Consider the following 57671-nt stretch of genomic DNA (forward strand, 5'->3'; position numbering starts at 1 on the left):
TCTGATTATTGCGGTGCCCCAAGGGTGGACCGATGTGGATACCCTGCATGATCTGGACGCGGCGGCGGCGGCGTTTCGCAGCGTACATGGCCACCGGTTGCGTATTGCCACAAAATACCACCGGTTGGTGCGGGAATTCCTGCGCGCAGCAGGCGTGGCAGATTACGCGTTGGTTGACAGTCAGGGTGCAACCGAAGGCACCGTGGCAAACGAGACCGCGGAGGCGATTGCCGACATCACCTCGACGGGTGACACGCTTCGTGCAAACCACCTCAAGGTGCTGGGTGACGGAGTAATCCTGCGCAGTCAGGCTACACTGTGGAAATCGCGCACTGCATCACTGGACATGGACGAACGGGCAAGCCTTGATGCCCTGCTGGCGCGGGTGGGGTGAGGTTATAGCAGGCCGATCTCGGCCAGCGCACGATTGAGCTCGTCGGGTAGAGGCTCCTCCTGCGCGCGGCCTTTTGGAAGGTCCGCAGGGGCATCTGCGGGGGCGAGGTACCGCCAGCCCTGAAATGGTCGGCGCAGGGTGCTGACGGTGGGAATGACCTCATGGTCTAGAACGATGCCGCAGCGGCGGATGCCGTCAATCCCGATCTTCTCGTCCAGTCGAATAATTCGCTGCCGTGCAGAAATCTCGCCCTTGATAACCCAATAGATCGATCCGCCATTGATTATTTCGGCCTCACGCTTGGGCCACATGCGGGTTTGGTGATAATACTGGCCACCGGGTGATAATTCGGCACGGTGCTGTTGCCAGGCAATCAGTTGGGCAATATTTTCAGTGCCCACCGAGAGCTTCATCATGTGTACGAATTTTTTGCTCACAGGCTTACCCACCAAATTATCCACAGACTCAGTTTCGAGCCACATCATAGGGTAGGCCAAAGTGTCACAGATGCAAACTGTGGTGGTTTGTCGCCGGTAATTTCCGAATTTTGGGAGTGGCCTTTGATCTATGTTAAGGTAAGACGGTGCTTCTCAATATACCCCAACCGAGGAATCGCCATGACCCGCTTTGCTGCCCCTATCGCCGAACAAATTTGGGACATGAAATACCGCTTTAAAGCGGCGGATGGCACGCCCCATGATGTGACGGTCGAAGATACGTGGCGCCGCATTGCCCGTGATCTCGCACAGGTCGAGGACGACAAGGAAGGCTGGGAAGAGACGTTTTTTGAAGCTCTGGAAGATTTCAAATACCTGCCAGCAGGCCGCATCACCGCAGGTGCCGGTACAGCGCGCCGCGTGACGCTGTTCAACTGCTTTGTTATGGGAACCGTGCCCGACAGTATGGGCGGGATCTTTGATATGCTCAAGGAGGCCGCACTCACGATGCAGCAGGGCGGCGGGATCGGGTATGATTTCTCGACTATTCGCCCTAAAGGCGCGGACGTTCTGGGCGTCTCGGCAGATGCCTCTGGCCCCTTGTCGTTCATGGATGTCTGGGATGCGATGTGCCGCACGATAATGTCTGCGGGCAGCCGCCGTGGCGCGATGATGGCGACCATGCGTTGTGATCACCCTGATGTGGAGGCGTTCATTACGGCAAAATCCGATGCTGCCCGTCTGCGGATGTTCAACATGTCGGTGTTGATTACCGATCCGTTTATGGATGCAGTCAAGGCGAACGAAAGCTGGGATCTGAAGTTTGACGGACGTGTGTACAAGACGGTGCAGGCGCTGGATTTGTGGAACGCGATCATGAAGGCGACCTATGATTTCGCCGAGCCCGGCGTCATTTTCATTGACCGTATCAACGCGGCAAACAACCTCAGCTATTGTGAGACGATTGCCGCGACAAACCCCTGTGGCGAACAGCCGCTGCCTCCATATGGTGCCTGTTTGCTGGGCTCGATCAACATGGCGCGGCTCGTGACCGCACCGTTTGAGGAGGCCGCGGCACTGGATGTTGGCGCACTCAACGAGTTGGTCGCGACCTCTGTGCGGATGATGGACAATGTTGTGGACGTATCGCAATTTCCACTCGAAGCTCAAAAGCTTGAGGCGAAGAACAAGCGCCGGATCGGCCTCGGGGTGACCGGCCTTGCCGATGCACTTTTGATGATGGGCCTGCGCTATGGCTCGGACGAGGCGGCGCGTCAGACAGAGGATTGGTTGCATGCGATCGCACGCGCCGCGTATCTGGCCTCGGTGGATTTGGCGAAGGAGAAAGGTGCATTTCCGTTGTTTGATGCCGAAGAATATCTGGCCTCCGGCACAATGCGAATGATGGACGAAGACGTTCGCGAAGCGATCCGCGAGCACGGAATCCGCAATGCTCTTTTGACCTCTATCGCGCCGACAGGCACGATCAGCCTTTATGCAGGGAATGTAAGCTCTGGTATCGAGCCGGTGTTTGCATATGCCTATACCCGCAAGGTATTGCAAAAGGATGGTAGCCGGACCGAGGAAGAAGTGGTGGATTATGCCGTACAGATGTGGCGCGATCTCAAAGGCGATGCACCGCTGCCCGATTATTTTGTGAACGCGCAAACGCTGGCGCCGCTTGAGCATGTGAAGATGCAGGCAGCGGCACAGAAATGGGTCGACAGCAGCATTTCGAAAACCATCAACTGTCCCGAGGACATCTCCTTTGATACCTTTAAAGAGGTCTACATGGAGGCATGGGATACAGGCTGTAAGGGGTGCACGACCTATCGCCCTAACGATGTGACAGGATCGGTCTTGTCCGTCTCCGAGGACAAGAAAGCGGCACCCGAAGTTGTAAGCTATGACGGTGAAGAGCCGCAGGAGCCACATGGTGACGTGATTTATATGACAGAACCGCTGGACCGTCCCGAGGAGCTGGAAGGTGCCACCTACAAGATCAAATGGCCCGACAGCGAACACGCTCTCTACATCACCATCAACGATCTGGTGGTTGGCGGGCATCGCCGTCCTTTCGAGGTTTTCATTAACTCTAAAAATATGGAGCATTTTGCCTGGACCGTGGCGCTCACACGCATGATCTCGGCTGTGTTCCGCCGTGGTGGCGATGTGTCCTTCGTGGTCGAAGAGCTGAAGGCCGTTTTTGATCCGCGTGGAGGTGCATGGATGGGTGGTAAGTATATACCCTCGATCCTCGCAGCCATTGGTGGCGTGATCGAGCAGCATCTGATTGCGACCGGTTTCATAGCGGGAGAAGGGCTTGGTCTAAAAACCGACCCCCAAGCCAAAGTGGTGGGACTGGAGCAGCCGCGCGGCAAGGCCTGTGGAAGCTGCGGGCAGTATGATTTGCGCATGGTTGAGGGATGTATGACCTGCGGAAGCTGCGGACACAGCAAATGCGGTTGATGAAGCGCTAAGTTGATGTGAAAGGGCAAGCAATTCGGAGCCATTTCGATTGAATTGTCTGCCACTATTCAGGTCTAATTTATCTGCTGTTCTATAAGTTACTGAAAAATTAAAATTTAAAGCGCCGATCCGACAGGTTCGGCGTTTTCTTTTTGATAGATTCGAGCGCGGTGCTGACCTTGACCGCAGCGCAAAGGACTGTGTTTGTTTGGAGCATAAAACGCATCGCGATATCCGCCTCATACTGGCTTGATGATCTGCCTCCCCACCGTTATTGGCGCCAGAGAAATGCGACTTTTATACCATCCGCTCTTTTTCGCGCGCTGCCTTTCCCCACCGTTCCTTGCCGGATTCGGAAACCGACCAGTAAGCCTGTATATTTCAACGCGTAAGTGACGAAAGTTTAGTTTAGTTTTGAAAGTCAGTCTTGGGTCAAGTCTTCCTCGCCCTCTTTCTTCTTTCACGCCGCTTCGGCAGTACCGGCTTGGAAGTGAAAGCTGTAGTTGCAGATATCCAGGATGTGGAAGCCGTGGGTTAAATGATCGCCCATTCGCTGAAGCCGCTCCGATATCCCGTTTCAAATAATGACCGACAAGCTGTGAGACGGGAAGTTATATGGAAAAAATACCGGGCCCAGTGATACAGGCCCGGCATTTTCAGAAAACTCTAATTAGCATTGTCTCAGTTTGATTAGGTTTCTGCCGTCTCGTCATAGGCAAGCTCGTGGTCGCCGAGATCCATGATCACTTCGTCCTGCTTTGCCCATTCAGCACGGTCTTCATCTGTCGCCATTGGCGAAAATAGCCCGGTAACTGCATAGAACATCCCAATCACGGGCGCAGTCCAGCATGCAAAGGCAAGAGGGATATAAAGCAGGTTGGTCAAGTTTCCATCCATAACGCCCAAACCAAGAGCGGAGATCACGAAAGCGCCACCCGCATTCCAGGGAATTAAGGGGCTCATCATTGTGCCGCCTTCCTCAACTGCGCGACTAAGATTGAGCGTAGAGTAGCCCATACCACGGTAAAGCGGTGCATACATCCGGCCGGGCAGCGCGATTGAGATATACGGATCGCCTGCTACCATGTTCGTCGCAAACGCTGTGCCAATCGCCGACGTTTGCACCGCAGCGAAGCTTTTCACACGGCTGATGATCGCCATGATGATGGCCTCAAGGCAGCCTGTCCGCTCTAGTGCGCCGCCAAATCCCAGCGCAATCAGCATGAGTGATATCGTCCACATCATGGACTGAATGCCGCCAGTATTAAGCAAGCTGTCGATGTCGGCGATGCCGGTGTCGATCGAGTATCCGGACTGTGCAAAAGCAAACACGTCATGTAGGCCAGCGCCTTGCCAGAAAATTGCGACGATAGCACCCGCCACTACACCAAGAAAGAGCGATGGCAGCGGTGGTTTTTTCATCAACGCAAGACCCACGACTACAAAGGCCGGAAGAAGGGGAACAAGGCCAAGGTTAAACCGCTCATTCAGTCCCGCCGTGATCTGATTGATACTGGTGACATCGCCAACGCTGTCGTCAATCAGAAAAAATCCAACTGCAATATATATTACGAGTGCAATAACCATAGCTGGAATCGTCGTCGGCAACATATTCTTGATATGGTCGAAGACATTGGTGCCAGTGACTGCGGGCGCCAGATTCGTAGTATCAGAAAGCGGCGATACCTTGTCGCCGAAGAACGCACCGGAAACAACGGCGCCTGCAGTCCAATATGCGGGAATACCGAAGCCAGCGCCAATTCCCATCAGGGCGAGGCCAATTGTGCCGACTGTACCCCAGCTCGTCCCGAGAGACAGCGACACAACAGCACAAAGGATCATTGCAGCAGCCAGAAATATGGAAGGTGTCAGCAGTGTAAGGCCGTAATAAATCAGCGTTGGCACGGTGCCTGATGCGATCCAGACGCCGATAATCATGCCGACCACGATCAAAACGGCGAGAGAAGGCATTGATACATGGATGACGTGAAAAATACCTTCGCGAATATCCAGCCAGCCCTGTCCGCGCAGCACGCCCAGTAAGGAAGTTATAGCGAGGCCCAGTATCAGCGGAATATGAGGAGTGAAATCGCCGTAGTAAAACAATTGAAGCGCCAGCAATCCCAGCGTCAAAATAACTGGCAAAAGCGCCAGAGGCAAAGATGGAAGCTCTTTTTTGTGCATCGTTTCTGTGTCCCTTTTTCTATGCTAGTCATGCAACGAAAAGCGTATGTTTGTTTCATCACAATGTGCTCTGCTTTAGACCATAGCGCTTTGGGTTTTATTGTCAAAATCGTCCCCGTTGGACCCGTGATTGTGTCGATCGTTTGAAACCGTAAAGGTTTGTAAAACTCGTCTTAACCGTATTGAGATGTTGGAAATGCATTAATTCCGCTGCGTCTTTAATTGTGGCCTCCTACTGGCCCAGAGCGGAGATTGCTCATTCGACCATACGCCGCACGGCAGCTGCACCCGATGTGTTTTTATCTGCGGGAATGGTAGGTTAGTATGCTCGGATCTGTGTGGCCCTTCAGGCTTGCAGCCCGATTTAGGAGCCGCACAACCAGCCTGTTGAAGGCGCGCGCCGAAATCCGCTGACCGGCCAGTTTTAGGAAAAGCCGTATTTCCGACACTGACTTGAAGGGCCGGGATTTGAAGTGGTGTAGTGCTTGCTTGGAATCGTTTTGTTGCGCAACATGATCCGCAGAGACGCACCGTACCGGTGTGTTGTGGGGATACCTGCACAAACGCGGGGGCCCACCGGGAGGATATCAAACATGTCAGATACCTATGATTTTATTATTGTCGGCGGCGGCTCCGCAGGGGCGGTGATTGCAACCAGGCTGAGCGCCGATCCTGCGTGCCGCGTTGCGCTGGTCGAGGCGGGTGGCACGCCACCCGATCACGAAATGATGCCCGCCGCAGTGGCGAGCTTGCAACTCGATCCGCAAGTCGACTGGATGTACACCGCCGATCCGGGCAATGCCGGTCTGGGGCTAGTGGACAACTTGATGCCGGTGCCCCGCGGCAAGATGCTGGGCGGCTCTTCGGGCTTGAATTACATGGCATATGTACGCGGGCACCCCGGTGATTTTAACGCTTGGGCCGAGGGTGGCGCAGAGGGCTGGAGCTATGCCGACGTGCTGCCCTATTTTATCAAGAGCGAGGATCTGGCACCGAGCAACGAAATTTCCGTCGACAGCGAAGCGCATGGCACCGGCGGCCCGTTGGGCGTTTCAGTGCGCTCGCCGGTAATTCCGGCTTCGCGTGATTTTGTGAAGGCTGCGGGTAGCACAGGCATCCCCACGGGTGATTACAATGGGCGCGACCGCGGCGGACCTGCCGGTGTCGCATCGCTCTTTCAAACGACGACCCGCAAAGGGATGAGGTCGAGCACATACCGCGCGTTTTTGGCAGGTGAGGCCGAGAGTCGTGAGAACCTTATGATCATCACCCATGCCCATGTCACCCGAATCTTGTTGTCAGATGGCGACGAAAACTTGACCGCGACTGGAGTTGAATACCGTGATGCACAGGGGGCAGTCCACCAGATCAGCGCCGCGCGCGAAGTGGTCCTGAGTGCTGGGGCTGTTGGTTCGCCACAAATCCTGATGCTGTCGGGCATTGGGCCGCGCCGCGAGATAGAGGCGGTAGATATCGAATGCCGCCACGAATTGCCGGCCGTGGGCAAGAACCTGAAGGACCATCTGCATTGCCCCTTGTTCTTCCCCGCTGCTGGCATCGGCATTCCAATTGCCGAGGTTGGTGTATCCGCAGGACCGGATGCCTTGCGCGCACCCGCAGGGCCGCTGCCCGCTGATCCGGCCGATGATGCGAAGATGTCACCCGAACTTGCCGGTCTCAAGGCAGAGGCAGAGCGGCGAATAGGCCAGTGGATGGAGACAGGCGAAAGTCTTGTGTCCTCGTCACTGTACGATGCGGTTGCGTTCTTTTCGACCGGATTGGGCGATGCGCACAGCCATGATGCGCAGATTGGATATGTGCCCTGCGGCTATGATGCGGGCCTGTTGCAGGACCGGCTGCGAATTGACCTCTCTACGTTCTTTGAGAACTCGGAAAAGACATTGGCCGCAGATCAGGAGAACATGATTCTGCTGGCGAACCCTGTTTTGCCGCATAGTAAGGGCGAAATCGTACTGGCAAGCTCAGACTCTGGCGAAGCACCAATCATCCGGATGAACTATTACACCGATCCTCATGACCTCAAGGTGATGGTCGCTGTAATGCGCAAAGGTCTCGAGATTGCCGCGAACTGGCCCGGCGATATCAAACCCGGACCGCTGAACGTGCCGCCAGCACTTGCCAAAAAGCACGGGTACAAAACGGGCGAGAGACCCAGTGACGCGCTACTGGAGAACATGGCGCTTCATTACTCGACCACCGTCTATCACCTTTGCTCGACTTGCCGCATGGGGGATGTTGTGGATTCAACACTCAGGGTTCACGGAGTTGCAAACCTTCGGATCGCGGACGCAAGCATTATGCCCGATATTATCAGCGGCAACACCAACGCGACCGCAATTATGATTGGTGAAAAAGCATCCGATATGATCGCAGCATATCACGCAGTGCAAACCGCATCTGCCGCATAGGCGCTGAGGCGGGGCATTCTGCCCCGAAGCGGATTAGATGATTTGCGCGGGTCGGTGCCATCAGGGACTGACCCGCGTGAGATGATCGCATGTACCAGAGCAACTTTTTCTGAGGGGCGATAGGTGCTTATCAAGACGCTTGATTTAAAAATAGAAGTTGGCAAGACTGATATCGGAGGATGCGCCGCAAAAAAAATGCGCACCTTTTGTCCTTGGGAGGGGAACACATGAAAAATTCAACACGTGCGGCGGGATTCGCTGCGGCAATCGGCTTTGGCGTGCTGGCTGCATTTGCGCAGCCAGTTCAGGCCAAGGATCTGCTAGCGGCCGGTTTGATGGACCCCACCACTGATGCGATGACAGAGGCGGGGGCGTTCAAGTCTGAAGGCCCCTGGACAATCGGCATGTCGTTTCCGGGGCTTGGGAACACTTGGATCGTCCAGATGATACAGGAAACGAAATTCGAAGCCGCGCAAAGCGAAGGCATCGAAGAGTTCGTGTTTATCGAAGCAGGCTGGCAGCCCGCTAAGCAGGTTGCCGATCTGGAAGATCTGATTGCGCGCAAGGTTGATGCAATCATTGTTGCCCCCATCGCGCCTGCCGTTGTGCAAAAGCAGGTCGAGGCAGCAGTGGCAGCGGGCATTCCGGTAATCACCTATGGCTCTTCCGAGGGATTGTTGCCCTCCGCGGTCGAATTGAATCTCGGGGGTAAGACATTCGGCCAGCAGGGTGGCGAATGGCTGCGCGAAAAGCTGGGCGGTGAAGGCACGATTTGGGTGTTCCGCGGCATTGCTGGCGCAAACGAGGATACGCTGCGTTATGATGGCATGGTAGAAGCGCTCGCCGGTAGCAACATCACAATCGGCTCCGAGGTATTCGGCGACTGGAACTATACCAAGGGTAAGCAACTATGTGAAAATCTGGTCTTGTCGGGCCAGCCCGTCGACGGGATTTGGTTCTCGGGCGCGGACATGACGCGCGCGTGTATCGATGTATTCAATGACATCGGCAAGCCGCTCGTGCCGATGACAGGAGAGGGTAACAACGGATTTTTGCGTATCTGGTCGGAGAATGAACTCGACAGTGTCGCGCCCATCTATACTCCCGGTATCGGACCCGCACTGGTGCGTGCGACAATTGCGCTGCTCGAGGGTGAGCAACTCAATAAAAGCTATTATTCGGATCCCGCACCTATCACCAACGAAACGCTCAAGGACTTTTACCGTGCGGATCTGAGCGATGCGTTCTGGGTCACCTCGACCCTGCCGGACGCGGAAGTTAACGAACAGTTCAAACGCTGATTGCGCGGTAGATGACGCAAGCGGCGTCCCTGAAGACAGTGCAGGCGGGCAGGGGCGCGCCTGTACTGGTATCGTTCAACGCGGTCAGCAAGCGGTTCGGCTCGACCGTGGCGCTCGCTGGTGTGACGCTTGAGGCAGTGGGCGGTAGCGTCCATGCTGTCACTGGTGAGAACGGTGCGGGCAAATCGACATTGATGAACCTGCTGGCGGGCGTGCTGCGCCCTGACGAGGGCACAATTGCCCTGTCGGGCAGACCTGTCGTGCTCGACAGTCCCGGTGCCGCCCGCGCCCAAGGGGTCTCGACAATTTTTCAGGAGCTGACGCTGCTGCCAAACCTTACTGTTGCCGAGAACCTGTTTCTGGGCCGCGAGCCGCGGCGTTTTGGCCTGACCGACACTGGCGAGATGCGAAAACGCGCCAGGGCTGCTCTCGCCAGATTGGACAGTAGTATTTCAGTGGATAGTTTCTGCGGGATGCTTTCAGTCGGAGAGCAGCAGATGGTGGAGATTGCCAAAGGAATCGTGGCGCAGGCTGACATCTTTATCCTCGACGAACCGACTGCCGCGCTCAATGCTCCAGAAGTACAAAAGCTGGCGGAATTGATTGCCGTGCTGCGGGCCGAGGGAAAACTGATCTTCTATATCAGCCACCGGTTGGAAGAGATTTTTAATTTTTGTGACACTGTATCCGTGATGAAAGACGGGCAGCTGGTGGCGACCCACCCGACGGCGGCGATTGACCGTGACACACTGATTTCGTTGATGGTTGGGCGCGAACTTGGACAGTTGTTTCCGCCTCGTAACACGAGCATCGAGCAGCGAGGTACAGTGCTCGAAATGCGCGGTATTGCAACGACTGCCTTTGATGCGCGGGTATCTTTTGCTCTGGCGCGGGGCGAAATTCTGGGTCTTGCGGGATTGGAGGGGCAAGGCCAGCGGGCACTTATTCGCGCTGTGTCCGGGCTTGAGCCGCCTATAGACGGAAGTGTGACAAAGATTGCCGCAAACGGTGCGCGGTCGTTGTTGCAAAGCAGCGTTGTCGCAACCGCCCGTGCAGGCATCGGCTTTATCCCCGAGGACCGCAAGACAGAAGGGCTTTACCTGCCTTTGTCTATCGCAACGAACATCACTCTGGGAATGTTGCGCGAGCAATCGGTATGGTCCCGAGCGCGGGTCGCCGCTGGCGAGATTGAGACGCAGATGAAAAACATGCGAGTGGCTGCCGCCAGCACACAGCAGATCGTAGGCGCGCTTTCAGGTGGCAATCAGCAAAAGGTGATGATCGGACGCTGGCTTGCCTCGAAGGTGGATGTTTTGCTGATCGAAGAGCCCACACGCGGTGTGGACGTTGGCGCCAAGGCCGAGATTTATGCATTGCTGCGCGCCTTTACCGATGCCGGCGGTGCCATTCTCATTACATCAAGTGAGCTGACGGAGGTGATCGGCCTGTGTGACCGCATCGCCGTTGTGCGCGAGGGTGCGTTGGTCGCTGAATTCGCAGGCATCGACGCGACAGAGCAGATCATTATGCACGCGGCCCTGACCGGATCGCAAACACACCCGCAGGAGTTGCCGCAATGACATTCAGCCAAATTATGAGATTCCCGGGGCGATCCGGTTTGGGAATTGTGGCGATCGGTTTACCAGTCGTGATGTTTATCACCATCGCATTTGCCACGCCTAATTTTTTGACCGTCCAGAACATGTCGAATGTGAATGCTCAGATCGCGGCGCTATTGATTGTTTCGCTGGGGCAGATGATCGTGGCGATCAGCGGCGGTATTGATTTGTCTGTGGGATCGGTGGTGAGCCTGACAAGTGCCATCATCGTTTCTGTTGATCCGGCCCTTGCGGTGCCGCTGGCACTGGCGGCGGGATTGCTGATCGGGCTGGTCAACGGCGTTGGGGTTGCTGTGTTTTCGGTGCACCCACTGGTTATGACACTGGCCAGCATGACTTTCTTGCAAGGGCTTGCCCTGTTGATCCTGCCGGTGCCGGGCGGAAATGTGCCGGACTTCCTCGAGGCGATGGTCGGGTTCAAGCTGTGGGGGATGCCTGCAGCGTTCTTTTGGTGTTTATGTTTTACGGTGCTGGCGGCGGTTCTACTGAGCAAGACCCGCTTTGGCCTGCGCCTGTTTGCGATCGGTGCGAACCCCGAGAGCGCGGCGCGCAACGGCGTTAATGTCAGGGCCAGCCGCATAGCCTGTTACGTTCTATGCTCACTTGCGGGTGTGATGGCAGGGTTGTTCCTCGCCGCGCGTGTAGCTTCAGCTGATGCAACACTCGGGGCGGCTTTTGGCCTTGAATCCGTCACTGCCATCGCGCTGGGCGGTGTCCAGCTTGCGGGTGGTATCGGCAGCGTGCCGGGTGTGATTGCGGGTACTATCGCGCTGGGCCTTATGACGAACGGGATGAACCTGATCGGTGTGTCGCCGTTTATCCGTGCAGCAGCAACAGGCGCGCTGTTGCTGGTGGCGATCAGCCTTCAGCCGCGAAGGACAATCGGCGTATGAGTGCCGCGCAACAAACAGGTGCGAACCGGACGGGCGCACATCGAAATTCGGTGTGGCGCAACGTTGCGGGATTGGTGTTCAGTCTGCCGTTTGCCTATCTCGGGACGGTGTTGCTGTTGGTTTTTGCGTATTTCACCCGGCCCACTCTTTTGTCTCCGCTGCTGCTTTTGCTGATCTTGCGACAGGCGGCGCCACTGGGCCTTGCTGTGATCGGGCAGGCGCTTTGTATGCGGGTGCTTTCGCTTGACCTGTCCATCGGGGGAGTGATCGTCGCAGTGAGCTATATCCTCACTAGCGGGGTGCTGCCATTTTCCGATCCGGTGCTTATCATCGCCTGTATAGCGTTCGGCGTATGTATCGGTCTGATCAACGCGTTTTTCATTACCCGCCTAAGAGCATCCTCGGTCATCGTAACGCTCGCGATGGCGATGATACTGACGGGCATTGTCATTTCGATGGGACAATTCCGTGCCCCTGGTGATGCGCCGGAAATACTGCAGTATCTGGGACAAAAGCGGATCGGTATTGTACCGGTCGCCTTATTGGTCTGGATCGCGTTGATGGTGCCTGCTGCGCTGTTTCTACGGCTCTCTGTTTTTGGCCGCTATGTTGATGCCATCGGGGCCAATCCCGGTGCAGCGTGGGCTTCGGGCATCCCTTATGTGCGTGTCGTCACCATCGTGCATGTGCTGTCGAGCCTGTTTGCCGTATTCAGCGGGATGCTCCTCGTTGGATTTGTCGGAGTTGGCAGCATGGATATCGGCGGCGACCTCCCGCTGATTTCACTCGCTGCGGTCATTTTGGGAGGGGTTACTTTCGGAGCTGGCAAAGGGGGTGTGTTGGGCCCCGCAGTTGCGGCCTTTATGCTTACCTTCAGCTTCAATTTGCTGACCAGTCTGGGCTTGGGCGAGCCAGGCAAACTTATGCTGCAAGGCGCGATTATCGCAGGCGCTGCGATGATTTATGCTGCGCGGCGCGACGCATAGAAACCGGAAATAAAGGACAAGGTCATGACAGCATATCTGAAAGGCGCGGAGCCATTTGAATTCACCGGTAGCCGTGCATCGGTCCTGGTGCTGCACGGCTTCACCGGCACGACCCAAAGCATGCGGTATCTTGGCGAAGAATTGCACCGCAGGTTCGGCTTTAGCGTGCTGGGGCCATGTTTGCCGGGACACGGCACATCACCCGACGAGATGGAGAAGACAGATTATAGGGATTGGGTGGGCGCGGCGGAGGATGCGCTGCGTGATCTGGCGAGCCGCGGTGATCCTGTTTTTGTGACGGGATTATCGATGGGCGGTATGCTTACACTCGGGCTGGCAGCGCAATTTGGCGATCTGCTTTCGGGGATTGCACCGATCAATGCGATTGCAGGTGTAAACGACGGAGGGCTCGCCGAGGTGGTGATGACGCGCAATATGCCGGAACGCGTTCCTGGTATTGGCTCCGATATCAAGGCGGCGGGGGTTGAGGAACTGGCTTACGCCGAGGTGCCTACCGCCTGTTTACGCAGTGTGTATTTGGCGCAGGCCGCGATTGGTGATATTTTGCACAAGGTGGTGTGCCCAACGCTGGTGATCCAGTCGCGGGAGGACCATGTGGTGCATCCGGATAATGCCTACCGGATCATGCGCAAGATTAATGCGGTAGACCGCCGGTTGCTGTGGCTCGAAGAATCGTATCATGTGGCCACACTGGATAACGACAAGGCTTTCATCGCTCAGCAGATCGGGGCGTTCGTTGACGGGATACTTGCTAGGGCAGAATAGCTCTTTACCCTATGTTTAGGCCTGCGCGATAAAATCTTTCCCAGACGGTTTGGTTTGCGGGATGCTCTATGGCGCTGCGTTGTGTTCAGTGGCACGTTTGTTATTTTCTGATGCTTGTCGCGGCATTCCCGGTTGTGTCCGCCGCTGACAACACTTCGCTGCGGATGGACTACAATGCATTCGATCACTCGACTTTTTTCAGTCCCGACCGCATTGAACCGGAACCGCCAACGCATAGAGGAGATGTTGCGGGTGCTATTGCCCACACCACAACAGGCGAGGTCGTTGCTGGCGAAATCACCTTAGCTAATATTTCCACTCGAAGTCCCGCGATTGTAGATGAGCAAAAAGTTGCAGGAGCATCCTCGCAAGATTCCGAACAGACCGGTGATTTGACGACACGGTTTGGCGTTGTAAAGGAGAGACAGTGGCTCCGTCAGCGGCTGGTTTCTCCACACGGGATAATGAGCTATCCGTTTTTTTGGTGGTTGGTCGCGTCCTGCACGCTGATTATTTTGCTGTCAGTGTTTTTAGTGTGCCAGGCTGCTACATACAGAAAACGTCTAGAAAATTCGCAACAGGACAGCAAACTCAATAGCTTGCTGGTAAGTGCTCTTGACCAGATTGCAGCTTCCATCGTCATTTACGACAGTGATTTGCTGGCAATCCATTGGAACGCCGGGTTCGAGCGGGCATTCCCGAGCCTGATCCCTGACTTCGAAAATGGAAAGTCGATGCCCGAAATGATCGCGCAATCCTATCGTGACGGGACAATCCAGTCAGACATGACCGACACGGAGATAGACTGTTTTGTCGATGGACTCATCGAAAAAATGCGAGACGGCACTTCGCCAACGCGGACTGTCAGGTTGGGTGCGGGACAGGCGTTCGAAGCGCGCGATTTCAAAGTGGGAGCAAATAATTATGCCTCGATAAGAGTGGACGTGACGCGTTTGCAGGATCAACAGGATACGATAGCCGATCAGGCGAAGCGGCTGGAAATCGTGAACGGTCAATTGCAATCCTTCGCGTTTATTGCCGCGCATGATCTGCGTGCACCCCTCTATCAGCAACAAGCGCTGATGGGGTTTATCGTGGAGGATATGGCAGAAGCAAGGATCACGGTACCTCCCGAGGTTCAGGCAAATTGGACTGTGATCGAGGCGCTTTCGGGTAGGATGATGGTGCTGATAAAAGACCTGTTGGCGTTTGCGCAGGCAGAGGTGAAAGATCAACCAAAAGATCTGGTTTCTCCGTCGAAACGTCTGGAGGATATTGTGGCGTTGGTTAATCAGAAAGCTGGTTTTGAAGTAGTGATAGCGCCTGATATGCCTGAAGTGCTGGTCAACGCGACCGCGTTTGACACCGTCATGCGCAACCTCATCTCGAACGGAATAAAACATCACGACAAGCAGAAGGGGAGGGTAACAGTTCGCGGGCAGGTGGATGGAGCGTTTGTTCGGATCAGCGTAGAAGATGATGGTGTAGGTATTCCATCGCAACATATCGGCACAATTTTTGAGCCGTTCAAACGTTTAAGCGCATCTGGAGATGGTATCGGGCTGGGTCTGGCTCACATCAAGAAAACAGTCGAGGCGTGGGGCGGCAGTGTATCGGTCACGCCTCTGATGCCCCGTGGAAGTGTCTTTGCGATTACAATTCCCAACCACCGCCTGACCTTGATCTCATCTTAAATGCCATTTGCAAGGGTAACTGGCTGACTTATCAATCGCTAATATCTGCTGCGAAACCGAAACCATTTGGCCGGTGATTTGCGTTCCGACGATTTCGAATGTTCGGTCGCATCGTTGAAAAAATTACTACCGCCACATGTCGCAATAAAAGTGACATATGCTACTGACGTTAGACCGCATTAGCGGACGTGGCTCGTTTAAAATATTAGATTATTGTCATCGCTTGCCCCTTTGAAATGCGGTGAATGCGTCGGCTGTGGAGCGAATTGAAGATAATCATATATTGTACCAGCAAGCGAGGTGATGACAGTGTGTTCAACTAGGCTCCGCCACTCTATCCAACCGGCGATGACGGCATCAGAAAGATCGCAATGTTATTCTCGGGGCCGGGGTGTAAGAAGCGCCTGACACCCCGGCTCATGTTTCAACAGATTAAACAGATTGCATGAGCGACACTGCACCGGTCCAACTTGGATCATCGACAGCTTGTGCCAGAACAGCAGCTACATCATCGCGGGTAGCAGTTGCACCGACATCAACCTCATCGCCAAAGCGTACATCGCCTGTGCCGTCTTCATCGGTTAGACGAACGGGGCGAAGTATGGCATAGGGGATCCCTGATGCTTTGAGATGCTCGTCAGCTTCGTGTTTCGCCTGAAGATAGTGGGCGAGTTCGCTGTCCGGATCAGGCGTTTCCGCACCCACCGTACTGAGCATGACAAATCTTTGCACACCTGAAGAAGACGCGATGTCGATTAAGCGTTTCGCTCCGTCACGGTCAACTTTATCCGTCATATCAGGCCCGGTGCTACCGCCGGAACCTGCAGCAAAGATGACAGCATCACATCCTTCGCATACATCGCTTTTTAGGTCGGTAAGGTCGCCTGCGCGCAGTTCAGTACCCTGTGGTAATTGGGACGTGTCGGAACTCTCCCGTGCTAAGGCAACAGGCGAATGGCCGTTTTTGATCAGGTCGGCAACAAGGCGTGTACCGGTCTTGCCGGTGGCACCAGCGACTAGAATTTTCATGGTAAGTTCCTTTCGAATAATAGCGACCCGCAGTACATAAAAACGGCACTGCGGGTCGGGGGAGGCTGTGCCGCGCTCAGGTTAGCGGTTCAAAAACGGATAATCTGTGTATCCCTTTTCATCGCCGCCGTAGAATGTGTCCTGATCTTGCTTGTTCATATCTGCACCGGTCCGCATCCGGTCTGGCAAATCGGGGTTTGCGATAAACGGACGGCCAAAGGTCACTGCATGGGCACGCTCTTCAAGGATGGCCTCAGAGGCGGAAGACGCATCGTAACCACCGTTAGCGATGAAGAACCCAGTGTAGTGCTGCTTGAGGCGAGCAAGCAACTCACGGCCTTCGTCCTCTCCCTCGCTTCCGGGAAAGGCCTCGACGACATGAAGGTAGGCGAGCGCGCGCGCATCCAGCATCTTGTAAACTTCCGTAAACAAAGCTTCGCTGTTGCTGTCTGAAATGTCCCCAGCCTGACCCAGAGGAGAAAGGCGCACGCCGATACGGCCTTTTGGCCAGACCGCCTCAACTGCATCAAGAATTTCTTCTAACAGGCGCATCCGGTTCCCGATGGAACCGCCATAGCTGTCAGTGCGCGTGTTTACCCCGTCTTGCAAAAACTGGTCCAGAAGGTAGCCATTCGCAGCATGCAATTCGATGCCATCGAACCCTGCCTCTTTGGCGCATTTAGCCGCGTGGGCGTAATCCTTGATTATCTGTGCAATTCCTTCGGATGTTAGGGCTTCGGGCTTCGAGCACTGCTCGAAACCGTTCTCGGTGAAGGTTTGTGCGTCAGCTTGAAGATCGGATGCTGAAACGGGTGACTTTCCTTCGGGCAGCAACGATACATGACTGATGCGCCCCACATGCCAGAGTTGACAAAAAATCCGGCCGCCTCCTGAATGCACAGCGTCTGTAATTTTGGACCAGCCCGTGACGTGATCGTCAGTGTAAATGCCGGGTGTATCAAGGTATCCTTTACCGAGATCACTCACTTGCGTGGCTTCGGAAAAAATGAGGCCTGCCGAGGCGCGCTGGTTATAGTAGAGCTCCGCCATGCTGCTGGGGGTACCATCACTCTGGGAACGGTTGCGCGTAAGTGGCGCCATGAGGACGCGGTTAGGCAACTCAAGATCGCCCAGCTTAACGGGCGTAAACAAATTTGAGATCGGTGTCATAGTTATCTCGCTCTTATAAAGTTACGTGCGTTGCGGATGCTCAAGATGGCAAATAAATCGCCTTGGCATTGGTAAATTCCTTCATGCCAAAACCGCCATGCTCACGCCCAAAACCCGAATCCTTTACGCCGCCGAATGGCATATTGGGGTCCGCTGCGCCGAACGAATTGATGCGGATCATGCCCGTGTCAAAGTGGTCTCGCGCCAGCTTGATCGCTTTGTCTTCATCTTTAGTGAATATTCCGCCGCCAAGGCCGTACCGGCTGTCGTTGGCAATTTTCATGGCATCCTCATCATCTTTTGCGCGAATGATTGAGGCAACAGGGCCGAAAAGCTCCTCATCGTAAGCGGGCATACCTGGCTTTACGTCTGCCAATACGGTCGCGGGATAGTATTGTCCGGTTTCATTCTTGGGATTACCGCCACACAAAAGGGTCGCGCCAGCGGATACGCTTTTGGTCACTTGCTCGGCAATAGTTTCAAACTGGCTTACGCTCGACAGAGGTCCAAGCTGCGTATCGTCCTGAGCGGGATCGCCCATTTTGATAGCTTTCATCTGTTCGACGAAGGCTTTGGTGAAGACATCATATACAGCATCAGTCACGACAAAACGCTTTGCCGAGACGCAGGTCTCGCCGTTGTTGTAGATCCGTCCCTGCACGCAGGTTTTTACAGCCAAGTCGATATCGGCATCCTCAAGTACAAGATACGCATCGTTTGACCCCAATTCGAGTACGGACTTCTTGAGATTTTTTGTAGCAACCTGACCAATATGGCGGCCCGCGTTATCGCTACCTGTCATGGTCACGCCGCGAACATGCTTGTGCGCGATAAGCTCGTCCGAAGTGTCGTGATCAATTATAATCACTTCAAAGAGGCCCTCGGGCAATCCCGCCTTGTCGCAAATCTCCTTCAGCATCAGACCGCTACCGGTACAGATCTCGGCGTGCTTAAGGACCACCGCATTCCCCGCAATCAGGTTTGCAGCAAGAACACGCACAGGCTGATAAAGTGGGAAGTTCCACGGCTGTATGCTATATATGACACCAATCGGGCAATGCGCCACGATCCCGCGCTTCTTTCCTCCAGAGTGTTTGCGCTCTTCATCAGCAAGAGCGTCAGGTCCATGCTCGGCACTGTATTCGAACAGCCTTGCGCATAGCTCCACCTCGGTTTTGCCGTCACGCAGCAATTTGCCCATCTCTTTGGTCATAAGCGCCGCCAACTCGTCGGAATGGTCCCGGATAGCTGCAGCAATCTTGTGCAAAAACGGGGCGCGTTCGCTGTGGGTTTTCGTTTTCCAATCAAGAAATGCTGCGTGCGCAGACTCTACTTTTTCGAAAGCGGCATCCTTTGTCATGATGTCGTAGTATGCGATTTTTTCGTCTGTCGCGGGATTGATTGTGGTGATCTGTGTCATGGTAGGCCTTTCGGGTTCGTAAGACATTTAACACGGCGTGAACACGCACGCTTCATGAGCGTGGTGCTGCTATTTGTGCCGGCATTCGTTAATTAAACCTCCCGTACCCAGCAGTCGTTCCGCTCACGATGAAAGATATTCCTTCGAGAGACGCCTTGAAATCGAGGTGCAGCAGGCCACGTGCGGCCGTGCTAAGGATCTGTCTCAGAGCGAGCGGGCCGCGCAGGATGTGCCCTAAAATCTTGCCGTCCGCTGCGATGATCTTCGCGGCAAGTTTGCAGTAGCTCAACAATACAGAAAGGGAACAGGGTGGTATTTTCTGCGCGGTGTAGACCTGAGCTTGGTACATTTACCCTGTAACTCTTCGGTTCTAAGTTATGAGTTTTCACTTGGGCATGTGGTCGAACCAGCTTTTTCAACGCTCCCCCCGATAACGCTATGATGCACTAAGGCGGCTCCATACCGCCCATTGCACGAGAGCCTACCATGAACGCAGCGAGATCAGCCTTTTCGCTCCTGATGGGGCGATTGGGCCGCAAAGCCGGTTTCATCATAGGCGGCGTTTCTGCCATCTTTGGTGCGGCATTGGAAAAAATGGCGCTTTTTCCTTAAGCTTCGTATTGCTGTGTGTGGCGCCTATGGCCCTTGGGCCAGCGCTTTCGTGCTACCATTACTTTCGTTTTGCGGTTGCAGCAATTGTGAGCACTCAATGGCAGCCGCTTGCGATACTCCTGATGTTAACATCGGTGGTTTGGTGGCCGCGTTCGCGGGGCCGCACCTATTCATCATCGCAAAAGACGCCTTTGCGCCAATCCCGCTGGCGGGTGCCTATGCTGCAATCGGTCAAGTCACTGTTGTTGGGCTTGCTGGGCAATTATTTGTGCGCATGCCTGAGGTCGTTGCTACGCCAAGGCAGGCCTTTCACAACCGCATCGCTGCGTTGTCGGTGTTGAGGCAGGGGCGCGTGCGTCGCACAATGGGACTTGGCGTTGTATCAATAGGCATGATGGTTTTCTCAAGGTGCCAACCCCGCTCGCTATGATCGGAGGGGGGCTGAGCGTGGACGCGGCGGGAAATGTGATCCGCTGGAACGTGGTGGCGATGTTCGCGCCAAGTTTTCTCACCGGATTTCTGATCAAGCGTTTCTGCGCCGAGCGTGTGGCCATGGCAGGTCTTTCATTGCTGGCACTGGCGGCGGCGGTTGCGCTAAGTGGTCTGTCGGTGGATCATTCCTACATCTCGCTGGCGGTGCTTGGCGTGAGGTGGAACTTTGGCCTTATTGGCGCGACCAGCATGTTGGCCACTACGGTACCAGTACATGTAACGGCGATGGTTCAGGGGGCAAACAATACCATCATCGCCCTAGTTTCGGCGATTTGCGCTTTTGCGGCAGGGGTAATTGTGGCGAGCTTAGAGTGGCCCGTGCTTGCAGGCATCGCCATGATAAGCTTGCCCGGAGCCATGGCGGCATTTGTCTTTTCGCTGAGTGCAGCATCGTTACGGGCGCGGTGGGTATCAAGGGTAAAGTGTATGCGTTAGGGCGGACACCCAAAGGAGGGCTCAGTCTTTGCCCGAGCGCAGGGCATGTCGTTCCATCGGTGTGAAATGTAAAACCTTGCGGGCGCTTTAGTACGTTCAGGACTGAAACACTTGCAAAGGTGGCGATCCCTTGAGGACTCGAACCCCAAACCTGCAGATTAGAAATCAGCTGCTCTATCCAGTTGAGCTAAGGGACCGCTGCGGCTGTATATGCGCGATGCAGACAGGGCCATCAAGGGGGGTGTGTGTAATTACAGGCTACGAAACCACTCGGGCAGTGTGGTACGGCAGACATAATTGATGAAGGGCGGCTTAACGATGCCGCGCTTTGGGTCGCGCACGGGGTTTTCGCGGATTTGGGCATAGCCGAGTCCTTTTGCCTCGTCCCACGGCAATTCGTTGGCCGCGGCCGTTTTGCGGAAAAAGCGCGCTGCGTGGAAGCCGGGGTTGGACCAGCCGTTCACGCTCCATTCCTCGCCCACGCTGTCTGCCACAGATTGCCGCACAGCGTTTGTATCCGCCAGAGCGGCCAGATTTGCGTGCTTGAGATGAACAAAAAAGACATCCTCCGGCATCTCGAAGGGGAAATCAGCGGTTTTTCGGTAGCCACAGAACACCCCGTGCCAGCGTAATGGGATAGCTTTGCGCACCGCCCATGCCTTGCTGTAATTGCCTGTCACGCATGCAGTACTGCGATGTGCCAGCGCCATATCCGTCGGGTCGAGCGGTTTGTCGCCCTCTACCTCAGCCAGATTGAGGCCTAGAGCGAACAGTGCCGGAGCATTAGTTGTTTTGAACATCTCCTCGAAGGAACTGTAGGTGTTGGGATTCAGGCAAACCAATTCGTCTGCGTCGGTTTGGATCACCCAATCGTATAGATTTCCCAGCCCCGACTGGATCCCGTTGATCACCCGAAGGCGCACGCGGTCAAAATTCTTGAGCTGCTCGCGCGGGATAGTGATTATACTGGCGTCGGGGCAGATTTTTGCAATCTCGGGATCAAATCCGTGCGAAATGACATAGAGGTTTCGCGCACCCAGATATTTGGAATAATGGCGGTACCATTGGTCCAAGGCCCAGTAGTCGCGGTAGACCATCGTGATGGCGCAGATTTTCATATTTGTATCCTCGTCCGTCATTGGCGTAGCGTCCGCAGGCGCCGTGTTCAAGGAATTGCGCGCCAGCACGGTGAAAATCTCACTGAATGTGGTACCTGCGCTGATACAAAGGCTTGCATCGGCGCGATAGCCCACGCATCAGTGTTACGTGCCGGATTTATTTGAAAACAGCGAACACTCTCTTGCCGCTCTTGGCTGGTCTCCGTTCTTTGAAGAGCAGCGAGACGCAGAAGAGGCGCATCTCGTACCTTTGCGTATTGCCACGGTCCATCGGGCACGGATGAGTGCGCAAGCACAGGCAGGGCGGGTCAAGCCGGTATTGCCGCATGGCATGAAGACGACCGATTTTGCAGTCGGTGACTGGGTGCTGGCCGATCCAGAGACGGGCGTCATCGTGCGTCGTCTCGAGCGGCACGCGCTGTTGCAGCGCAAGACTGACGGTAGCCACATTCCCCAACTGATCGCGGCAAATGTAGACACATTGTTTATCGTGACCTCTTGCAACGACGATTTCAACCCCGCGCGGCTGGAGCGTTATCTGGCTCTTGCCAACGAGGCGCAGACAAACCCGGTCATCGTGCTGACCAAAGCAGACAAGATCGAAAATGTTGCACAATACGTCACTCAGGCCGCTGCATTGCAACGGGGGTTGGAGGTTGTGACCGTGAATGCCAAACTGCCTGATGCAGCGACTGCGCTCGCGCGGTGGTGCGGTGCGGGTCAAACTGTTGCGTTGGTCGGATCGTCGGGTGTGGGTAAGTCGACCTTGCTCAATACGCTGGCGGATAAGTCTGGTGACGAGGCCCAGCTGACGGGCGGTATCCGCGAGGGGGACGCCAAGGGGCGGCACACGACGACATCGCGCTCCCTTCACGAGATTGCTGGCGGCGGCTGGGTGATTGATACACCAGGAATCAGGACCCTGCACGTGAGCGATCTGGCTACAGGTCTTGATGTTTTGTTTGCAGAAATCACCGAGCTTACGCCGCTGTGCAAATTTCGCGACTGCACCCATGCCCACGAGCCAGGCTGCGCTGTATTAGCGGCTGTGAAAGCCGGAATATTGGATAGCGCACGGGTTGATCGCTGGCGCAAGCTCTCGGATGAAAATGCCGCCAACACCCCGCAATCAACGGGCGCACGGGGTAATAAGTCTACAAAAACACCGCAGCGGCGGCGATAGGGTGGGCGCGCCCTTGTCAGATACCGCCGGAAGCGTTTATGTTAGCGCTAACCTGACTGCGAGGAGGAATTCGTCGTGACCGTGAGCAAAACCTTGAGCGAAATCACCGACCGCATTGTGGCGCGCAGCGCGCCAAGCCGCTCCACCTATCTGGCGCGGATGGAGATGGCCCGGCGCAAGGGGCCGTCCCGCGGTCACCTTTCTTGCAGCGGTCAGGCCCATGCCTTCGCAGCCGCTGGGCCGGATCAGGGCGCGCTGGCTATCGGGCAGGGCGGGAATTTGGGGATAGTGACAGCCTATAACGATATGCTGTCCGCGCACCAACCTTATGAACGGTACCCGGCGCTGATCCGCGATGCTGTCCGCGCGAATGGTGGCACAGCACAGGTGGCGGGCGGCGTGCCTGCAATGTGTGATGGCGTGACACAAGGCGAGGCGGGGATGGAGTTGAGCCTCTTTTCCCGCGATCTGATCGCTATGGCGGCGGGAATTGCGCTAAGCCATAATACATTCGATGCGGCGGTGTTTTTAGGCGTCTGTGACAAGATCGTGCCGGGTCTTGTGATTGGCGCGCAAATCTTTGGTCATATGCCCGCTGTGTTCATCCCTGCCGGACCGATGACCAGCGGCTTGCAGAATGATGAAAAAGCCAAAGTCCGTCAGCAATTCGCGGCAGGCGAGGTCGGACGTGATGCGCTGATGGCGGCGGAAATGGCTGCCTATCATGGGCCGGGTACCTGTACATTCTATGGTACGGCGAACACCAACCAGATGCTGATGGAGTTTATGGGTCTTCATTTGCCTTCGGCCAGCTTCATTAACCCCGGCGCGGAAATTCGCGATGCTCTCACCATTGAGGCGGCGCGGCGTGCCCTGTCATTGAGTGATTTGGGCGATAATTATACTCCGGTGTGCGAGATATTGACCGAGAAGGCATTTGTGAACGGAATTGTCGGGCTGATGGCGACGGGTGGCTCGACCAATTTGCTGATACACCTGATTGCGATGGCACGTGCGGGTGGCATCATTCTGGACTGGCAGGACTTCTCGGATATCTCTGACATTGTGCCACTGCTTGCGCGGGTCTACCCCAATGGCCTTGCAGATGTGAACCATTTTCACGCCGCCGGTGGCCTTGGATACATGATCGGGCAATTGTTGCAGGCTGGCCTATTGCATCCCGATACTCTGACGGTCGCGGGCGCGGGACTTCATCACTATACAAAAGAGCCGTATATGGAAGGGGCTGCGCTGGCGTGGCGGGAAGGCACTGCCGAAAGCTTGAACACAGGCATCCTTCGCCCTGCATCAGAACCGTTCCAGACCTCCGGCGGGCTCAAGCGCCTGTCAGGAAATCTTGGGACGGGCGTGATTAAGGTTTCCGCCGTGGATCCCTCGCATCATGTTGTCGAGGCGCCTGTGCGGGTGTTCCATGATCAGAACGAGGTGAAGTCCGCGTTCAAGGCGGGGGAATTCAACGGTGATGTGATCGTCGTCGTCCGGTTTCAGGGTCCAAAGGCAAACGGCATGCCTGAGTTGCACAGTCTCACGCCGATGCTGGGGATTTTGCAAGGCCGTGGGTATAAGGTAGCATTGGTTACCGACGGGCGAATGTCGGGGGCGTCGGGCAAGGTGCCCGCTGCGATCCATGTCAGTCCCGAGGCGCTGGATGGCGGACCGATTGCCTATCTGCGCGACGGGGATGTGCTGCGCCTTGATGCGGTGGCAGGTACGCTCGCGATCGTGACACAAGGCGTGCTCGATCGGGAGGCGGTGACCGCTGACATGAGCCACAATCACTTTGGAACAGGGCGCGAATTATTTGCGCCTTTCCGCAATGCTGTTGGAACTGCCGATACCGGCGCCTCCGTTTTCGGGAATTGAACATGAAGAATAACACTGCCTATATTCGTGAGCTGGCCGCCCTCGCGCCCATTATTCCTGTGCTGGTGGTTGAGGATGTGGCCCATGCCGTACCATTGGCCGAGGCACTGGTGCGCGGCGGATTGCCGGTGCTGGAGGTAACGCTGCGCACGCCTGCGGCGCTCGGTGTAATTGCTGCAATGGCCACGGTGGCGGGTGCACGGGTTGGGGCGGGGACGCTCGTCACTATCGCAGACGTTGAAGCGGCCAAAGCGGCAGGAGCGACGTTCGGGGTAACACCCGGTTCTCCAGTGGCACTTGTGGATGCGTGCCTTGCGGCGGGCCTGCCGCTGCTGCCCGGTGCCGCGACAGCAACCGAGGCAATGACCCTGCAAGCCCGCGGGTTCGAGGTGTTGAAATTCTTCCCTGCTGAAGGCGCAGGGGGTATTAAAACGCTCAAAGGCTTGGGTGGGCCGCTGCCCGGTTTGTCGTTTTGCCCCACTGGCGGGGTCACGCCCGAGAATGCGCGCGACTATCTTGCGCTGTCAAATGTGGTCTGTGCCGGTGGAAGCTGGATTGCGCCCTCGAACCTTGTGAAAGCGGGCAAATGGGACGAGATCGAAGAGCGCGCCCGCCACGCCGCCGCCTTGCCGCGTTAGGGTTTCACCAACTCGCACAGAACATCATAGGCGGTGTTGATGTCGTCCTTTGAGCAATCAAACTGACCTATCTGGAAACGGATGACCACCGCGCCTTTGACCCGTGTCTGGGTAATATATATCCGGCCGTCATTATTGAGGCGCTCGACAAAGGCCAGTTGTCCTGAATCGTCGCGGCCCATCACTTTGAATGTGAATAGCGACAGGATGGGTTGTGTCACCACCTCGAAGTCGGGATGGGCATCCAGTCTTGCCGCCAGCGAGTGCGCCCAATCTACGTGATTACGGATGCGCGCGCGTAGGCCCTCAAGACCATAACTGCGAATTAGGAACCATAATTTCAAGGCGCGAAAACGGCGCCCCAACGGGATCGTCCATTCGGAATAATTGGTGACCGGCGCGCCTGCGGTTTTCAGGTACTCCGGCTCGATTTTGAGCGTGTTAATCTGGTGCTGCGGATCACGCAAAAACTGGACCGAGCAATCGAACTGCGCACCGAGCCACTTATGCGGGTTGAAGACGATACTATCGTATCCCTCGACACCGGCCCAGAATTCATCGCGGTACTCTGGACAGATCATCGCTGCGCCAGCCCATGCGGCATCCAAATGGGTATAGAGACCTTCGGCTTTTGCAATTGCCAGCACGGGATGGTGAAAATCATAAGCGCCGATACCCGTACCGCCGGTGATTGCGATGATCCCTGCGGGGATGTATCCGGCCGCGCGGTCCTGTGTGATGCGTGCGGCCAGTTCTTCGGTATCCATCTCGTAGGCGTGGCCGCTGGTGCCATTGCCGATCTTCACCAGATTATCCTGTCCGATCCCCGCGACCCAGATGGCACGGTCGACGGATGAATGGACTTCTTGCGAGCAATATATTCTTAGACGCCCCAGACCAGACAGGCCTTCCTTGTTTCCGCGCCAGTTGAGCGCGATTTCCCGCATCGTCAGGACCGCTGACAGGGTTGCGGATGATGCACTGTCTTGAATAACGCCTTTAAACCCGTCTGGCAGGCCCAGCGCCTGACGCAGCCAGTCGATCATCACGCCCTCCATTTCCGTGGCTGCGGGAGAGGTTTGCCACAGCATGGATTGCGCGGCGATGGTGCTCACAAGCATTTCGGCCAGCATCGAAGGAGGGGCCGCATTTGCGGGGAAATAGGCAAAGAAGCGCGGGTGCTGCCAATGTGTGATGCCGGGCATAACGATCCGCTCGAAATCGGCTATGATCTGTTCCATCGCCTCGCCCGCCTCGGGCGGCGTCACCGGAAGGGCGGCAGCAATATCGCCCTGTTCGGTTTGTGCGCGAACCGGAAGATCACGGATACCCTTATGGTAATCAGCGGCCCAGCGGGCGATATGTGCACCCCAATGTTCGAATTCATCCCAGTTCAATGTGTGGCCCCTTTTCAGCGTGTGTGCTGGCTTTGCTATGTCTACCCGAAGGTAGGCGCATCACAAGATGCTGGTGCAGTTTCGCTCCGGTTTGATCTTGCGCCTGACGCGCAGCTTCCCGAGCGACTGCCCCTCGATTAAATTGGCATTCCCGAGTTGAAAAAGCTCTACGCGTCTGTATCCCCGACATGACGTTGGCGAACTGGGCCACGATATTTGGCGGTGTATTTTTCGTCCACCTCCGAGCCGTCGTACATAAACGGAAGGATACCTTTTCCCAACGACTTGCCGCGCATCGCTTTGATATCATCTTCGGATCTTGTAACCCGCTGGGACATCCGGCGGCCCCATTGTGCCAGCATTCCGTAAAGTTGCTCTATCTGCGGCTGGTGCGCCTGTCCTTTTGCCAGATCGTGGAATTCGTCTGGATCCTCGATCAAATCAAACAACATCGGGCGCATGCCACCTTCCGCGTGGATCAACTTGAACCTTCCGTCGAACACCATAAACAGGCGCGCATCGCGTGGCTCGACCCCCAATTTGGCAGCATGCGGCGTGCATGAATAATCGTATTCGGAGATGGCAAATGTGCGCCAGTCCGGTGTCTCGCCGCGCAGCCATGGCAGCAGTGACCGACCCTCGATTATGTGATCGGGGACTTTGCCGCCCGCAGCTTCGACGAAGGTTGCGGCAAGATCAATACTCTCGACCAGTGCATCGCAGGTAGTGCCGCGGGTAGGATGGGCCGTTGAGCGCGGGTCGTACACAATCAGCGGTACTTTCACCGATTGCTCGTGGAAGAGGTCCTTCTCTCCGAGCCAGTGATCGCCGAGATAATCGCCATGATCCGATGTCAGCACAATCATCGTATCTTTGAGGGTATCTGTGGCCTCCAGATGGTCGAGTAGGCGGCCAAGCTGGTCATCGCATTGCTTTATCAGGCCCATATACGCCGGGATCACCTTTTCGCGGACCTCGTCGCGCTGGAAGGCCTTTGCTACCTTATTGTCCTGATAGGCGCCATAAACTGGATGCGGGTTTTCGCGCTCTACCTCGTGGCGGCGCGCCGGGGGGACATGCTCGCGGCCGAACATATTATGGTAGGGGGCGGGGACGATATAAGGCCAGTGTGGCTTGATAAAGCTGACGTGTGCACACCACGTGCCTGTTGCCTGCTCCATAAATTCGATCGTCCTCGAAGTCAGCCACGGCGTTTCACTATCTTGCTCGGCGATGTTTGCAGGCTCTCCCGCGTTGCGGAACATCCAACCGGATGCAATCTGATCGTCTGTGATGCCGGCATTTGCATAGTCGGCCCAAGGGTTCTCGCCATCATATCCTTTAGACTTCAGATATTCATTATAGGGAGAGCGTTTTTCGTCATAATAGCCATCCGGACCGTACCCCCAAAGACCATCATCGCGTATCCAAGTATCAAAGCCGCATTCGGCCTGCCGCGCACCGATCGTGCTGTCGGGTGACAGGCCTAAACGTTCCATCCCCGCTGCATCCGCTTTCATATGGGTCTTGCCCAGCAGCCAGCAGTCCATGCCCAGCTTGCGCAGATGGTCGCCCAACGTCTGCTCGCCCACACGCAGCGGAAAATTGTTCCATTGCGCCCCGTGAGACGAGGCATAGCGCCCCGTATAATAGCACATGCGGCTGGATCCGCAGATCGGGGATTGGACATAAGCATTGGTAAACTGCACGCCCATTGCTGCGACACGGTCAAAATGCGGTGTTTTCAGATGTGGATGGCCTGCACACCCGAGATAGTCGAACCGGAGTTGGTCGTACATGATAAAGAGAATATTCACTTGGCAGTCCTTGCTGGTGCGGACATCTTTCATGACTCAAGTAACCACATTCCGCACAGAGGTTTCCAGTGGCAAAGCGTGGCATCAATGACGCAATGCCGCGGGGGTTGGCATTCGAGGCAATGCATCCTTGGAGGGAATCACCGGTTCGGGTTAAACGGTAGGTCGCTGTGGGGGCGAACATTACAGGATTGTCTTATGATCAGACACGCCACTGGCTTGCTCGCTGCACTCGTTCTTTTACTTTCCCTGGTACCTTCGACGGCTGACGCCGGCGAACGCCAGAAGCTGGGTTATGGCCGGCTCATCACCAATGATTACTTTGGCGATGGTCAGGACCGTTGGCGCACGGGGTCTTGGACCTCGTCGCGTGTCTGGGGGCCCGAGTGGACCGGACAGGTGCCAGCAGGTTTTGGCGACTTGATAGAGCTGCGTATCGCCGCGGAGATTATAGCACCCGATAACCTCGCCAATCCAGACCCCTCCGACCGCCCCTACGCCGGCTCTGTCTCTATCGGGGCCCATACGCATTTCAAATGGGGCGGCTTTGACACTTCATTGGGCGGTGACCTTGTCCTCTCAGGGAGTGGTACGGGGCTGGGAAGTTTCCAGCGCGGGCTACACAAGGTTCTTGGTGTGCAGCGACCTTCGGATAGTACGCTTGATGCGCAGATAAGCGGTATCCATCCCACGGTTGTGGGCGAGATTGCGCGCGAGGTTGTGTTGGGCTCTGCTGTGCGGATGCGCCCGTTTCTTGAGGGACGTGCAGGCGCGGAGACCCTTGTGCGCGCCGGTGTTGATCTGACATTCGGGCGTTCCGGACAAGGCGATATGATGGTGCGCGAAAGTGTGACAGGCCAGCGCTACCGTGTTGTGACCGCAGCGCAAAACAATGGCTTCGCCTTCTTGTTGGGTGCAGATATCGCCCATGTTGCTGACAGTATCTATCTTCCGACGGGCAATGGTGCGGAGCTGGCCGAGAGCCGCGATCGCCTCCGTGCAGGCGTGCAGTGGCAGGGCGAGCGTGCTTCGGCCTTCTATGGATTGACCTATATGGGCGAGGAATTCGAAGCCCAATCCGAGGGCCAGCTTGTCGGGTCCATTCGCATAAACCTGAGTTTCTAGTAGGTTTATTCGCAACAGTTCTTACTGCGATGCCTGTTTATACTTCCCAGACCAAGCCAACCTTGTTAATCTTAGGACAATAAAAAAAATATAACGAGGCAGGCGGGCAGTAAATGGTAACGGGCTTTCGAGGCACGTTCGTCATATCATGGTCGCAAACAGAAATTGATGGTCTTGATGCTGCACCAGTGCAGGCGTTGAGTGTTGGAGCAGCATGGGCATGGCGCGGTGACGCTGTGCGTGTGGATGGGCCATCAGATGTTTTGCGACTGGACGATGCGGACGGAACAGAAAATTTGCGAAAACGTGCAGCGCGCATGGTGCATCGCCTTGTCGGGACTGCACTTGAGCGAAAGGCCGGTCCGCGCAGCTGGGAAAAAGATACCGAAACGTCACCTCTGATGGACAACAGTTTTGTCGTCACTGATGGTGGCAAAAGCTACAGTGTTACACTGATCGAGGTGGGCGGCGGTAGCCAGCCGTTGCTGATGTTTCTCAACGAGATGCCGCCGCGCAATTGCGATCTTTGGATCGTGCATCACACTCTTGGTGCTGTCACCGCCCAGCACAGTGGCGGTCAGCAGACAGGCGTGATTTGCTTTACTCCGGGCACCCGCATTGCCACAGGTGACGGCGCGCGTCTTATCGAAGATTTGCGTGAAGGAGATATGGTCCAGACGAAGGACAGTGGCTTACAGCCGCTGCGCTGGATTGGGCGGCGGCGTATGACGGGCGCGCGCCTGTTCGCGATGCCCAAACTGCGGCCCATCCGAATTGCGGGGGGCGCATTGGGTCTCGCGCGGCCGGAGGATGATCTGCTGGTCTCGCCCGAGCACCGTTTGCTGATTAAGGGGGCAGTGGCACAGAGCTTGTTCAATACGCCCGAGGTGCTGGTAACCGCAAAAGATCTGATCAATGGCACTACCATCACGGTGGATATGCAGGTGCGTGACGTCACATACATTCATGTTCTTCTGGACGAGCACCAGATACTACTGGCCAACGGACTGGAATCAGAGAGCTTTCATCCCGCATCGGCAGCGTTTGCATCGCTGGACCAGACCGACCGCAAGCGCCTGCTGGCCGAGTATCCCCAACTTGAATATGATCCGCATACCTATGGTAGCTTCGCGCGCCGAACGCTTTCGCCTTCAGAAGCCGCGATTATGCGGCACGCTGCCTGACATATCCACTCGTGCTCGTAAGGGGCGGCATCAACAGCCGCCCCGTGTTGCTAACCCGCTTTTCGTGCCTCAATTAACGCCTTGAGAATGCCCTTTGCGCTGTCGCTGGCCCAGTCGGCATCACCGCGCAGGCGCGCGACCTCGCGGCCTTCGGGATCAACAAGCACAGTGATGGGCAGGCCGAAAATGCCCATCTGACTCGCGAGTGCGGATTTGGGGTCCTGATGGCGCGGCAGATTTGAAATACCGGTTTCTTCGAAAAATTTAGTTATTCCTGCAGGTGAATTGCGCCCTGTGGCGATGGTCAGGACCTCGAAATCATCTCCGCCCAATTCTGTTTGCAGCTCGGACAGATGCGGCATTTCCTTACGGCAGGGCGCACACCATGTTGCCCAAAAATTCACCAGTACATATTTGCCGCGATAGTCCTCAAGCGTGCCGGCACCTGCGCCATCTGCCAACTCGAAGGGGGCATTGGAGGTGGCCTTTGGCGTACCATGCACTGCCAATTTCTTCATATCGCCCGCTATCAGCGGGGTGATGATATCACTGTCAGCAGCAAGTGCGGGGTTTGCACCTGCGGTGAGGGCCGTATAGACGAGAGCGAGTAGTAGTTTCTTCATGGGTCCCTCCGGGGGATAGGCATATGGTACACGATACTTCAAAGACTTCGAACAAAATGTGGGGCGGCCGTTTTGCTGCTGGCCCTGACGCGATCATGGAAGCAATTAATGCTTCGATCAGTTTTGACAAGCGGATGGCGGCCCAGGATATTGCCGGGTCTCGGGCCCATGCAGCGATGTTGGGTGCACAGGGTATTATCGAGCCTAACGATGCAGAGGCCATTCGGGAAGGCCTGCTCACGGTCTTGTCAGAAATCGAAGCGGGAACGTTTCAATATTCGACAGCCCTTGAGGATATCCACATGAATGTGGAGGCGCGCCTTAAAGAAGTCATAGGTGAGCCGGCGGGACGTTTGCACACTGGGCGGTCACGTAATGATCAGGTGGCGACGGATTTCAAACTTTGGGTACGTGACCAGTTTGACGCAGCCGAAGGCGCACTTCTTGCACTGATCAGGGCCTTGCTGGTTCAGGCCGAAGAGGGCGCCGATTGGGTCATGCCCGGCTTTACCCATTTGCAGCCTGCCCAGCCCGTAACATGGGGCCATCACATGATGGCATATGTCGAAATGTTTGGCCGTGACCTGAGCCGCATGCGCGATGCGCGCACGCGGATGAACGAGAGCCCCTTGGGTGCTGCAGCGCTCGCCGGTACGTCCTTTCCGGTTGACCGTGAGATGACCGCCCACGCGCTGGGATTTGACCGGCCCTCGGCAAACAGTCTGGATGCGGTCAGTGACCGTGATTTCGCGCTTGAATACCTTGGTGCCGCCAGTATCTGCGCCATGCATCTCAGCCGCTTTGCCGAAGAGCTGGTGATCTGGTCATCGGCACAATTTCGCTTTGTCACGCTGTCGGACCGTTTCTCGACCGGTTCCTCCATTATGCCGCAAAAGAAAAATCCCGACGCCGCCGAGCTGATCCGCGCCAAGATCGGACGTATTTTCGGGGCCAATGTTGCCCTTATGATGGTGATGAAAGGCCTGCCGTTAGCATATTCCAAGGACATGCAAGAAGACAAAGAGCAGGTCTTCGATGCTGCTGACAACCTGATGCTGGCCCTCGCCGCGATGGAGGGGATGGTTCGCGACATGAGCGCCAACCGCCCGCAGCTTGCCGCCGCTGCGGGCAGCGGGTTCTCGACCGCGACCGATCTGGCCGACTGGCTGGTGCGGGTATTGGGCCTGCCCTTCCGCGATGCGCATCATATCACCGGAACACTAGTGGGGATTGCGGAAAAACAGGGCTGCGACCTGCCTGATCTTACACTTGTGCAGATGCAAACGGTCCACGATGGAATCACGCAAGATGTATTTTCTGTTCTGGGGGTGGAAAACTCCGTAAACTCGCGCACATCATACGGTGGAACAGCCCCCGCGCAGGTACGTGCGCAGGTCGCACGTTGGAAAGGGATCTTAGCTTGAAAAAGGTTTTTATGTTGGTTGCTTTGGCCCTTACGGCCTGTGGCGTTGACGGTGAACCGGTCCAGCCTTCTGGAGGCGTGAATGTCACGTTGTCGAATAATGGCTTGGGCCTTGGCGCGAACGTGGGCGTTGTGAGAGGGCCTGTCAGCGTAGGGCTGGGGCTATGAAATACCTGACCGCATTGTTGGTGGTGGCATTGGCTGCCTGTGGCCCGCCCGACCGCTCGGCAGCACGCGAGGTTTCTCCACGGCAGGAGCCCAGCAACACGACCCCGGGCGTGCACGTCTCCGGCAGCGCCACGGTTGGCGTAGTGCGTAGGTTCTGATGTCTGTTTTGCGTTTGATTTATCTGGCACTGGCGATCTGGGGCGCAGTGCATCCGATGTATTACTTCATCCAGTGGTTTCAGGATAACACTTGGGATATTATGGCGATGGTTGATGCGTGGCATGCAAACGCTGCCAGCAGCGGTCTGGTCTGGGATCTGACAATTGCGGCGGTGACGCTCACGGTTTGGATCATCGCGGAGGTGGCCACGAGGCGCAATTGGACCGCTCTCATCGCGATCCCTGCAACGTTCTGCATCGGGGTTAGCTGTGGCCTACCGCTCTATCTGTTTTTGCGGTCGGCACCTGTCCGTTAGGGCGGATTTGAGTTTAAAGGAAAGTAAAAAATGGATCATTTCCTGTATCGGGATGGCGCGCTGTTTGCCGAGGATGTGCCTGTGGCCGATATTGCAGCCGCCGTAGGCACGCCATTCTACGTGTACTCCACTGCCACGCTTGTTCGGCATTTTCGCGCATTTGATGAAGCGCTGGCCGGCATGGATCACTTGGTTTGTTATGCGATGAAAGCAAATTCCAATCAGGCGGTTTTACGCACTCTCGCGCAAGCGGGTGCCGGGATGGACGTGGTAAGCGAGGGTGAATACCTGCGTGCGCGGGCTGCGGGGGTACCGGGGGACAAGATTGTATTTTCGGGTGTGGGCAAAACGGAACGTGAAATCCGTGTCGCGCTGGAAGGGGGCATCCGCCAGTTCAACGTCGAGAGCGAACCAGAGATGGTAGCACTTAACGCCGTGGCGCTTGAATTGGGGAAGGTCGCGCCCATAACAGTGCGCGTAAACCCCGATGTTGATGCAAAAACCCATGCCAAGATCGCGACCGGAAAATCCGAGAATAAATTCGGTATCCCGATTGCGCGCGCCCGCGAAGTTTACGCCATGGCGGCAAAGTTACCCGGTCTGAATGTAATCGGGATTGATGTGCATATCGGGTCGCAGCTGACCGACCTTGCCCCGTTCGAGCAGGCGTACCTGAAGGTGGCGGAATTGACGGAGCAATTGCGCGCTGACGGTCACGTTATTACGCGGCTGGATCTGGGGGGCGGCCTTGGCATCCCCTACGAGACTAGCAACGAAGCGCCGCCACTGCCGAGTGATTACGGTGCTATGGTGCAACGGACGTTGGGGCATCTTGGGTGCGAGATCGAGATAGAGCCCGGACGTTTGATCGCGGGCAATGCGGGCCTAATGGTTAGCCGCGTGATTTATGTCAAATCCGGCGAGGGGCGGGATTTTTTGATCCTCGACGGGGCAATGAACGATCTGATCCGACCGGCCATGTATGATGCTCATCATGATATCGTCCCAATTCTCGAACCTGCGGCGGGGGCAGAAAAGCAGCCCTATGACGTCGTCGGGCCGGTGTGCGAATCCGGTGATACCTTTGCAAAGCAGCGTGACATGGTACCAATGAAAGCAAACGATCTGGTCGCGTTTCGCAGTGCGGGTGCTTATGGGGCGGTTATGTCGAGCGAGTATAATTCGCGAGCACTTATTCCCGAAGTATTGGTGCACGGCGATCAATTTGCAGTTATCCGCCGCCGACCTACCTTTGAAGAAATGATAAATCGCGATAGTATCCCTGAATGGCTCGAGCCGCATTCCGCGACCTGAGCGCTGCCTTTGAGAGGTTACCATGGTTCAATTCACGTCCGATGATTTGAAACGTACGCTGGAAGGTTTGCGCCGTCCTTTATGGTTAACCCGCTCAGGCATGCGCGCGGAAGGACTAGTGCGCAGTCTTTGGCCTCTTTTGACTGTCATTCTGCTTGCGCTGGGGGCTGCAATGATGGGCCTCCACGAGGTTTTGCCGCTCGAAGCGATATGGGGCTTTGTCGGACTTACGGTGGCGGGGGCGATCTGGGCGTTTGTCTATGCCGCGCGTCATTGGTCATGGCCCTCAACCGCAGATGCAATGGTGCGACTGGATCAAAGCATGCCAGGGCGGCCGCTAACCGCTCTTCTGGATGATCAGGCAATCGGTGGCGGCGACGATGCTTCTGCTGCGGTGTGGCGTGCGCACAAGCGGCGGATGGCGGAACGCGTTGCGCGGGCGCAGGCGGTGCCAGCAGATTTGCGCGTCTCGTCGCGCGATCCTTACGCGCTGCGATATGTTGCAGTTTTAGCCTTCGGTGTTTCGCTGGTATTCGGATCGGTCTGGCGTGTCGGCACCGTAGCCGAAATGGCTTCCGGCAACCAGGGCAGTGCACTATCGGCGGGGCCTGTTTGGGAAGGTTGGGCAGAGCCGCCGCGCTATACTGGTAAACCTACATTGTATCTTAATGATCTGGCGGAGGGACCGCTGGAGCTGCCAGTTGGGACCTTAATCACGATGCGCTTGTACGGCGAGGTTGGCGCGCTGACGGTCACGGAAAGCGTATCTGGTGTTGCTGCGACAGCAGATGCGGAGGCGTCGCCGCTGATGGCTTTTGATTTCAAGGTGACACAAGACGGCACAATGGCCATCGACGGACCCGGTGCACGTAGCTGGGATGTGACTGTGCGTGCCGATCAGGCGCCAGAGATTGTCATTCTGGGTCTTCCCGAAGTTGCGGCCATGGGCGAGATGCGCCTGCCGTTTGCAGCCAAGGATGATTACGGTGTCGAAGCAGGTGAGGCGCGTATCATGCTCGATCTCGCCTCCGTTGACCGCTCCTTTGGTCTGACGCCTGATCCTGATGCGAGGCCTGAAGTTATTGTGCCGCTGCCAATGCCGATTTCGGGCGATCGTGCGGCGTTCGAGGAAAATCTAATCGATGATTTTTCCGAGCACCCTTGGGCCAATTTGCCGGTAATCGTCGCGATGACCGCTCTTGATGCAGCCGAGCAGCAGGCCCAAACCGCGCCGATGCAGATGACCCTGCCGGGACGCCGGTTTTTTGATCCTACCGCGGCCGCGATCATCGAAATGCGCCGTGATATCTTGTGGAGCCGTAGCAATGCACGCCGGGCTGCACAGGTTTTGCGGGCGGTGAGTTATGTTCCCGAGGAGGCGTTCCGCTCCGAGACGACAGCCCTGCGGCTGCGCAAACTGATCGGCCGGATGGAAACCTATGCACGATACGGATTTGACGAAGAAAACCAGAATGCGCTAGCGCAGGATTTGTGGGATCTGGCGCTGGACCTGGAAGAAGGCGATCTGGAGGACGCCCGCGAGCGGATGAAGCGTGCCCAAGAACGGCTGAATGAAGCGATGAAGAACGGCGCCTCGGATGAAGAGATTGCAGAGCTGATGCAGGAGCTGCGCAGGGCAACTGATGATTTCATGCAGCAACTCCAGCGAGAGCAGGCGCAGCGTCAGGATGGACAGGAACAACAGCAAGGTCAGCAGCAAGGCGAGAGCATGCAGATGACGCAGGATGATCTGCAACGCATGATGGACCGCATTCAGGAGTTGATGGAAGAGGGCCGGATGGCCGAAGCCGAGCAGGCGCTGCGAGAGCTTCAGGAGATGATGGAAAACATGCAGATGGCCGAGGGCCAGCAAGGCCAAGGCGGGCAACAATCGCCGGGCGAGCAGGCTATGGAAGGTCTGGCAGAGACCCTGCGCGATCAGCAAGGTCTGAGCGATCAGGCCTTCCGCGATCTGCAAGAACAGTTCAATCCTAACGCCCAAGCAGGCGAGAGCCAGCAGAATGAAGGCCGCAATGGCGGGCAGGGTCGCGGCGAAAGTCACGAGGGGCAGCAGGGTGAGGGCGAAGGCCAGCAGGACCGGCAAAGCGGTGAGCAAGGCGGCGGTGGCGAACAGCGTGAAGGCGAAGGCAATGAGGGCCAGGCCGAAAGCCAAGAACAAAACCTTGCAGAGCGCCAACAGCAGTTGCGCGACGAGTTGCGTCGTCAGGAAGGGCGCATGCCCGGGCGAGGCACCCCCGAGGGCGATGCGGCACGGGATGCATTGGGACGTGCTGGCGAGGCCATGGATCAGGCAGAGCAGGACCTGCGCAACGGCGATCTTGCAGAGGCGATCGATAATCAGTCACAGGCAATGGAAGCACTCCGGGACAGTATGCGGTCCTTGGGGGAAGCGTTGGCACAAGAGGAGCGGGGCCAGCAACCGGGGCAAGGCCAGCAGCAGGGAGACCAGCGTGCAAATAATCGCGATCCGCTGGGCCGTAATCAGGGCAGCAACGGCGCTACGGGCAGTGACGAGCAGGCGGACCTGAATGATGATGCCTATGGCCGCGCACGCGAATTGCTTGATGAGATCCGTCGCCGTTCAGGCGAGGCGGCAAGACCGGAAGCTGAGCGTGACTATCTAAACCGCCTTCTGGATCGGTTCTAACCGAAAAATACCGCCAGTAGACTTGCAAAACACCTTGGCTACTGGCGGTAGAAAATCAGCTGCCGCTGCCTTCGGCGGCTGTATCCAGAGATTTGAGCAGGACCTGCACTTTCGCATCCAGCCAACTGCGGCCTTCGTCTATCACGCCTACGTAGCTGTTCAGGGGCCCTTCAAGAGCGGGCACGGCTGCCGATAGTCGCGGGGCGAATATATAGATCACCGCAAGCACAGCAAAGATCAAAAGCATGGTTACGAAGCCTGTACGAAAGCCTTGACGCTTGCGTGTGTTGCTGGGGGCCTCGATAACGGGACCAAGGTCGGCAGAGCCGCCGCGCCCAGCGTCTGAGCGCAGGGTGGAGTTGATTTCTTCGATATCCGGTAACAAGTCGCGGCGCGAGCCGACAACAGGGGGCGCTTGCGGTTTTGGTGGCGTAGATCCGGCTGTTGGCACGTGGGGCGTCTCTTTACCGCGCATACGGGCCATGCGGTCACGGGCCTCGCGCGCACGTCTTTCTGTCTCGTCCTCTTCACGGCTGTCCTCAAGCTCCATCCCAAGATCGGGCTGGCTCTCCAGTCCGTCCGCACGCAGGTTACGGCGCGCGGCCTGTTCTGCTTCGGCCTCCTGGCGCAATATATCCGCGACTGCGGGATCGAGTTGCTTGCGCTGCGGGCTTCCTGCGGGGGGAGGGGGCGGCGGCGGCGGCGGTGCCTGCTCTTCATCCGGTGCGGGCGCATCAGTAAGACCGGACTGGTCTGTCGGAGTGTTGTCAGGGTGATGCTGGAACCATGTCTGGCCACAGTTCGAGCATTGAACATCACGCCCCGCAAAAGGCATCACATCGTCTGGCACTTCATACTGTGCATCGCAATTTGGACAGATAAGTCTCATTTCACGCCCCGAAACACCGGTCTTTGACCTTATTTTCAATTGTTAACATACCTTAGAGCGTATGTTGCTGCGCGAAAAGTGCAATCTACCACGTTTGCCCTGTGGCTACGGATTGAAACCCGAGCGATGCTGGGGCACAACAGGTTAACCGGAGGAACCCGCAGTGATTGAGCTGGAAAACGTAGCCTATAGTTATAGCGGGGGGGAGTTGTTGTCCGACATCTCGCTAAAGCTCGCGCCGGGATCTTTTCATTTTCTGACAGGGCCCTCGGGATCGGGGAAAACCACGCTGATGAAGCTGTGTTATGGCGCGTTGCTGCCGACTGCGGGATATGTGCGGCTGTTTGATGGCGACGTACGGACACTCACACGCGATGATGTGGCGATGGTGCGCCGACGCGTCGGCGTTGTGCATCAGGATTGTCAGTTTCTTGATCATCTGTCGGTGGCACAGAATATCGCACTTCCGCTCCATGTGTCTGGCCGCAGCGGTGAGGCGGACGGTGAGGATCTTGATGATCTGCTCCATTGGGTCGGCCTGACCGAGCGGGCAAATGCCCTCCCAAACGAGCTGTCGGGCGGGGAGCGGCAGCGTGCGGCACTGGCGCGGGCGGTAATAATGTCGCCCGATGTAATACTCGCGGACGAACCTACGGGCAACGTTGACTGGGACATGTCCCAACGCCTGTTGCGTCTCTTGATCGAGTTGAACCGGATGGGAAAAACAGTGCTTATCGCAACCCATGACCTGAGCCTGATCCGCGCCACAAAGGCGCATGTGCAGGCCCGTGTTTTACGCATCGCCAATCGCCGGATCCAGCTTGCTGGAGCGGACCTTTGAGCCGCCTGCTTACACTTTTGCGCAATGCTGTGCGGCCCGATGCACAAGCTGACCGCGTTGTCCCGCCATCTGGCTTCACTGCCCAGCTCACTCTGTTCGCGGCGGGAGCTATGGCATTTCTGGCGGTCTTCGCCCTTGCACTTTCGCTTGCTGCGGGCCGACTTGCGTCGCAATGGGGTGAGGAGTTGGCGCGCTCGGCTACGATCCGCATTGCCGCACCAGCAGACCAGCAGCAGGCCCAGACCGATGCGGCCCTGCGTATTCTGGAGACGACACGCGGCGTTGCGCAAGCGCGGGCGCTGAGCAATGATGAACAGGCGGCATTACTCGCGCCGTGGTTCGGCGCCGAACTCGCCTTGGATACTTTGCCAGTGCCACGCCTGATCGAGGTGATCGAAACTGCCGAGGGGATGGACGCAGCGGGCCTGCGGCTACGCCTTGCCGCAGAAGTGCCTGGTGCAGTCCTCGATGATCACAGCCGCTGGCGCGCCCCTTTGGTCAAAGCGGCATCGCGGCTCAAAACCCTTGGATATGTATCAATGATCCTGATCACGACAGTAACGGCGGCGATCGTTACCCTTGCAGCGAACGCAGCCCTTGCAGCCAATGCGCAGGTGATCGCGGTGCTGCGATTGGTCGGGGCCGTGGACAATTATATTGCGCAAGCCTTCATCCGGCGATTTACCCTTCGCGCGCTTGTGGGGGCGACGGTAGGAACGTTGCTGGGGATGGTTGCGGTACTCCTGATGCCCGGTGGCTCTGATGAAACGGCCAGCTTTCTGACTGGGCTCGGCTTCAAGGGTCTGCATTGGCTCTATCCGCTGTTAATCCCGCCCCTTGCCGCTGGTGTTGCTTACATCGCGACGCGCACGGCCGCGCGCCGCACCTTGGAAGGACTTACATGAATATCGTGCAATGGATCCGCTCGATCCTGTTCTCGGCACAAGCAACTGTGATGTTGCCGGTGATTGGCCTACTCTATGCGCCATGGGCAATGGTTTCCAAGCGGGGCGCCTACGCGGGCTGCCGCGCCTATGCGCGCTGGGTGATCTGGAGCGCGGGATGGATGATCAATTTGCGCTGCGAGGTGCGTGGCACACCGCCTGACATGGGTTGCCTTGTCGCGGCTAAACATCAGTCGTTTCTCGATATTTTGATGATCTACAATGCTTTACCTGCGGCGAAATTCATCATGAAAAGCCAGCTGCGGTACTCCCCTTTTCTTGGGCAATACGCCGTTAAAATGCAGATGGTTTTTGTGGACCGTGGCAAAAGGGGCGCCGCGATTAACAAGATGCTGGCAGATGTAAGAGCGGGCGACCGCGAACCGGGTCAGCTTGTCATCTATCCGCAAGGCACACGCTCTGCGCCGGGAACGGTCATGCCTTATAAGGTTGGCACCGCAATCTTGTATGAGCAACTGAAGCAGCCTTGCTACCCCGTCGCCACAAATGCCGGGGTATTTTGGCCGCGACGCGGTCTTTATCGCCGCGCCGGTGTGGCGGTTGTTGATTTTCTACCGCCGATTTCACCCGGAATGGGGCGTGATGCTTTTGTCGCGACCTTGGAAAAGCAGATCGAGGCCGCTTCAACCAAGTTGTTGGAAGAAACTGGCGTTGGGCATCTGTATGGACCGAATTGAGAGTATCGCAGCGCTTGAGGCCCTGTATGGCACGCCGGGGCAGGCATCACTGCGCAAAGTAGCGGATCACCTGACATCCCAGTACCTCAAGTGGATCATGGCGTCCCGATTGTGCATTGTGAGCACGGTCGGGCCTGAAGGCACAGACGGCAGTCCCCGCGGCGATGAAGGCCCTGTTGTACTTGTGTTGGACGAAAAGCGGCTCGCTTTGCCTGATTGGCGGGGGAACCATCGGCTGGACACCCTGCGCAATGTAGTTTTGGACGGGCGGATCTCTTTGATGTTTATGGTGCCGGGTTCAAACAACGTCGTTCGTGTTAATGGCTCCGCATGGCTCACGGATGATGCTGGCTTGAGGAAGCGGTTCGAGAAAAAAGGACATCAACCATCGACAGTTATCATCATCGAGATTTCAGAGGTCTATAGCCAGTGTGCCCGTGCGTTGATGCGGGCGCAGACATGGGCAGGCGAGGACTTCAGCGCGGATTTGCCGACCATGGGTGAAATATTGGCGGAGGCAAGTAACGGCGTTGAGGGTGGCGCAGAGTATGACGCCGCTTGGGCGCCACGCGCGGCCAAAACCATGTGGTAGGCCGCGCGCGTTGACTTACATGTGGATTGCACCGTCGCCACAGGCGAGTGCCGCTTCACGCACGGCTTCGGAATAGGTGGGATGAGCGTGGCAGGTCATTGCAAGATCCTGCGCCGATGCACCGAATTCCATTGCAACGCAAACTTCGTGGATCAGGTCACCGGCTGAGGGGCCAATGATATGACAGCCAAGGATGCGATCGGTTTCTTTGTCTGCCAACAGCTTTACAAAGCCGTCACCGGCAAAATTCGCCTTGGCACGGGCATTCCCCATAAAGCTGAATTTACCCACCTTATACGCGCGGCCCGAGGCTTTCAGCGTTTCTTCGGTCTCGCCTACGTTGGCAACTTCGGGGTGGGTGTAGATGACGCCGGGGATCAGGGAGTAGTTCACGTGCCCGTGCTTACCCGCGATTTGCTCGGCCACGGCCATGCCTTCATCCTCTGCCTTGTGGGCAAGCATCGGTCCTTCGATCACATCACCAATGGCATAGATGCCATCAACGGATGTCGCCCAATGGTCGTTGACCTGAATTTGACCACGGTCGGTCATGGTCATGTCGAGTGCATCGAGGCCGAGGCCTTTGACAAATGGACGGCGGCCAGTGGCGAGCAGAACGGTGTCCGCCTCAAGCGTGTGCTCGCTATCGTCCTTGCGCAGCTTGTAGGTCACTTTGGCCTTTGATTTAGCTGTTTCCGTCGATTGAACTGCGGCCCCCATTATAAATTCAATGCCTTGCTTTTTCAGCATCTTCTGGAATTGCTTGCTCACTTCGGCGTCCATGCCAGGGGTGATATTGTCGAGATACTCCACAACAGTCACCTCGGAGCCAAGGCGCGCATATACCGACCCAAGCTCGAGGCCGATAACGCCGGCGCCAATCACGACCATTTTCTTGGGCACTTTGCCAAGTTCAAGCGCACCGGTCGAAGTAACGACAGTTTTTTCATCAATCTCCACACCTTTGAGGGGAGCAGGCTCCGATCCAGATGCGATGATGATGTTCTTAGCCTCATAGAGGTCATCACCCACTTTGACTTTGCCGGCTTCGGGGATCGTGGCCCAGCCTTTGATCCAGTCGATTTTGTTCTTTTTGAAAAGAAATTCGATACCTTTAGTGTTGGTATCGACGGTGGATTGTTTGTACTTTTGCATCTGGGGCCAGTCCACGGAAGGCGACTTTCCCTTGAGCCCCATCTCGGCGAAGTTATGTTCGGCTTCGTGCAACATATGGCTCGCGTGCAAGAGTGCCTTTGAGGGGATACAACCCACATTGAGACAGGTACCGCCGAGTGTTTCGCGACCCTCGACACAGGCAGTTTTCAGGCCCAGTTGTGCGCAGCGGATCGCAGCGACATAGCCGCCGGGGCCGGATCCGATAATGATGACGTCGTAACTGGACATGGGGGTCTCCTTGGACAATTTTGGTAGGTGCGTACTGTATCGGGTTGGTACACATCTTATACACCGTGAAGGCAAATTATTTTGGTCTCACAGTGGCGGAAGCAAATTTCAGATCAGCGCCGCGGTCAGCATCGCGACAGTAGCGAGCAAGCCAATGAACCAGATAACCGAACGCCATGGTGCGAGGCCAAATACATAGGCGGGCACATAGAGGATACGGGCACCGAGATAGATGTAGGAGCAGGCGGCTGTATAGGATGTATTCTGCCCCGACAGCTGGGTCGCAAGGACAGCGATGGTGAACAGGATCAGTGCCTCGAAATGGTTGTTCATTGCGCGCTGCAAACGGCCTGCGGTGCCAGTGAGCTGTATAGGATTGTCACGCGGTCCTGCGGCCTTCTTCGGGCCGACTTGCTGGATAGACGTTGCGGAGTAGGCGCTGAACTGTAGCACCTGCAAAAGGGCCGCGAGAGTGAGGACGGTAAGTTCAGGAGTCATTATGCTGTCTTTATGAAAAAATGGCTGGCATGGGTGACAGTATTGGCGTCATCGCTGTGCAACGCGTTAGAACGGGTGATCCACGCATTCGCTTTTGCGCGGTCGTTGACAGACATAAGCGCGAAGGCATGTGTGGTGCTGTCGGCATCGCACCAGATTTGCAGTACGCTAAGACCTGCGTCGCGGCGGGCTTCGTCATCGGCGTTGAAGGCAGTTTGCCATGCGGAGAAATCGGTTACCTCAAAGTGGGCGATCAGTTGCATAATTTTTCCTTTCGCTGTTCAGGACGCGGCCGCACCGGTCCAAACGGTTTACCAAGAAATATATATCCCATGACATAAAGCATTGTTCCGCAAACTACGACAGGAAGTAAAAGCACAAGCCAATCACCAAAATTCACCATTGTCGTATTGTTTGCCAGAAGGTTGGTCTTTGCAATAAAGACCAAAGCGAAAATACCATGGCCGTAAACGATCAAAAGAGCAATCATGCTGGCCCAACGCCCAGCTGCAAGACCGAAGTCAAACCGGCTGGCAGGCAAGGTTGTACGCAGCACAATTAAAACCAGAGCAATAAACAGCGGTCCAAAGGGGAAAAGCCCAAGCAGGAGATTAGCCTGATAGGGTAGAAAACCCAGTACGATAGCAGTCGGAGCGCCAGCCAGACAAATGAGATAGGCAAGAGTGATCCAGTCAAGCGCTGCCGGTCTCATAACGGGGTCCTTTGGATAGGAAAGGCGACACGCGCCTTTCCCGATTGATGTTTACAGATCCATCAGCAAGCGACGCGGGTCCTCAAGCGCTTCTTTTACACGCACAAGGAATGTCACAGCGCCTTTGCCGTCAACGATACGGTGATCATAGCTCAGCGCGAGGTACATCATCGGGCGAATGACGACTTGGCCATTGATCGCCATCGGGCGGTCCTGAATTTTATGCATGCCCAAAATGCCGGACTGTGGCGGGTTCAGGATAGGAGAAGACATCAGCGAGCCATAAACGCCACCGTTCGAGATGGTGAAGGTGCCACCCTGCATATCTGCCATCGAGAGCTTTCCATCACGCGCTGCGGCGCCCTTTTCGGCAATAGCTTTTTCGATTTCGGCAAACGACATTGCGTCTGCATCACGGATAACAGGCACGACAAGGCCGGTGGGTGTACCTGCGGCAATGCCCATGTGAACGAAGTTTTTGTAAACCACGTCAGTGCCGTCGATTTCTGCGTTAACCTCTGGCACTTCGCGAAGCGCATGCACGCAGGCCTTTGTGAAGAAGGACATGAAGCCGAGTTTGACACCATGTTTCTTAAGGAACAGGTCTTTGTACTCGTTGCGCAATTCCATCACCTCGGTCATGTCGACCTCGTTGTAGGTTGTCAGCATTGCTGCGGTGTTCTGGCTCTCCTTGAGGCGGCGCGCGATAGTCTGGCGCAAGCGCGTCATCTTCACACGCTCTTCGCGGCTGGCATCTGATGCTGCAGACGGCGCACGGGGGGCGGCCGCCGCTGCCGGAGCAGAAGACGATTTTGCCGAGGCAAGCGCTTTTGCAACGTCGTCTTTCATCACACGACCGTCACGGCCTGTGCCCGTGACCTGATCGCGGCTGACGCCGGCCTCTGCCATTGCTTTCTTGGCAGAGGGTGCATCCTCGATATCCTTTGAACCGGTTTGAGGCTTTTGCGCTGCAGGGGCAGGTGCCTCTTCCGAAGCGGGCGCTGATGCTGCAGCACCTTCACCCGACGAGATCACAGCAAGCTTTGCTTTTGCGTCGACTGTGTCACCCTCGGCTGCGAGTATCTCTGTCAGGATGCCTGCGGCGGGGCTGGGGACCTCCACGGAAACCTTGTCAGTTTCCAGTTCGCATAGCATTTCATCCTGCGCGACCGCATCGCCGACCTTTTTGAACCATGTGGCCACTGTCGCTTCGGACACAGATTCGCCCAAGGTCGGGACCATGACGTCAACCGTTTCGCCACCTTCGCGAAGCTTTACATCAACAGCTCCGGCATCAATTGACTTTGGCGCTTCTTCCTCAGCAGCAGGCGCACTTGCGCTTTTTGTTGCATCATCTTTTGCTTTTGGCGCCGCTTTCGAACCTGCGTCACCTTCAGACACCATCGCGAGCAGGGCATCGACGCCAACTGTCTCGCCTTCGGCTGCGATAATTTCCGACAGGGTACCGGCAACGGGGCTCGGTACTTCGACAGTGACCTTGTCGGTTTCCAGCTCACAGAGCATTTCATCAACAGCGACAGTATCGCCTGCTTTTTTGAACCATGTGGCGACCGTGGCTTCGGTAACGGATTCGCCCAGAGTAGGGACGCGGACTTCGCTAGACATGATCAGGATCCTTTAACGGTAAGCGCATCATCGACGAGCGCTGTTTGCTGTGCTTTGTGTTGTGAGGCGAGGCCGGTGGCAGGAGATGCCGAAGTCACGCGGCCGGCATAATCCGGGCGCCCGTGTTTGGCTTTGATGCGGCCCAGAACCCATTCGAGGTTAGGCTCGATGAACGTCCAGGCGCCCTGATTTTTGGGCTCTTCCTGACACCAGACCATCTCAGCGTTCTTGAACCGCTCCAGCTCCTTGACCGCAGATTGGGCAGGAAAGGGGTAAAACTGCTCGAAGCGCAGGATATAGACGTCATCAATGCCACGGGCGTCACGCTCTTCCAGCAGGTCATAGTAAACCTTGCCGGAGCACATGACGACGCGCTTGATCTTATCGTCGGCAACCAGCGTGGTTTCCGAGTTGCCTTGCTGCGCGTCATCCCACAGCACACGGTGAAAGCTGGAGCCGGTGGTGAACTCTTCGGCTTTGCTCACAGCTAATTTGTGGCGGAGCAGGGATTTGGGCGTCATCAGCATCAATGGCTTGCGGTAACTGCGGTGGAGCTGGCGGCGCAGGATGTGGAAATAATTTGCCGGAGTGGTGCAATTGGCCACGATCCAGTTATCACCGCCGCACATGGTTAAGAACCGCTCAAGGCGGGCGGAGGAATGCTCCGGTCCTTGTCCCTCATAGCCGTGAGGCATGAGGCATACGAGGCCGGACATGCGCAGCCATTTACTTTCGCCGGAACTGATGAATTGATCGAACATGATCTGCGCGCCGTTTGCGAAATCACCAAACTGGGCTTCCCACAGCGTCAGCGCATTCGGCTCTGCAAGCGAGTAGCCATATTCAAAGCCCAACACAGCATATTCTGACAGCATCGAATCGATTGCCTCGTATTCGGCCTGTCCTTTACGGATATTATTCAGCGGGTAATACCGGTCTTCGGTATCCTGATTGATCAGGGCGGAATGGCGCTGGGAGAATGTACCACGTGTGCTGTCCTGCCCTGACAGGCGGACCTTGTACCCCTCGGTGAGCAAAGAGCCGAATGCGAGTGCCTCAGCGGTGGCCCAGTCAATACCGGTACCGCTCTCGAACATCTCGGCTTTTGCCTCCATCAGTCGTGCGACTGTTTTGTGAACGGGATATCCGTCTGGAATAGTACTAAGTGCTTTGCCCACATCCGCCATTGTCTCGGGGGCTATGGCGGTCTTGCCGCGCTGGTATTTCTTTTCGGTTGGGCGGCCCATATTGGCCCACTTCCCATCAAGCCAGTCGGCCTTGTTCGGGCGGTATTCTTTGCCGGCTTCGAACTCTTCGTTCAGCCGCGCCTGAAACTGCGCCTTCATGTCCTCTACTTCGCCCTCAGGAATGAGGCCGTCCTTTACCAGACGGTGAGTATAGAGCGTCAGCGTGGTTTTCTGTTTCTTGATCTTTTTATACATGACGGGGTTCGTGAACATCGGTTCGTCCCCCTCGTTATGACCAAAGCGGCGATAGCAGATCATGTCGATCACCACATCTTTGTGGAACTTTTGGCGGAATTCCGTAGCAACGCGGGCAGCATGCACCACCGCCTCTGGATCATCACCGTTGACGTGGAAAATCGGCGCTTCGACCACGAGCGCGTTATCGGTGGGGTAGGGCGAGGATCGCGAGAAATGCGGCGCTGTGGTAAAGCCGATCTGGTTGTTCACAACGATGTGCATGGTGCCGCCTGTGCGGTGACCGCGCAGACCCGAAAGCGCAAAACATTCGGCCACAACACCTTGGCCGGCAAAGGCGGCGTCACCGTGAAGCAGGATGGGCATTACAGCGGTGCGGTCTTTATCGCCCAACTGGTCCTGCTTGGCGCGAACTTTGCCGATGACGACGGGGTTCACCGCCTCAAGGTGGGACGGGTTTGCCGTAAGAGACAAGTGAACAGCATTTCCATCAAACTCGCGGTCGGAGGAGGCTCCAAGATGGTATTTCACATCACCGGAACCGTCGACATCTTCGGGCTTGAAACTGCCGCCCTGAAATTCGTTGAAAATGGCGCGATAGGGTTTTTGCATCACGTTTGCCAATACTGACAAACGACCGCGGTGTGGCATGCCGATGACGATGTCGCGCACACCAAGGCTGCCACCGCGTTTGATGATCTGCTCCATTGCGGGGATCAGGCTTTCGCCGCCATCGAGGCCGAAACGCTTGGTGCCCATATATTTGACATGCAGGAATTTTTCGAAGCCTTCTGCCTCGACCAGCTTGTTCAGGATCGCTTTGCGCCCCTGTTTGGTGAACTGGATTTCCTTGCCGTAGCCCTCGATCCGCTCCTTAAGCCATGCAGCCTCTTCGGGGTTGGAAATGTGCATATATTGCAGAGCGAAAGTACCGCAATAGGTCGCTTTGAGGATGTCTGTGATCTGGCGCATGGTTGCGATTTGCAGGCCGAGCACGTTGTCGATGAAAATCGGGCGGTCCATGTCTGCTTCGTTGAAACCGTAAGATGCCGGATCAAGCTCGTTATGGGTGGTGATTTCGCGCATGCCCAGAGGATCAAGATCAGCAGCGAGGTGACCGCGGATACGGAATGCGCGGATAATCATGAGCGCCCGGATGGAATCGAGCACCGCACGCTGGATCTGGTCATCCGAGACCTCGATGCCCTTGGCGGCTGCCTGTGCCGCAATTTTGCTGCCCGCTGCTTTTGCCTCGACAGGCCATTCGCCTGTCAGCGCATTCGTCAGATCGTCGTGCGGCATCGGGGGCCAGTCTGTGCGTGCCCACGATGGACCCGTAGCCTCCGCTTTTACATCGTTTCCATCATCGCCAAGCGCTTTGAAAAACTCTTGCCAGCTCTCGTCAACGGCCGAAGGGTCGTTGGCATAGCGCGCATACATCTGCTCCAGATACTCCGCATTATGGCCCTGCATAAAAGAGGAGGCGTGGAACTGGTCGTTGGCGGGATGGTCGGTCATTGCGAAGCCTCGCTTGAGATCAACTTGACGATTGGGTGAAGGAAAGTCGTGGGGGGATTGCGCCCCCCACAAAAAGTTTAGCCTTTGTTAATGGCTTCTTGGACGGCTTCGCCAAGGGTGGCGGGGCTGTCTGCTACAGTGATGCCTGCTTCGCGCATCGCGTTGATTTTGCTCTCTGCATCACCTTTACCGCCTGCAACGATGGCACCTGCGTGGCCCATGCGGCGGCCCGGAGGGGCAGTGCGGCCCGCGATGAAACCTGCGGTTGGTTTCCAGCGACCCTTTTTACGCTCGTCCGCGAGGAATTGAGCGGCCTCTTCTTCGGCGGAACCGCCGATTTCACCAATCATGATTATCGAGTGCGTTTCAGGGTCGGCAAGGAACATTTCCAGCACGTCGATATGCTCTGTGCCTTTGATCGGATCGCCGCCGATGCCGACAGCTGTGGACTGGCCCAGGCCTAGATCGGTCGTCTGCTTTACCGCCTCATATGTGAGCGTGCCCGAGCGCGAGACAACACCACATGAGCCGCGCTTATGGATATGACCAGGCATGATGCCGATTTTGCAGGCGTCTGGCGTAATAACACCAGGACAGTTGGGGCCGATCAGGCGGGATTTGGAGCCATCCAGTGCGCGCTTGACGCGCATCATGTCGAGAACAGGAATGCCTTCGGTGATGCAAACAATCAGCTCCATCTCGGCGTCGATCGCTTCAAGAATGGAGTCGGCGGCAAACGGGGGCGGCACGTAGATCACTGTGGCATTGGCCTGTGTGACATGGCGTGCCTCGTGGACAGAGTTGAACACGGGCAAGCCGATGTGGTTCTGGCCGCCTTTGCCGGGTGTCACGCCGCCAACCATTTTCGTGCCATAGGCAATCGCCTGCTCGCTGTGGAATGTCCCCTGAGAGCCGGTGAGGCCCTGACAGATTACGCGTGTGTTCTCGTCGATAAGTACGGCCATTGGGGCGTCTCCTTATATATGTTGACGGCTGTGCCGCCCCTTACGTCTGTTTCTTTCTTCGCAAATGCCTATGCTGCGGCATGCTCGAAATTCTGGATATGGTTCGGGACAATCGCGCGCCCCTTAACCGGTGATCTGTGTCTGCCCAGCGATCAGCTTCGCCCCGCTGGGCCGTCGATATAAAGTTCTTTGCCCGCTGCCGTTCCGTCAACGGCGATGCAATAGTTCTCAACCAAGCGCCGCGACCCGAAACCGATCTGGGCCGTTCCCGACTTGAGGGTGTAGAAAACGAAAACAACATCCTCAAAGGCCGCTAAAGGCAATTTTCCGAAGACAGCATCACCAAAGAGACCACTGTTGATCACTGCTTGCACTCGTATGTTGTTGGAGCTGCCGGCTGCACAATAGGTGTCAAATAGGGATTTTGTCTGAGTGGCACCTGATGATTGTCCAGATGCTTTGGCAGTCAGGGCCCGCACAGCGCCCGTTGAAGGGTGCACTGCTTGGGGGCCGTCGCGCACCTCAAGCATTTTGGCGTCTGAACAAGCCGCAAGAGCGATGACCGCAATAAGTCCGCAAAGAACACCCAGCGGGCGCCTCTTGAGTACACATTTATTTACGCTCTGGTACATTGGGGTCATCTTTTCGTTTCACTCAATGGAATAAGTCGTTCGACATTTATAAATGTCTCTTGTCCGGCGCCGTAACTGCGCACGCCAATCTGAACCACTGCAATGCGGTCAGGATTGAGTTTGGCAGCGCCAAATTCGATTGCACCTTCTTGCATACTGAAACCTGCCGGGACGTCGGTTGCGCGCGATGCCAAGCCTTCTTGTTCCAGACCTATCGAAAGCCACTCTGCTGCTGTCGCGATGTCAGAGCCTTCGAACGCAACCTCGCAGCGGCGATCCGTACCCGGTGTCATCTCGCGGCCCGTAACCGGAGAGGGAGCGACAGAGGAAAGTGGACGCAGATCGTAGAAATCTATCCGCGCTCCCGAGGGCCCAACCTTGGCCCGCGCTTTTTCCGCGGTCAAATACGGGCTGAAACAATTGTCGGCAAATGCCTTGCCAACGGTTGCCGCATCTTGTGCCGCCACAGCGCTGCCCGCCGCCAAAGCGGCGATCAGGCAGACTGTAACTGAGGAAGATGCGGCAAACATATGGATCAGCCTTTGACGGCTTTCACGATTTTCTGCGCGCCATCTTTGAGGTTCTCAGCCGCAATCACATCGAGGCCGGAATTGTTAATGATGGCCTTGCCCTCTTCAACGTTTGTTCCCTCAAGGCGCACAACCAGCGGTACTTTAAGACCTACTTCTTTCACAGCGGCAACAACGCCTTCCGCGATAACATCACAGCGCATGATGCCGCCGAAGATGTTTACGAGGATGCCTTTGACCTGAGGGTCTGAGGTGATGATCTTGAAGGCTTCGGTCACTTTCTCTTTGGTGGCACCGCCACCTACGTCGAGAAAGTTGGCAGGCTCGGCACCGTAAAGCTTGATGATGTCCATGGTGGCCATCGCAAGACCAGCACCATTCACCATACAACCGATTTCACCGTCGAGCGCGATGTAGTTAAGATCGTACTTGGAAGCTTCCAGCTCTTTGCTGTCCTCTTCTGTGGTATCACGCAGTTCAGCCACTTCGGGCTGACGGTACATCGCGTTACCGTCAAAGGACACTTTCGCATCGAGCACTTTGAGATCGCCGGAATCTGTGACGATCAGCGGGTTGATTTCAAGCATTTCCATATCGCGCTCAATGAACGCTTTGTAGAGCAGTCCCATCAGGCTCACGCACTGCTTTACAGCTTTTCCTGTGAGACCAAGTTCGAACGCAATGCGGCGACCGTGAAATGCCTGAAATCCAGTTGCGGGATCGACTGAAAAGTTGATGATTTTCTCTGGCGTGTTTTCCGCGACTTCTTCGATGTCCATGCCACCCTCGGTGGAGCAGACAAAGCCTACGCGCGATGTTTCGCGGTCAACCAACAGTGCAAGGTAAAGCTCTGTTTCGATACCGGAGCCGTCTTCGATGTATACGCGGTTGACCTGCTTACCTGCTGGTCCGGTCTGGTGCGTGACCAATGTGCGGCCCAGCATTTTCTTCGCTTCCTCGGCGGCCTCGGCCACGGACTTTGTCAGACGAACGCCGCCTGCTTCCCCGGCACCGGCCTCTTTGAACTTGCCTTTGCCACGGCCACCTGCGTGGATTTGCGCCTTTACCACCCAGAGCGGGCCGCCCAGCTCTGCTGCGGCGGATTTTGCGTCTTCGGCTTTGAGCACGACACGCCCGTCCGAGACTGGTGCGCCGTAGCTGCGCAGGAGAGCTTTTGCCTGATATTCGTGGATGTTCATAAGCGACGGTCCCGTCTTTGGTTCAGATTTATGCGTGGTATACGCAAGGTGCGTAATAATTCCTGAACAGCATTTCCCAGCCAGAGGTAATAATCCAGTGCAAAGTGACATTTGTGATCACGCAGGAAATTTGTGTGATCACAAAATGATGGATATCAGCGGAAAACTGCGTGACCGTGCGGGAGACTGGTCACCTTTTTGCAAAAGATAGAATTAATCTTCCTCAAAAGCGGCGCAAAATATGAAATTCAGGGTTGTTCGGGGAAGGTGTGCCAAGTGCCAAACCGGATTCGATGCGGCTATGCCTGTCCATAGAGTTATAGGAAAGGTTGGCCTGCGAAAATCGGAACGCAGGCCAACGTTGTTTAGAGAGGCATCAGCGCCCAATAGTCGAGATCGAGCAGGACCGTAGGCAAGTATTTGCCATCCTCACTGCGCAGGGCGAATGCTTCGCCTCCTTTAGTTGCGACCAGACGCAAGCGGATCGCTCCAACGCCGGGGGCAGAAGTTTCCGCTTTGTCGAGCACCTCGGACCATGCGCGGATGGTGTCGCCCGCAAGGCAGGGATTGGCATGTGCGCCGCCATTGAGGCCCACAACCATTTGCGCATTTGCCAGCCCATTGAAGGACAGCGCACGCGCCATAGAAATCACGTGACCGCCATAGATCAGGCGGGTGCCATCGGGGCGCGCGGACGTGTCGAAATGCACCTTGGCCGTGTTTTGCCAGAGGCGGGTGGCCATCATATGTTCGGCTTCTTCAATGGTGACGCCGTCGATGTGGTCTATTTTCTCGCCTATATCATAATCTGCCATGCGGTGCGCTTCTCCTGAAAGCGCAAAGTTGTAGCTGGTAAAGTCGAGACCTTCGGGGATCACAAGATCTGTCGCCTTGATCGCATCCGTGAGGGGGGGCACGACCGTTTCGGGGGCGGGCGCGCTGGTGTCGCGTTTGCGAACCATAACCCAGCGGACATATTCCATCACAGGCTGGTCGTGCTGGTTTAATCCAGTTGTACGTACATAGAGTACGCCGGTTTTTCCGTTCGAGTTTTCCTTCAGGCCGATAACTTCAGATTCGGAACGGAGGGTGTCACCGGGCCAAACTGGCAGCAGCCAGCGCCCTTGAGCGTATCCAAGGTTGGCCACAGCGTTTAAAGATACGTCGGGCACGGATTTCCCGAACACGACATGAAACGCGATCATATCGTCGAGGGGGCTGAAGGGGAGGCCGCAATCTTGGGCAAATTTGTCTGAAGAATAGAGCGCGTGGCGTGCGGGGTAGAGGGCATGATAAAGTGCGCGTTCGCCCATTTTGACAGTACGCGGCACAGCATGGGTTAGGATTTGACCGATCCGGTAATCCTCAAAGAAATTACCGGCGTTCGTTTTAGGAGCGTTGGTTTTCATCATTTCAATACGCGCCCAGTTTAGTCTCGGGGGTATACGTGCCTTCGACTTCTTTTACGACACTTTGTCCGCAGCGCATTATGCCTGCGGCGTGGTCCCATGTCTGGGTCGGGGAGCCATAAAGCTCCCAGCCCCTGTTGAGTGCATCGGTGACTTTGTGACAAAATGCGGAGGTGTCTTCCTCCGACAGGAAACGGTAAAGCTTCATTGTATAGGGATCTTTCAGGAAAAGGGATTTACGCCGAGAAGGATGTGAATGCTGCTGATTACAACAAGCATCACGAGGCTGATAACGGCGAGACGGATATAAGTGGCGCGACCGGCGGGGGCGGGGGCGGTCCAAGCAGGCTCTGCGCGGTTGATCAAAATGACCGATCCAACGGCCCATGCTAGCATGCCACCGAACAGAATGATCGAGGCAAGGTCACCGTTGACCAGCAAATGGGCAGCAGCCCAGATCTTTACCGCCAGCAGTTGCGGATGGCGGGTTTTAGAAGCGGGCCATGCCTTAGCCTCTTTGGCAGCAGACGAGCCATAGACCCAAAGCGCGAAGATCATTGCGAGATTGTTGATGCCGGTGAGGAAAGCGGGTGGGTACCAAATATCTATTATTTCGGCGCTGCGGTAGCCGATGATCATCAGGGCAAGGGAGGCGACGATCGCAATCGCGATAGCACCTTTGCCCGCATTGCCGATCGCCGCACGTTGGGCTGGCATCAGGCGTTTGAAATAATGGGCGGCGATCCAGAGGATCAGACCGAGGATCAGAAGGGTCATTGTGGCTACTCCGTGCCGAGGGCGTTGATTGCATCCAGCTTTGCCAGTGTTTCGCGTGCTGTGGCAACATGTAGATTTTCGACGATGCGGCCATCAACAACGGCAACGCCCTGTCCGGTTGCTTCACATTCCTCGAACGCTTCAATCTGCCGGCGGGCAAGATCGACCTCGGACTCTGAGGGAGAGAAGGCTGCGTTTGCGACCTCGAGCTGGGCAGGATGAATCAGCGTCTTGCCGTCAAAACCCATATCACGACCCTGCTCACATTCGAGCTTCAGACCCTCGTCATCCTTGAACGCATTATAGACCCCGTCAATGAGCGCAATGCCGTGGGCCTTGCCCGCCAATACACAAAGGCCCAAACCTGTAAGCATTGGCAAGCGATCGGCGCGGGCACGGCATTGCAGTTCCTTGGCCAGATCGTTGGTTCCCATGACCATGCATTCGAGGAGGCGGTGTGCTGCGATGGCTGGCGCGTTGAGCATACCAGCAGGTGTTTCCATCATTGCCCACAGAGGTATGTCACCCACGATTTCGGCCAGCGCTTCGAGGTCAGCAGGTGAATTCACTTTTGGCAGCAAGATAGCGTCCGCGCCCATCGCGGCGGCCGCTTTTGCATCATCGGCGCCCCATTTTGTGTCCAGCCCGTTGATGCGGATGATCTTCATTCGCGTGCCGTAGCCGCCCGTTTTCAGCGCTTCGCCAAGTGTTTCGCGCGCCGATACTTTCTCTTCGGGTATCACTGCATCCTCTAGGTCGAAGATTATGGCGTCAGCGGACAGACCGCGTGCCTTGTCGAGTGCGCGGGGTTTGGAGCCGGGGATATAGAGAACGGAACGCAAAGGGCGGGTGATTGCAGGCATGAGAGGCTCCTTAGTAAATTTGGTTGCGCAATAAAGTTGCGCATAGAGGGGCATTTTAGGCGGTAAACTGCAAGCCAATTCGCGCCGCAGCGCAGCGGGAAACAGACCCGCAACACAGCGCGGACGCAGCGTTAGCTGCGTTTTCAGGGCTTGTGGAGCAGGGTCAGGGCACTGTCGGAAAGTGCTGGGGGTCGATAAGCCGATCGCTTGTCTGACAGTCCAAGGATCAACTGGCGGGGCGGGCATTCCCGCCGCAGCACACTGGAAGGGCACTGACATGAAACGGATTACTAAACTACTGCACCTTGCCGCGCTAACCGGAGCGGCAGTTGTGTATCTTTCTTCAACACAACAACTTGCTGCACGGTCACAACCAAATTGCGGTCCCCGCGATGCGGTACTGGCCCAATTGGCGGAGCGCTACGGCGAGACACGCCGGTCTATAGGGATCGGATCTAACAATGCTGTCGTCGAGACGTTCGCAAGCGATGAGACCGGTAGTTGGACCATTTTGGTAACGCTTCCGAGCGGATTGACCTGCCTTGTCGCCTCCGGCCAATCATTCGAGCACGTCGTTGAAGCGCTGCCGTCCAAAGGTAGTGACGCCTGAGCGTGGCCAGCGGTCAGGTCAACCCGTCCCAGATGAGTTTTGTGCCTGTAAGCAAAAGCAATACATAAGTAAGCGCGAAAAATGCACGCTCCGGCACGATCCGGTGCGCGCGTACCCCAAGCCATGCGCCAAGCAAAGCAAAGGGTGCAAGCACCAGATTGGCCTGCACGGTTTCCAGCGTGAACATACCGAGAAAGGCATAGGGAATAAATTTCGCAATGTTCACCGCCCAAAAGATTAGCACGGACGTTGCCTGATATCCGGTTTTATCCAGCCCTCGCGACAGCAGGAATACGGCCGCAGGCGGGCCGCCTGCATGGCTGACGAAGCTGGTGAAGCCCACAGTAATGCCCGCAACAAGGCCGGCGCCATCCGACATATGCCGCTGGCCCATCCGCAACCAGCCCCGTTTGACGCTGATCTGCCACATGACAAACCCGACAGACACGACACCGATCAGGAGCCGCAGAAAATCAGGTGAGGCTATGCGGTAGAGGGCGGCGCCAAGGACAACTCCGGGCAGTGCGCCTGAAATCACCAAAACCGCCTCACGGCGGTGCCAGCGGCCCCAATAGGGTCTGAGCGAGGCCACATCGATCAGCATCAGCAGCGGCAGCATCACACCAAGGGCCAGACCCGGATCAACTACAATCGCCAGAACAGAGGAAGCCGCAAAAGCCGCCCCCGAGCCGAACCCGCCTTTGGAGATCCCTGCAAACAATACTGCAGGGCCTGCGATGGCAAAGAACCACAGGTCGAGAATGAGCATCTATGCCTCTTGAATTTGCGCGTTTGTGCTTATGTGTGACATGTAGTTGACTGCTGACCAACTGCTGATTTCGGATATTTGTCCTTTGGGAGGACCACATTATGAACAGTTTTTTTACCTCGGCCGCATTGATGGTCGCTTTGGCTGGCCCGGCGTTCGCTCAGTCTCAGGAAACTGAGGTCGGGAGTGTGAAGATGTCCGAGGCCAGCCTGCTGGTAGGCGAGATGATCGGCGAGGCTGTCTATAACTTTCGGGGCCGTCCCAATACAGAAGAGCGGATGCCCCTGTCAGGACTGGAACGGTTCGAGCGGGTCGCGACGATCAAGGATGTGATGATTAACGCTGACGGCACTGTCGAGGCGCTGGTGCTGAGTGTGGGTGGCTTTTGGGGGCTGGCAGATCATGAAGTGACGGCCGCGATCGATGGCGTCAGTGTTGTCACCGATGTGCGGGGGGACAAATATTTTGTGATCTACGCCTACGATGAAACTCTTCGTAGCGCGCCGCGGTTTAACAAGTTCGACATCGAGTGAGTGCACGTTGACATTGTAAACAAGGCTGGCGCGGAAGCACAAATTAATTTCACACTTTTGTGAAAATACTGGAACCATTTTGTCGCAGCAGGAGTTGGTATGTCAGAAGTTACGATGATATAACAACAACTTAGGAGATATATGATGAAAAAGTTTCTGACATCCACCGCAGTAATTCTGGCAATGACCGCACCTGCATTTGCGGAGTCACACTCAGCTGCGACGACTGACACAGATGCTGCTGTAAGCACCGATACAAACGCCGCAACGGCAGATACCAATGTTGCAACAACAAGCGACACAAACGTTGTCACAACAGACATGAACATGGAAATCGGTTCGGTGATGGCGCAGCCAACTGACCTGTTTGCATCGAACCTGATCGGCATGCGTATTTACAGCGTGGAAGCCGACATGGACTACAATGCCGAAGTTGCGGATGGCGCTGAGACAGAATGGGACGACCTTGGCGAGATCAACGACATCATCGTGACTGCAGACGGTCGGGTCTCGGCTGTGATTCTCGGCATCGGCGGGTTCCTCGGCATAGGCGAGCGTGACGTGTCTGTTCCAATGGGTGCAATCAACTTTGTACAAGAAGAAGGTGATAGCGATGATTACTTCTTGGTCGTGAAAAGCTCGAAAGAGCAGCTGGAAGCAGCACCGGCCTTTGAGCGCGACGCCATGTAAATCGCAATTTGTTCTGTGACTTCAATCCCCTGAAGAAATCGGAACAATAGCGTGAGACCGGAAAGGCCATCCATATCGGATGGCCTTTTTGTATATGTGCAACTGCACGGGTCCAGTCATCTTGCGCGCGGGAGGTGAAGGGTTTATCCCCCCACCCAACGCA

The 57671-nt window shown here is 56.2% G+C and carries 54 protein-coding genes and 1 tRNA gene (1 of these 55 only partly in view); 29 read left to right on the forward strand and 26 right to left on the reverse strand.

What is annotated here, in order from left to right:
• On the forward strand, positions 1-394 hold the 3' portion of the coding sequence (gene hisG / locus C8N30_RS11665) for an ATP phosphoribosyltransferase (RefSeq protein ID WP_025061153.1). It extends 296 nt beyond the left edge of the window; the window shows 394 of its 690 coding nt (coding positions 297-690); its start codon lies off the left edge, out of view; it ends in the stop codon at positions 392-394.
• A 2-nt stretch (positions 395-396) separates the two neighbouring features.
• Here the strand turns inward: hisG and C8N30_RS11670 are convergent, their stop codons facing one another.
• Positions 397-876 carry a DUF1489 family protein gene (locus tag C8N30_RS11670; RefSeq protein ID WP_051567259.1) on the reverse strand — a complete coding sequence of 160 codons (480 nt, stop codon included), beginning with the start codon at positions 874-876 and terminating at the stop codon, positions 397-399.
• Positions 877-1011: 135 nt separating this feature from the next.
• Between C8N30_RS11670 and C8N30_RS11675 the strand changes: the two genes are divergently transcribed.
• Positions 1012-3300 carry an adenosylcobalamin-dependent ribonucleoside-diphosphate reductase gene (locus tag C8N30_RS11675; RefSeq protein ID WP_025061155.1) on the forward strand — a complete coding sequence of 763 codons (2289 nt, stop codon included), beginning with the start codon at positions 1012-1014 and terminating at the stop codon, positions 3298-3300.
• Between the two features lie 690 nt (positions 3301-3990).
• Here C8N30_RS11675 and nhaC read toward each other — a convergent pair.
• Entirely contained in the window at positions 3991-5484 is a 1494-nt protein-coding gene (gene nhaC / locus C8N30_RS11680) for a Na+/H+ antiporter NhaC (RefSeq protein ID WP_025061156.1), read from the reverse strand.
• Between the two features lie 593 nt (positions 5485-6077).
• Between nhaC and C8N30_RS11685 the strand changes: the two genes are divergently transcribed.
• The 7 genes from C8N30_RS11685 (at position 6078) to C8N30_RS11715 (ending at position 15192) form a co-directional block, all read left to right on the forward strand.
• On the forward strand, positions 6078-7913 hold the full coding sequence (locus C8N30_RS11685; protein ID WP_025061157.1) for a GMC family oxidoreductase: 1836 nt from the start codon (positions 6078-6080) through the stop codon (positions 7911-7913).
• Between the two features lie 227 nt (positions 7914-8140).
• Positions 8141-9214 (forward strand): ABC transporter substrate-binding protein, encoded by a 1074-nt coding sequence (locus C8N30_RS11690; protein WP_025061158.1) that lies wholly within the window; start codon positions 8141-8143, stop codon positions 9212-9214.
• 11 nt (positions 9215-9225) lie between these two features.
• Positions 9226-10794: a sugar ABC transporter ATP-binding protein gene (locus C8N30_RS11695; protein WP_025061159.1), complete on the forward strand. Its 1569-nt coding sequence runs from the start codon at positions 9226-9228 to the stop codon at positions 10792-10794.
• Positions 10791-11726 carry an ABC transporter permease gene (locus C8N30_RS11700; protein ID WP_025061160.1) on the forward strand — a complete coding sequence of 312 codons (936 nt, stop codon included), beginning with the start codon at positions 10791-10793 and terminating at the stop codon, positions 11724-11726. The genes C8N30_RS11695 and C8N30_RS11700 overlap by 4 nt, the downstream gene beginning before the upstream one ends.
• A complete protein-coding gene (locus C8N30_RS11705; protein ID WP_025061161.1) occupies positions 11723-12712 on the forward strand; it encodes an ABC transporter permease in 990 nt (329 codons plus the stop codon). Before C8N30_RS11700 ends, C8N30_RS11705 begins: the two co-directional genes overlap by 4 nt.
• Positions 12713-12736: 24 nt before the next feature.
• Positions 12737-13498, forward strand: a complete 762-nt coding sequence (locus C8N30_RS11710; protein ID WP_025061162.1) for an alpha/beta hydrolase — start codon at positions 12737-12739, stop codon at positions 13496-13498.
• Between the two features lie 599 nt (positions 13499-14097).
• The gene (locus tag C8N30_RS11715; RefSeq protein WP_198021465.1) at positions 14098-15192 is read left to right on the forward strand and encodes a sensor histidine kinase; all 1095 of its coding nucleotides are present in this window, start codon (positions 14098-14100) and stop codon (positions 15190-15192) included.
• Between the two features lie 432 nt (positions 15193-15624).
• On the opposite strand, the gene C8N30_RS11720 is transcribed toward C8N30_RS11715, so the two are convergent.
• The 3 genes from C8N30_RS11720 to C8N30_RS11730 form a co-directional block, all read right to left on the reverse strand.
• Positions 15625-16221, reverse strand: a complete 597-nt coding sequence (locus C8N30_RS11720; protein WP_037967767.1) for an SDR family oxidoreductase — start codon at positions 16219-16221, stop codon at positions 15625-15627.
• Positions 16222-16302: 81 nt separating this feature from the next.
• Positions 16303-17391, reverse strand: coding sequence for an alkene reductase (locus tag C8N30_RS11725; RefSeq protein WP_037967768.1), 1089 nt, complete (start codon positions 17389-17391; stop codon positions 16303-16305).
• A gap of 40 nt (positions 17392-17431) precedes the next feature.
• On the reverse strand, positions 17432-18811 hold the full coding sequence (locus tag C8N30_RS11730) for an NAD-dependent succinate-semialdehyde dehydrogenase (protein ID WP_025061164.1): 1380 nt from the start codon (positions 18809-18811) through the stop codon (positions 17432-17434).
• Positions 18812-19297: 486 nt separating this feature from the next.
• Here C8N30_RS11730 and C8N30_RS19810 point away from each other — a divergent pair, with 486 nt between their 5' ends.
• The 3 genes from C8N30_RS19810 (at position 19298) to C8N30_RS11745 (ending at position 20350) form a co-directional block, all read left to right on the forward strand.
• On the forward strand, positions 19298-19423 hold the full coding sequence (locus C8N30_RS19810) for a hypothetical protein (protein WP_269667551.1): 126 nt from the start codon (positions 19298-19300) through the stop codon (positions 19421-19423).
• Between the two features lie 97 nt (positions 19424-19520).
• Entirely contained in the window at positions 19521-19853 is a 333-nt protein-coding gene (locus tag C8N30_RS11740) for a hypothetical protein (protein ID WP_051567099.1), read from the forward strand.
• Positions 19832-20350: a hypothetical protein gene (locus C8N30_RS11745; protein ID WP_147419690.1), complete on the forward strand. Its 519-nt coding sequence runs from the start codon at positions 19832-19834 to the stop codon at positions 20348-20350. The genes C8N30_RS11740 and C8N30_RS11745 overlap by 22 nt, the downstream gene beginning before the upstream one ends.
• A 120-nt stretch (positions 20351-20470) precedes the next feature.
• On the opposite strand, the gene C8N30_RS11750 is transcribed toward C8N30_RS11745, so the two are convergent.
• Positions 20471-20547 (reverse strand) — tRNA-Arg (locus C8N30_RS11750).
• A gap of 54 nt (positions 20548-20601) precedes the next feature.
• Positions 20602-21603 (reverse strand): glycosyltransferase family 2 protein, encoded by a 1002-nt coding sequence (locus C8N30_RS11755; protein ID WP_051567102.1) that lies wholly within the window; start codon positions 21601-21603, stop codon positions 20602-20604.
• A 13-nt stretch (positions 21604-21616) separates the two neighbouring features.
• Between C8N30_RS11755 and rsgA the strand changes: the two genes are divergently transcribed.
• The 3 genes from rsgA to eda all read left to right on the forward strand — a co-directional run bounded on the left by rsgA (position 21617) and on the right by eda (position 25173).
• A complete protein-coding gene (gene rsgA, locus C8N30_RS11760) occupies positions 21617-22651 on the forward strand; it encodes a ribosome small subunit-dependent GTPase A (protein WP_025061167.1) in 1035 nt (344 codons plus the stop codon).
• Positions 22652-22726: 75 nt separating this feature from the next.
• Complete coding sequence (gene edd / locus C8N30_RS11765; protein WP_025061168.1) at positions 22727-24535, forward strand: phosphogluconate dehydratase; 1809 nt, start codon at positions 22727-22729, stop codon at positions 24533-24535.
• A gap of 2 nt (positions 24536-24537) precedes the next feature.
• Positions 24538-25173 (forward strand): bifunctional 4-hydroxy-2-oxoglutarate aldolase/2-dehydro-3-deoxy-phosphogluconate aldolase, encoded by a 636-nt coding sequence (eda, locus tag C8N30_RS11770; RefSeq protein ID WP_037967769.1) that lies wholly within the window; start codon positions 24538-24540, stop codon positions 25171-25173.
• Here eda and C8N30_RS11775 read toward each other — a convergent pair.
• Together C8N30_RS11775 and C8N30_RS11780 are read right to left on the reverse strand one after the other, a co-directional pair.
• Positions 25170-26570 carry a pyridoxal phosphate-dependent decarboxylase family protein gene (locus C8N30_RS11775; protein WP_025061171.1) on the reverse strand — a complete coding sequence of 467 codons (1401 nt, stop codon included), beginning with the start codon at positions 26568-26570 and terminating at the stop codon, positions 25170-25172. The genes eda and C8N30_RS11775 overlap by 4 nt on opposite strands.
• Before the next feature lie 167 nt (positions 26571-26737).
• Positions 26738-28387, reverse strand: a complete 1650-nt coding sequence (locus tag C8N30_RS11780; protein ID WP_025061172.1) for a sulfatase-like hydrolase/transferase — start codon at positions 28385-28387, stop codon at positions 26738-26740.
• A 198-nt stretch (positions 28388-28585) separates the two neighbouring features.
• On the opposite strand from C8N30_RS11780, the gene C8N30_RS11785 reads away from it, so the two are divergent.
• Both C8N30_RS11785 and C8N30_RS11790 read left to right on the forward strand, forming a co-directional pair.
• Complete coding sequence (locus tag C8N30_RS11785; protein WP_025061173.1) at positions 28586-29512, forward strand: lipid A-modifier LpxR family protein; 927 nt, start codon at positions 28586-28588, stop codon at positions 29510-29512.
• A gap of 113 nt (positions 29513-29625) precedes the next feature.
• The gene (locus C8N30_RS11790) at positions 29626-30696 is read left to right on the forward strand and encodes a Hint domain-containing protein (RefSeq protein WP_025061174.1); all 1071 of its coding nucleotides are present in this window, start codon (positions 29626-29628) and stop codon (positions 30694-30696) included.
• Between the two features lie 50 nt (positions 30697-30746).
• Here C8N30_RS11790 and C8N30_RS11795 read toward each other — a convergent pair whose 3' ends face one another.
• A complete protein-coding gene (locus C8N30_RS11795) occupies positions 30747-31319 on the reverse strand; it encodes a TlpA disulfide reductase family protein (protein ID WP_025061175.1) in 573 nt (190 codons plus the stop codon).
• Positions 31320-31342: 23 nt separating this feature from the next.
• On the opposite strand from C8N30_RS11795, the gene argH reads away from it, so the two are divergent.
• From argH to C8N30_RS11815, 5 genes are all read left to right on the forward strand, one after another.
• A complete protein-coding gene (gene argH, locus C8N30_RS11800; protein WP_037967770.1) occupies positions 31343-32743 on the forward strand; it encodes an argininosuccinate lyase in 1401 nt (466 codons plus the stop codon).
• Positions 32740-32910, forward strand: a complete 171-nt coding sequence (locus tag C8N30_RS19330) for a hypothetical protein (RefSeq protein ID WP_170151170.1) — start codon at positions 32740-32742, stop codon at positions 32908-32910. The genes argH and C8N30_RS19330 overlap by 4 nt, the downstream gene beginning before the upstream one ends.
• Positions 32911-33067: 157 nt before the next feature.
• Entirely contained in the window at positions 33068-33385 is a 318-nt protein-coding gene (locus C8N30_RS11805; RefSeq protein ID WP_037967771.1) for a DUF2834 domain-containing protein, read from the forward strand.
• Positions 33386-33415: 30 nt separating this feature from the next.
• Positions 33416-34699: a diaminopimelate decarboxylase gene (gene lysA / locus C8N30_RS11810; RefSeq protein WP_025061178.1), complete on the forward strand. Its 1284-nt coding sequence runs from the start codon at positions 33416-33418 to the stop codon at positions 34697-34699.
• A 22-nt stretch (positions 34700-34721) separates the two neighbouring features.
• Complete coding sequence (locus C8N30_RS11815; RefSeq protein WP_025061179.1) at positions 34722-37367, forward strand: TIGR02302 family protein; 2646 nt, start codon at positions 34722-34724, stop codon at positions 37365-37367.
• A 55-nt stretch (positions 37368-37422) separates the two neighbouring features.
• Here C8N30_RS11815 and C8N30_RS11820 read toward each other — a convergent pair whose 3' ends face one another.
• Entirely contained in the window at positions 37423-38256 is an 834-nt protein-coding gene (locus C8N30_RS11820) for a zinc-ribbon domain-containing protein (RefSeq protein ID WP_025061180.1), read from the reverse strand.
• Between the two features lie 163 nt (positions 38257-38419).
• On the opposite strand from C8N30_RS11820, the gene C8N30_RS11825 reads away from it, so the two are divergent.
• The 4 genes from C8N30_RS11825 to C8N30_RS11840 are packed head-to-tail and all read left to right on the forward strand — an operon-like array spanning position 38420 to position 41331.
• Entirely contained in the window at positions 38420-39097 is a 678-nt protein-coding gene (locus C8N30_RS11825) for a cell division ATP-binding protein FtsE (RefSeq protein WP_025061181.1), read from the forward strand.
• The gene (locus C8N30_RS11830; RefSeq protein ID WP_025061182.1) at positions 39094-40002 is read left to right on the forward strand and encodes a cell division protein FtsX; all 909 of its coding nucleotides are present in this window, start codon (positions 39094-39096) and stop codon (positions 40000-40002) included. Before C8N30_RS11825 ends, C8N30_RS11830 begins: the two co-directional genes overlap by 4 nt.
• The gene (locus tag C8N30_RS11835; protein ID WP_037967773.1) at positions 39999-40739 is read left to right on the forward strand and encodes a lysophospholipid acyltransferase family protein; all 741 of its coding nucleotides are present in this window, start codon (positions 39999-40001) and stop codon (positions 40737-40739) included. Before C8N30_RS11830 ends, C8N30_RS11835 begins: the two co-directional genes overlap by 4 nt.
• A complete protein-coding gene (locus tag C8N30_RS11840; RefSeq protein ID WP_025061184.1) occupies positions 40726-41331 on the forward strand; it encodes a pyridoxamine 5'-phosphate oxidase family protein in 606 nt (201 codons plus the stop codon). Before C8N30_RS11835 ends, C8N30_RS11840 begins: the two co-directional genes overlap by 14 nt.
• A 15-nt stretch (positions 41332-41346) precedes the next feature.
• Here C8N30_RS11840 and lpdA read toward each other — a convergent pair whose 3' ends face one another.
• From lpdA to C8N30_RS11910, 14 genes are all read right to left on the reverse strand, one after another.
• Positions 41347-42735, reverse strand: a complete 1389-nt coding sequence (lpdA, locus tag C8N30_RS11845; protein WP_025061185.1) for a dihydrolipoyl dehydrogenase — start codon at positions 42733-42735, stop codon at positions 41347-41349.
• Positions 42736-42843: 108 nt separating this feature from the next.
• Positions 42844-43233 (reverse strand): MAPEG family protein, encoded by a 390-nt coding sequence (locus C8N30_RS11850; protein WP_025061186.1) that lies wholly within the window; start codon positions 43231-43233, stop codon positions 42844-42846.
• Entirely contained in the window at positions 43233-43496 is a 264-nt protein-coding gene (locus tag C8N30_RS11855) for a hypothetical protein (protein ID WP_025061187.1), read from the reverse strand. Before C8N30_RS11855 ends, C8N30_RS11850 begins: the two co-directional genes overlap by 1 nt.
• Positions 43487-43945 carry a hypothetical protein gene (locus C8N30_RS11860; RefSeq protein ID WP_025061188.1) on the reverse strand — a complete coding sequence of 153 codons (459 nt, stop codon included), beginning with the start codon at positions 43943-43945 and terminating at the stop codon, positions 43487-43489. Before C8N30_RS11860 ends, C8N30_RS11855 begins: the two co-directional genes overlap by 10 nt.
• 51 nt (positions 43946-43996) lie before the next feature.
• Entirely contained in the window at positions 43997-45571 is a 1575-nt protein-coding gene (gene odhB, locus C8N30_RS11865; protein WP_025061189.1) for a 2-oxoglutarate dehydrogenase complex dihydrolipoyllysine-residue succinyltransferase, read from the reverse strand.
• 2 nt (positions 45572-45573) lie between these two features.
• Positions 45574-48531, reverse strand: a complete 2958-nt coding sequence (locus C8N30_RS11870; protein WP_025061190.1) for a 2-oxoglutarate dehydrogenase E1 component — start codon at positions 48529-48531, stop codon at positions 45574-45576.
• 77 nt (positions 48532-48608) lie between these two features.
• Positions 48609-49496 (reverse strand): succinate--CoA ligase subunit alpha, encoded by an 888-nt coding sequence (sucD, locus tag C8N30_RS11875; protein ID WP_025061191.1) that lies wholly within the window; start codon positions 49494-49496, stop codon positions 48609-48611.
• Positions 49497-49648: 152 nt separating this feature from the next.
• Positions 49649-50128: a hypothetical protein gene (locus C8N30_RS11880; protein ID WP_025061192.1), complete on the reverse strand. Its 480-nt coding sequence runs from the start codon at positions 50126-50128 to the stop codon at positions 49649-49651.
• Positions 50129-50133: 5 nt separating this feature from the next.
• Positions 50134-50658 (reverse strand): hypothetical protein, encoded by a 525-nt coding sequence (locus tag C8N30_RS11885; protein ID WP_025061193.1) that lies wholly within the window; start codon positions 50656-50658, stop codon positions 50134-50136.
• Between the two features lie 5 nt (positions 50659-50663).
• Positions 50664-51857, reverse strand: a complete 1194-nt coding sequence (sucC, locus tag C8N30_RS11890) for an ADP-forming succinate--CoA ligase subunit beta (RefSeq protein WP_025061194.1) — start codon at positions 51855-51857, stop codon at positions 50664-50666.
• A 365-nt stretch (positions 51858-52222) separates the two neighbouring features.
• Positions 52223-53269 (reverse strand): MaoC family dehydratase, encoded by a 1047-nt coding sequence (locus tag C8N30_RS11895; protein ID WP_037967776.1) that lies wholly within the window; start codon positions 53267-53269, stop codon positions 52223-52225.
• A 1-nt stretch (position 53270) separates the two neighbouring features.
• Positions 53271-53474 carry a DUF1737 domain-containing protein gene (locus C8N30_RS11900; RefSeq protein WP_025061196.1) on the reverse strand — a complete coding sequence of 68 codons (204 nt, stop codon included), beginning with the start codon at positions 53472-53474 and terminating at the stop codon, positions 53271-53273.
• Between the two features lie 14 nt (positions 53475-53488).
• Positions 53489-54043 carry an NnrU family protein gene (locus tag C8N30_RS11905; protein WP_025061197.1) on the reverse strand — a complete coding sequence of 185 codons (555 nt, stop codon included), beginning with the start codon at positions 54041-54043 and terminating at the stop codon, positions 53489-53491.
• A 5-nt stretch (positions 54044-54048) separates the two neighbouring features.
• Complete coding sequence (locus C8N30_RS11910) at positions 54049-54906, reverse strand: HpcH/HpaI aldolase/citrate lyase family protein (RefSeq protein WP_025061198.1); 858 nt, start codon at positions 54904-54906, stop codon at positions 54049-54051.
• Positions 54907-55183: 277 nt separating this feature from the next.
• On the opposite strand from C8N30_RS11910, the gene C8N30_RS11915 reads away from it, so the two are divergent.
• Positions 55184-55516, forward strand: coding sequence for a hypothetical protein (locus C8N30_RS11915; protein WP_025061199.1), 333 nt, complete (start codon positions 55184-55186; stop codon positions 55514-55516).
• A gap of 13 nt (positions 55517-55529) precedes the next feature.
• Here the strand turns inward: C8N30_RS11915 and C8N30_RS11920 are convergent, their stop codons facing one another.
• On the reverse strand, positions 55530-56285 hold the full coding sequence (locus tag C8N30_RS11920) for a sulfite exporter TauE/SafE family protein (protein ID WP_025061200.1): 756 nt from the start codon (positions 56283-56285) through the stop codon (positions 55530-55532).
• Positions 56286-56386: 101 nt separating this feature from the next.
• Between C8N30_RS11920 and C8N30_RS11925 the strand changes: the two genes are divergently transcribed.
• Both C8N30_RS11925 and C8N30_RS11930 read left to right on the forward strand, forming a co-directional pair.
• The gene (locus C8N30_RS11925; RefSeq protein WP_025061201.1) at positions 56387-56818 is read left to right on the forward strand and encodes a PRC-barrel domain-containing protein; all 432 of its coding nucleotides are present in this window, start codon (positions 56387-56389) and stop codon (positions 56816-56818) included.
• Positions 56819-56962: 144 nt separating this feature from the next.
• Entirely contained in the window at positions 56963-57508 is a 546-nt protein-coding gene (locus tag C8N30_RS11930; RefSeq protein WP_025061202.1) for a PRC-barrel domain-containing protein, read from the forward strand.
• Positions 57509-57671: the final 163 nt, after the last annotated feature.

This window comes from Sulfitobacter guttiformis (genome assembly GCF_003610455.1).
Taxonomy (GTDB): domain Bacteria; phylum Pseudomonadota; class Alphaproteobacteria; order Rhodobacterales; family Rhodobacteraceae; genus Sulfitobacter; species Sulfitobacter guttiformis.

Bases quoted from the DNA above. Each gene is read 5' to 3' on its own strand.
- C8N30_RS11670 (WP_051567259.1), bottom strand. From the start codon at position 876: ATGTGGCTCGAAACTGAGTCTGTGGATAATTTGGTGGGTAAGCCTGTG.
- C8N30_RS11675 (WP_025061155.1), top strand. From the start codon at position 1,012: ATGACCCGCTTTGCTGCCCCTATCGCCGAACAAATTTGGGACATGAAA.
- nhaC (WP_025061156.1), bottom strand. From the start codon at position 5,484: ATGCACAAAAAAGAGCTTCCATCTTTGCCTCTGGCGCTTTTGCCAGTT.
- C8N30_RS11685 (WP_025061157.1), top strand. From the start codon at position 6,078: ATGTCAGATACCTATGATTTTATTATTGTCGGCGGCGGCTCCGCAGGG.
- C8N30_RS11690 (WP_025061158.1), top strand. From the start codon at position 8,141: ATGAAAAATTCAACACGTGCGGCGGGATTCGCTGCGGCAATCGGCTTT.
- C8N30_RS11695 (WP_025061159.1), top strand. From the start codon at position 9,226: ATGACGCAAGCGGCGTCCCTGAAGACAGTGCAGGCGGGCAGGGGCGCG.
- C8N30_RS11700 (WP_025061160.1), top strand. From the start codon at position 10,791: ATGACATTCAGCCAAATTATGAGATTCCCGGGGCGATCCGGTTTGGGA.
- C8N30_RS11705 (WP_025061161.1), top strand. From the start codon at position 11,723: ATGAGTGCCGCGCAACAAACAGGTGCGAACCGGACGGGCGCACATCGA.
- C8N30_RS11710 (WP_025061162.1), top strand. From the start codon at position 12,737: ATGACAGCATATCTGAAAGGCGCGGAGCCATTTGAATTCACCGGTAGC.
- C8N30_RS11720 (WP_037967767.1), bottom strand. From the start codon at position 16,221: ATGAAAATTCTAGTCGCTGGTGCCACCGGCAAGACCGGTACACGCCTT.
- C8N30_RS11725 (WP_037967768.1), bottom strand. From the start codon at position 17,391: ATGACACCGATCTCAAATTTGTTTACGCCCGTTAAGCTGGGCGATCTT.
- C8N30_RS11730 (WP_025061164.1), bottom strand. From the start codon at position 18,811: ATGACACAGATCACCACAATCAATCCCGCGACAGACGAAAAAATCGCA.
- C8N30_RS19810 (WP_269667551.1), top strand. From the start codon at position 19,298: ATGAACGCAGCGAGATCAGCCTTTTCGCTCCTGATGGGGCGATTGGGC.
- C8N30_RS11740 (WP_051567099.1), top strand. From the start codon at position 19,521: ATGGCAGCCGCTTGCGATACTCCTGATGTTAACATCGGTGGTTTGGTG.
- eda (WP_037967769.1), top strand. From the start codon at position 24,538: ATGAAGAATAACACTGCCTATATTCGTGAGCTGGCCGCCCTCGCGCCC.
- C8N30_RS11785 (WP_025061173.1), top strand. From the start codon at position 28,586: ATGATCAGACACGCCACTGGCTTGCTCGCTGCACTCGTTCTTTTACTT.
- C8N30_RS11790 (WP_025061174.1), top strand. From the start codon at position 29,626: ATGGTAACGGGCTTTCGAGGCACGTTCGTCATATCATGGTCGCAAACA.
- C8N30_RS11795 (WP_025061175.1), bottom strand. From the start codon at position 31,319: ATGAAGAAACTACTACTCGCTCTCGTCTATACGGCCCTCACCGCAGGT.
- argH (WP_037967770.1), top strand. From the start codon at position 31,343: ATGGTACACGATACTTCAAAGACTTCGAACAAAATGTGGGGCGGCCGT.
- C8N30_RS11805 (WP_037967771.1), top strand. From the start codon at position 33,068: ATGTCTGTTTTGCGTTTGATTTATCTGGCACTGGCGATCTGGGGCGCA.
- lysA (WP_025061178.1), top strand. From the start codon at position 33,416: ATGGATCATTTCCTGTATCGGGATGGCGCGCTGTTTGCCGAGGATGTG.
- C8N30_RS11815 (WP_025061179.1), top strand. From the start codon at position 34,722: ATGGTTCAATTCACGTCCGATGATTTGAAACGTACGCTGGAAGGTTTG.
- C8N30_RS11820 (WP_025061180.1), bottom strand. From the start codon at position 38,256: ATGAGACTTATCTGTCCAAATTGCGATGCACAGTATGAAGTGCCAGAC.
- C8N30_RS11835 (WP_037967773.1), top strand. From the start codon at position 39,999: ATGAATATCGTGCAATGGATCCGCTCGATCCTGTTCTCGGCACAAGCA.
- C8N30_RS11840 (WP_025061184.1), top strand. From the start codon at position 40,726: ATGGACCGAATTGAGAGTATCGCAGCGCTTGAGGCCCTGTATGGCACG.
- lpdA (WP_025061185.1), bottom strand. From the start codon at position 42,735: ATGTCCAGTTACGACGTCATCATTATCGGATCCGGCCCCGGCGGCTAT.
- C8N30_RS11850 (WP_025061186.1), bottom strand. From the start codon at position 43,233: ATGACTCCTGAACTTACCGTCCTCACTCTCGCGGCCCTTTTGCAGGTG.
- C8N30_RS11855 (WP_025061187.1), bottom strand. From the start codon at position 43,496: ATGCAACTGATCGCCCACTTTGAGGTAACCGATTTCTCCGCATGGCAA.
- C8N30_RS11860 (WP_025061188.1), bottom strand. From the start codon at position 43,945: ATGAGACCGGCAGCGCTTGACTGGATCACTCTTGCCTATCTCATTTGT.
- odhB (WP_025061189.1), bottom strand. From the start codon at position 45,571: ATGTCTAGCGAAGTCCGCGTCCCTACTCTGGGCGAATCCGTTACCGAA.
- C8N30_RS11870 (WP_025061190.1), bottom strand. From the start codon at position 48,531: ATGACCGACCATCCCGCCAACGACCAGTTCCACGCCTCCTCTTTTATG.
- sucD (WP_025061191.1), bottom strand. From the start codon at position 49,496: ATGGCCGTACTTATCGACGAGAACACACGCGTAATCTGTCAGGGCCTC.
- C8N30_RS11880 (WP_025061192.1), bottom strand. From the start codon at position 50,128: ATGTACCAGAGCGTAAATAAATGTGTACTCAAGAGGCGCCCGCTGGGT.
- C8N30_RS11885 (WP_025061193.1), bottom strand. From the start codon at position 50,658: ATGTTTGCCGCATCTTCCTCAGTTACAGTCTGCCTGATCGCCGCTTTG.
- sucC (WP_025061194.1), bottom strand. From the start codon at position 51,857: ATGAACATCCACGAATATCAGGCAAAAGCTCTCCTGCGCAGCTACGGC.
- C8N30_RS11895 (WP_037967776.1), bottom strand. From the start codon at position 53,269: ATGATGAAAACCAACGCTCCTAAAACGAACGCCGGTAATTTCTTTGAG.
- C8N30_RS11900 (WP_025061196.1), bottom strand. From the start codon at position 53,474: ATGAAGCTTTACCGTTTCCTGTCGGAGGAAGACACCTCCGCATTTTGT.
- C8N30_RS11905 (WP_025061197.1), bottom strand. From the start codon at position 54,043: ATGACCCTTCTGATCCTCGGTCTGATCCTCTGGATCGCCGCCCATTAT.
- C8N30_RS11910 (WP_025061198.1), bottom strand. From the start codon at position 54,906: ATGCCTGCAATCACCCGCCCTTTGCGTTCCGTTCTCTATATCCCCGGC.
- C8N30_RS11915 (WP_025061199.1), top strand. From the start codon at position 55,184: ATGAAACGGATTACTAAACTACTGCACCTTGCCGCGCTAACCGGAGCG.
- C8N30_RS11920 (WP_025061200.1), bottom strand. From the start codon at position 56,285: ATGCTCATTCTCGACCTGTGGTTCTTTGCCATCGCAGGCCCTGCAGTA.
- C8N30_RS11925 (WP_025061201.1), top strand. From the start codon at position 56,387: ATGAACAGTTTTTTTACCTCGGCCGCATTGATGGTCGCTTTGGCTGGC.
- C8N30_RS11930 (WP_025061202.1), top strand. From the start codon at position 56,963: ATGAAAAAGTTTCTGACATCCACCGCAGTAATTCTGGCAATGACCGCA.